43 protein-coding genes and 2 tRNA genes (2 of these 45 only partly in view) are annotated in these 41551 nt (G+C 72.0%); 30 read left to right on the top strand and 15 right to left on the bottom strand.

The window, feature by feature from the left end:
- The 6 genes from ACFVSN_RS16680 to ACFVSN_RS16655 form a co-directional block, all read left to right on the top strand.
- Positions 1-34: transfer RNA gene (locus ACFVSN_RS16680), tRNA-Ser, on the top strand (it extends 151 nt beyond the left edge of the window).
- Positions 35-198: 164 nt separating this feature from the next.
- Positions 199-1440, top strand: coding sequence for a DUF4365 domain-containing protein (locus tag ACFVSN_RS16675; RefSeq protein WP_387955575.1), 1242 nt, complete (start codon positions 199-201; stop codon positions 1438-1440).
- 132 nt (positions 1441-1572) lie between these two features.
- Positions 1573-1737: a hypothetical protein gene (locus tag ACFVSN_RS16670; protein WP_387955574.1), complete on the top strand. Its 165-nt coding sequence runs from the start codon at positions 1573-1575 to the stop codon at positions 1735-1737.
- Positions 1738-1752: 15 nt separating this feature from the next.
- Positions 1753-2679: a hypothetical protein gene (locus tag ACFVSN_RS16665; protein WP_387955572.1), complete on the top strand. Its 927-nt coding sequence runs from the start codon at positions 1753-1755 to the stop codon at positions 2677-2679.
- Positions 2680-3937: 1258 nt separating this feature from the next.
- Entirely contained in the window at positions 3938-4774 is an 837-nt protein-coding gene (locus ACFVSN_RS16660) for a hypothetical protein (RefSeq protein WP_387955571.1), read from the top strand.
- Between the two features lie 385 nt (positions 4775-5159).
- Positions 5160-5516 carry a DUF6009 family protein gene (locus tag ACFVSN_RS16655; protein WP_387955607.1) on the top strand — a complete coding sequence of 119 codons (357 nt, stop codon included), beginning with the start codon at positions 5160-5162 and terminating at the stop codon, positions 5514-5516.
- A gap of 583 nt (positions 5517-6099) precedes the next feature.
- On the opposite strand, the gene ACFVSN_RS16650 is transcribed toward ACFVSN_RS16655, so the two are convergent.
- A complete protein-coding gene (locus tag ACFVSN_RS16650; protein WP_387955569.1) occupies positions 6100-7299 on the bottom strand; it encodes an FAD-dependent monooxygenase in 1200 nt (399 codons plus the stop codon).
- A gap of 248 nt (positions 7300-7547) precedes the next feature.
- Here ACFVSN_RS16650 and ACFVSN_RS16645 point away from each other — a divergent pair, with 248 nt between their 5' ends.
- The gene (locus tag ACFVSN_RS16645) at positions 7548-8939 is read left to right on the top strand and encodes a serine hydrolase domain-containing protein (RefSeq protein WP_387955568.1); all 1392 of its coding nucleotides are present in this window, start codon (positions 7548-7550) and stop codon (positions 8937-8939) included.
- A gap of 157 nt (positions 8940-9096) precedes the next feature.
- On the opposite strand, the gene ACFVSN_RS16640 is transcribed toward ACFVSN_RS16645, so the two are convergent.
- Entirely contained in the window at positions 9097-9519 is a 423-nt protein-coding gene (locus ACFVSN_RS16640) for a CBS domain-containing protein (protein ID WP_387955606.1), read from the bottom strand.
- A 270-nt stretch (positions 9520-9789) separates the two neighbouring features.
- On the opposite strand from ACFVSN_RS16640, the gene ACFVSN_RS16635 reads away from it, so the two are divergent.
- The 4 genes from ACFVSN_RS16635 (at position 9790) to ACFVSN_RS16620 (ending at position 13953) form a co-directional block, all read left to right on the top strand.
- Entirely contained in the window at positions 9790-10239 is a 450-nt protein-coding gene (locus ACFVSN_RS16635) for a DUF5994 family protein (RefSeq protein WP_380444527.1), read from the top strand.
- 89 nt (positions 10240-10328) lie between these two features.
- Positions 10329-11597, top strand: a complete 1269-nt coding sequence (locus ACFVSN_RS16630) for an ATP-binding protein (RefSeq protein WP_380444529.1) — start codon at positions 10329-10331, stop codon at positions 11595-11597.
- Between the two features lie 205 nt (positions 11598-11802).
- Entirely contained in the window at positions 11803-12387 is a 585-nt protein-coding gene (locus tag ACFVSN_RS16625; RefSeq protein WP_380444531.1) for a DUF5994 family protein, read from the top strand.
- A gap of 441 nt (positions 12388-12828) precedes the next feature.
- Positions 12829-13953 carry a metallophosphoesterase gene (locus tag ACFVSN_RS16620; protein ID WP_387955566.1) on the top strand — a complete coding sequence of 375 codons (1125 nt, stop codon included), beginning with the start codon at positions 12829-12831 and terminating at the stop codon, positions 13951-13953.
- Between the two features lie 133 nt (positions 13954-14086).
- Here the strand turns inward: ACFVSN_RS16620 and ACFVSN_RS16615 are convergent, their stop codons facing one another.
- Positions 14087-14818, bottom strand: a complete 732-nt coding sequence (locus ACFVSN_RS16615; RefSeq protein ID WP_380444534.1) for a TetR/AcrR family transcriptional regulator — start codon at positions 14816-14818, stop codon at positions 14087-14089.
- 148 nt (positions 14819-14966) lie between these two features.
- Between ACFVSN_RS16615 and ACFVSN_RS16610 the strand changes: the two genes are divergently transcribed.
- Positions 14967-16049, top strand: coding sequence for an alpha/beta fold hydrolase (locus ACFVSN_RS16610; RefSeq protein WP_387955564.1), 1083 nt, complete (start codon positions 14967-14969; stop codon positions 16047-16049).
- Between the two features lie 131 nt (positions 16050-16180).
- Positions 16181-16654 (top strand): VOC family protein, encoded by a 474-nt coding sequence (locus ACFVSN_RS16605; protein ID WP_387955562.1) that lies wholly within the window; start codon positions 16181-16183, stop codon positions 16652-16654.
- On the opposite strand, the gene ACFVSN_RS16600 is transcribed toward ACFVSN_RS16605, so the two are convergent.
- Complete coding sequence (locus ACFVSN_RS16600; protein WP_387955560.1) at positions 16651-17274, bottom strand: helix-turn-helix domain-containing protein; 624 nt, start codon at positions 17272-17274, stop codon at positions 16651-16653. The two genes, ACFVSN_RS16605 and ACFVSN_RS16600, sit on opposite strands and share 4 nt — an antisense overlap.
- A 54-nt stretch (positions 17275-17328) precedes the next feature.
- A complete protein-coding gene (locus ACFVSN_RS16595; protein WP_387955558.1) occupies positions 17329-18828 on the bottom strand; it encodes an alpha/beta hydrolase in 1500 nt (499 codons plus the stop codon).
- A gap of 189 nt (positions 18829-19017) precedes the next feature.
- Here ACFVSN_RS16595 and ACFVSN_RS16590 point away from each other — a divergent pair, with 189 nt between their 5' ends.
- On the top strand, positions 19018-19971 hold the full coding sequence (locus ACFVSN_RS16590) for a MerR family transcriptional regulator (protein ID WP_387955557.1): 954 nt from the start codon (positions 19018-19020) through the stop codon (positions 19969-19971).
- Between the two features lie 56 nt (positions 19972-20027).
- On the top strand, positions 20028-20750 hold the full coding sequence (locus ACFVSN_RS16585; RefSeq protein ID WP_387955555.1) for an ArsR/SmtB family transcription factor: 723 nt from the start codon (positions 20028-20030) through the stop codon (positions 20748-20750).
- Here ACFVSN_RS16585 and ACFVSN_RS16580 read toward each other — a convergent pair.
- From ACFVSN_RS16580 to ACFVSN_RS16565, 4 genes are all read right to left on the bottom strand, one after another.
- Positions 20747-21241 (bottom strand): DinB family protein, encoded by a 495-nt coding sequence (locus ACFVSN_RS16580; RefSeq protein ID WP_380444547.1) that lies wholly within the window; start codon positions 21239-21241, stop codon positions 20747-20749. The two genes, ACFVSN_RS16585 and ACFVSN_RS16580, sit on opposite strands and share 4 nt — an antisense overlap.
- The gene (locus ACFVSN_RS16575) at positions 21241-22047 is read right to left on the bottom strand and encodes a VOC family protein (RefSeq protein WP_380444549.1); all 807 of its coding nucleotides are present in this window, start codon (positions 22045-22047) and stop codon (positions 21241-21243) included. Before ACFVSN_RS16575 ends, ACFVSN_RS16580 begins: the two co-directional genes overlap by 1 nt.
- A gap of 170 nt (positions 22048-22217) precedes the next feature.
- On the bottom strand, positions 22218-24581 hold the full coding sequence (locus ACFVSN_RS16570; RefSeq protein WP_387955552.1) for a germacradienol/geosmin synthase: 2364 nt from the start codon (positions 24579-24581) through the stop codon (positions 22218-22220).
- Between the two features lie 375 nt (positions 24582-24956).
- Complete coding sequence (locus ACFVSN_RS16565; RefSeq protein ID WP_380444551.1) at positions 24957-25304, bottom strand: DoxX family protein; 348 nt, start codon at positions 25302-25304, stop codon at positions 24957-24959.
- Positions 25305-25578: 274 nt separating this feature from the next.
- Between ACFVSN_RS16565 and ACFVSN_RS16560 the strand changes: the two genes are divergently transcribed.
- Positions 25579-26178, top strand: a complete 600-nt coding sequence (locus ACFVSN_RS16560) for an HhH-GPD-type base excision DNA repair protein (protein WP_380444552.1) — start codon at positions 25579-25581, stop codon at positions 26176-26178.
- Between the two features lie 26 nt (positions 26179-26204).
- Here ACFVSN_RS16560 and ACFVSN_RS16555 read toward each other — a convergent pair whose 3' ends face one another.
- Positions 26205-26606, bottom strand: a complete 402-nt coding sequence (locus ACFVSN_RS16555; protein ID WP_387955550.1) for a DUF4345 domain-containing protein — start codon at positions 26604-26606, stop codon at positions 26205-26207.
- Positions 26607-26709: 103 nt separating this feature from the next.
- Between ACFVSN_RS16555 and ACFVSN_RS16550 the strand changes: the two genes are divergently transcribed.
- A complete protein-coding gene (locus ACFVSN_RS16550) occupies positions 26710-27336 on the top strand; it encodes a TetR/AcrR family transcriptional regulator (RefSeq protein ID WP_380444556.1) in 627 nt (208 codons plus the stop codon).
- On the opposite strand, the gene ACFVSN_RS16545 is transcribed toward ACFVSN_RS16550, so the two are convergent.
- Together ACFVSN_RS16545 and ACFVSN_RS16540 are read right to left on the bottom strand one after the other, a co-directional pair.
- Positions 27329-27541 (bottom strand): KTSC domain-containing protein, encoded by a 213-nt coding sequence (locus tag ACFVSN_RS16545; protein WP_380444558.1) that lies wholly within the window; start codon positions 27539-27541, stop codon positions 27329-27331. The genes ACFVSN_RS16550 and ACFVSN_RS16545 overlap by 8 nt on opposite strands.
- A gap of 70 nt (positions 27542-27611) precedes the next feature.
- Positions 27612-29093 (bottom strand): MFS transporter, encoded by a 1482-nt coding sequence (locus ACFVSN_RS16540; protein WP_380444559.1) that lies wholly within the window; start codon positions 29091-29093, stop codon positions 27612-27614.
- 96 nt (positions 29094-29189) lie between these two features.
- Between ACFVSN_RS16540 and ACFVSN_RS16535 the strand changes: the two genes are divergently transcribed.
- The gene (locus tag ACFVSN_RS16535) at positions 29190-30164 is read left to right on the top strand and encodes a helix-turn-helix transcriptional regulator (protein WP_380444584.1); all 975 of its coding nucleotides are present in this window, start codon (positions 29190-29192) and stop codon (positions 30162-30164) included.
- Between the two features lie 4 nt (positions 30165-30168).
- On the opposite strand, the gene ACFVSN_RS16530 is transcribed toward ACFVSN_RS16535, so the two are convergent.
- Positions 30169-30687 carry a YbhB/YbcL family Raf kinase inhibitor-like protein gene (locus tag ACFVSN_RS16530; protein ID WP_380444561.1) on the bottom strand — a complete coding sequence of 173 codons (519 nt, stop codon included), beginning with the start codon at positions 30685-30687 and terminating at the stop codon, positions 30169-30171.
- Between the two features lie 83 nt (positions 30688-30770).
- Here ACFVSN_RS16530 and ACFVSN_RS16525 point away from each other — a divergent pair, with 83 nt between their 5' ends.
- Both ACFVSN_RS16525 and ACFVSN_RS16520 read left to right on the top strand, forming a co-directional pair.
- Entirely contained in the window at positions 30771-31442 is a 672-nt protein-coding gene (locus tag ACFVSN_RS16525) for a rhomboid family intramembrane serine protease (protein WP_387955548.1), read from the top strand.
- Between the two features lie 98 nt (positions 31443-31540).
- Positions 31541-32707, top strand: a complete 1167-nt coding sequence (locus ACFVSN_RS16520; protein ID WP_387955546.1) for a hypothetical protein — start codon at positions 31541-31543, stop codon at positions 32705-32707.
- A 28-nt stretch (positions 32708-32735) separates the two neighbouring features.
- On the opposite strand, the gene ACFVSN_RS16515 is transcribed toward ACFVSN_RS16520, so the two are convergent.
- Entirely contained in the window at positions 32736-34301 is a 1566-nt protein-coding gene (locus ACFVSN_RS16515; protein WP_387955544.1) for a helicase HerA-like domain-containing protein, read from the bottom strand.
- Between the two features lie 188 nt (positions 34302-34489).
- Here ACFVSN_RS16515 and ACFVSN_RS16510 point away from each other — a divergent pair, with 188 nt between their 5' ends.
- Together ACFVSN_RS16510 and ACFVSN_RS16505 are read left to right on the top strand one after the other, a co-directional pair.
- Positions 34490-34786 (top strand): type II toxin-antitoxin system VapB family antitoxin, encoded by a 297-nt coding sequence (locus tag ACFVSN_RS16510; protein WP_329927244.1) that lies wholly within the window; start codon positions 34490-34492, stop codon positions 34784-34786.
- Positions 34787-35064: 278 nt separating this feature from the next.
- Positions 35065-35748 (top strand): LytR C-terminal domain-containing protein, encoded by a 684-nt coding sequence (locus tag ACFVSN_RS16505; protein WP_380444585.1) that lies wholly within the window; start codon positions 35065-35067, stop codon positions 35746-35748.
- An 85-nt stretch (positions 35749-35833) separates the two neighbouring features.
- Here the strand turns inward: ACFVSN_RS16505 and upp are convergent, their stop codons facing one another.
- Positions 35834-36469 carry a uracil phosphoribosyltransferase gene (gene upp / locus ACFVSN_RS16500; RefSeq protein WP_380444567.1) on the bottom strand — a complete coding sequence of 212 codons (636 nt, stop codon included), beginning with the start codon at positions 36467-36469 and terminating at the stop codon, positions 35834-35836.
- Positions 36470-36631: 162 nt separating this feature from the next.
- Here upp and ACFVSN_RS16495 point away from each other — a divergent pair, with 162 nt between their 5' ends.
- The 8 genes from ACFVSN_RS16495 to ACFVSN_RS16460 all read left to right on the top strand — a co-directional run.
- Positions 36632-36868 (top strand): hypothetical protein, encoded by a 237-nt coding sequence (locus ACFVSN_RS16495; protein ID WP_380444569.1) that lies wholly within the window; start codon positions 36632-36634, stop codon positions 36866-36868.
- 236 nt (positions 36869-37104) lie between these two features.
- Positions 37105-37677, top strand: coding sequence for a tRNA adenosine deaminase-associated protein (locus tag ACFVSN_RS16490; RefSeq protein WP_380444570.1), 573 nt, complete (start codon positions 37105-37107; stop codon positions 37675-37677).
- Between the two features lie 51 nt (positions 37678-37728).
- Positions 37729-38262 carry a tRNA adenosine(34) deaminase TadA gene (tadA, locus tag ACFVSN_RS16485; RefSeq protein ID WP_380444572.1) on the top strand — a complete coding sequence of 178 codons (534 nt, stop codon included), beginning with the start codon at positions 37729-37731 and terminating at the stop codon, positions 38260-38262.
- A 57-nt stretch (positions 38263-38319) separates the two neighbouring features.
- Positions 38320-38409, top strand: a tRNA-Ser gene (locus ACFVSN_RS16480).
- Between the two features lie 378 nt (positions 38410-38787).
- The gene (locus ACFVSN_RS16475) at positions 38788-39027 is read left to right on the top strand and encodes a hypothetical protein (protein WP_380444587.1); all 240 of its coding nucleotides are present in this window, start codon (positions 38788-38790) and stop codon (positions 39025-39027) included.
- A 131-nt stretch (positions 39028-39158) separates the two neighbouring features.
- A complete protein-coding gene (locus ACFVSN_RS16470; RefSeq protein WP_380444574.1) occupies positions 39159-39452 on the top strand; it encodes a Dabb family protein in 294 nt (97 codons plus the stop codon).
- Between the two features lie 286 nt (positions 39453-39738).
- Complete coding sequence (locus tag ACFVSN_RS16465) at positions 39739-40578, top strand: RNA polymerase sigma factor SigF (protein ID WP_380444586.1); 840 nt, start codon at positions 39739-39741, stop codon at positions 40576-40578.
- A 144-nt stretch (positions 40579-40722) separates the two neighbouring features.
- On the top strand, positions 40723-41551 hold the 5' portion of the coding sequence (locus tag ACFVSN_RS16460) for an RNA polymerase sigma factor SigF (protein WP_380494637.1). Its footprint extends 77 nt past the window's final position; the window shows 829 of its 906 coding nt (coding positions 1-829); its start codon is at positions 40723-40725; its stop codon lies off the right edge, out of view.

Here is a 41551-nt window from a genome sequence, read left to right as displayed (position 1 = left end):
CAACCCCTCACGAGTTCGAATCTCGTATCCTCCGCCTCTGCCAGCCATGGCAGCACGAAGGCCCGGACCGCATCACGCGGCCCGGGCCTTCGTCGTCTCCGGATCTGGGCCCCGTGTCAGAGGCACGGGGCAGAATCACGAGGGCAACAGCCGTCCCGAGCCCAGACGAGGCGGACGGGGAACATCCGGGGAGACAGCATGCCGAAGATCCCAAAGGGTCGGCGCGTGGGCCAGGCCGCCGTGAACGCGGTGCGCGCACTCCTTGAGGAGCACGACCACGTCGTCCAGGAGATCTCCGGGCAGAACGACTTCGGCGAGGACCTCTACGTCACCTTCGTCGAGGACGAGCACGTGACGAGCGACGTGATCAGGGTGCAGGTCAAGGGTGGGGAGAAGTGGCGCCGGGCCAACGGCTACGCGGTACCCGTCGGCCACCACGGCAGCACCTGGGCGGACGGGAACATCCCCGTCTACTGCGTGGTGTACGACCCGGACAGCAAGCGGCTCTTCTGGGCGAACGCAACACAGCAGCTCCGACGAGCCGGCCCGTTCAACCGCCCGAAGGTCATCGGGGTCAGCCCCAACGCGGTGCTGACCGACTCGACGATGGAGTCGTTCGTCGCTCAAGCCCGTCGCTACGTCGGGCGCTACCGGGGCCGACAGGCCGTTCTCACCCACCTGGGAGAGATGTCCGGGGTCGAATTCGACTCGGCAGACCACGTCCTGCACTTCGTCAATGGTGACGACGAGGACCTCATCTTCTGGAGGCACCCCGGCGCCGATGCCGCCACCCTTCTGCACAGCGCGCTCGACTGGGAGCCGTATCTCGTCAGTCTGGCATCTCTGATGCGCTCCGAGATTTCGCCTCCGAACCTCGGAACGGACGATGAGACCATGGATCGTCTCTGGCACGACCCCGACCTGTCGACTGCCGAGGATCTGGAGCTGAGTCAGCCGGAGATCATGTGGGTGGCCTCCTGTTTCATGTCCACCCGGCAGGCGGACGAGGAGTCAAAGGACCTCTACGGCCTGGACGAATGCGACGGGTGCCCGGAGTGCACGGGCGAGGAGCCCGCCGAGCACGGCAAGATCGCGGCGGACGTACTCCACGAGTACGTCATCGACTGTGTCCTCGCCCGGATCGATGCCGAGCCGGACCTCCTTCGCCGCTCTATATCGGCCATGCGCGAGGACGGCCGGATTGCTCCGGAGATCGTGGCGGAACTCGGTCCCCTCGAAGCCGATCCACATATCGTCCGGCAGGTGATGAAGCTGAGCCGCGCCACCGTGGCGGACCTCGAACCGGAGGCGTTCCGACTGGCGGTGCTCTACCTGATCCACCGTGTCTACGTCGGCGGCCCCTCGCTGCCCCTCGACCAGCAGGTCCGAATCGACTGGCGCGTTCCCGAGCCCGGGCCGGAAGCATTCTCCGCGGGTTGACGGCCGACTCCACGAACAACACACCTGTCCTCGAGCAGGGGCCCGTCACCTGAGCGAGGAGACGCCCGTTGTAGGGGCGTGAACCCCTACGCCGTGACGCACCCCTTCCCGGCTCATCAGGAGCCGACGAGCATGCCACTCCTGTGTTCCGGGTTCCGAATCCAGACGACGCTCCTGCACCGACTGGGCACCGACCAGTGGGACGCCCGCGTACCAGCCGGCCAACTCATCGGTCTCGCCGAGGCGCTCGACCCGGCAGAGCGGATGGGCACCAGGCGCGAGTTCCTCGTGGGTTAGGCCCAGAACCGGCAAATGGAGAAGGTGCTGCGCGAACGGCCGGATGCCTTCGGTGTCACAGGCCGGGTGGTCCTCGGCGCCGACAACGTCTTCTGGGTTCCGGATGGAACCCGGAGCAGCGGCACCCTCGACCTTCTCGGGCCGGAGTGCATCGACGGGTACCAGCGGATGGCCCTGGTCTCCCGTCTCGCCGCGGAGCTGTCCGTCGAGCACCTGGACCGGGCGGTGCTCGACGTCCGTATCGTCACTGGGTCGACCCGTGAACTCGCCCGGAGCGAGTACGACTGTGCTCACCTCTACTGCAATCCGACCGAGCCGCAGGACCTCCTCGTCCGTCACCCCGTCATGCTCAGGCTCGTCAGGCAGTTCAGTGACGACCAGTGCAACTTCAGGATTCGCCGCGGCGAGCAGCGCGGGCCGCGCCGGGAGGGATACTCCATCGGCGAGGCGACGACGGCACACGCACTGTTCTCACACAAGGCCGACCCCGACCTCGCCCACCGCACGCTTGAGGACGAGGGACGGCAAGATCTGGCGGAACCCGTCCAGCCACGCGTTCCGCACTCTGTTCAACGACCACACCCAAGCGACCGGCGTCCGTATCGCCATCATGTTCCGAGGTTGATCCTCGGTGTCCTGGAACAGATGCTCCGGGCCCGATCGGCCCATCACTGGCACCTGCCGGAGGACGCCCCTGACCTGATGATCTGGGCGGTCGCCCGCCAGTTGTCGTTCGACCGGCTGCACTGCGACCAGCGCAATCCTGCGGCACCGGCATGGGAGGAGATCCTCGACACCGAGTTGCCCGCGCTGACGCGGCGAGCCGCCGGGCGGCTCGCCCGCGCGTACGAGAAGCTGCGGCCGAACGGCATCCACAAGGGGGCCGAGGTGTGCGAACTCCCCTACTGGCACAAGCTGCTCAAAGCCGCGGGTATGAGCTGACGGCGCGAAATCTCCCAGCCGACTCCGGGGAACCCCTGATCTCCGGATCGGGCAGGCGCCCCCACGTCTCCTTGGACAAGCACGGCATGACGTCCGCTCTCATCCGGGTCCACCTGGACTGGGTCTCGGCAAAGGCCGCTGCGCAACGTAGCTCTACGGAAGCGCGGGGCTTGTTCCGGAGGATGCGGCCTGGATGCGAAGGGAACGACCAAGGACGTGGACCTCGATCTCGGCTGCATGATCAGGCCCGGGGACTGCGGCAAGACCGTGCTCCAGACGCGGGGAAGCTCGCTCGGCACGGTGGATCATTTCCCCTACATCGCACCGGCCGTGGACGGCCGAACCCGTGCGCGGGCCGCGGGCGAGAACCTCGTGATCAACCTGGACACCTGGCCGAGTTCTCGAAACTGCTATTTCACACCTACACGTACAAGGGCTCCGGGAACTCCTGCGGCCTCGATGCGGCGGTGACCCTCAGCTCCGACCATGGCGACCGGCTTGAGACGCGTCTCAACAAGTACCCGCCGCAGGCACACGTGTGTGTGATCGCTCTGATCACGCGACAGAAGGGCGAACTCGGATGCGAGGTGAGGCCGTTCGCCCCACAGGACGACCCAGGCATCCAGGATGTGACGTCCCGGGCATACCGGCTCGGCATGAATGGACGCAGGGACGCAAGTAGCCGAGCCCGCTGCAGATCCGAACCCTCATAACGCAGAGTAGCTGCGGAGCGCCGGCAGCGAGCCGATCACCCGCTTGATCCGCATCAGCCATCACAAACACTCGTTGACCTGGGGCAAGCTCGCGCCCGCCACAATCTACCGAGGGGAGGCGACGCACCGTCAGGCCGATTGCAAACTTGACGCGTTCAAGGATCCTCACTGGCCGCAAGGGATGGAGCGCCCCCAAGCAACCATGCATGGTTCACTCGATCGGGTTATATCTGAGCAATGAGAATCAAACGAGCGAATGCCACCCTCATGATCTCCCTGAGACCTGGTCCAACTCGGGAGGGAGCGCCATGCCCGATGCCTTCACTGTTATTACTGATCAAATTCTTCTCAGGTGCGGCGGGAAACCCATATGTGCACACGTAGGCGATGTTCGATTTTGCACAATGAAGAAACATTCAACCTACCAGGAACTGCGCAGCCAGGTTCGCCTGGGGCGCTCAAAATCAACGGCAAGTCTACGCCTCTGGGAATCAGTAGTAACCCTGGCCAGGGAAGGGGAGCGACAGCATCGGGAGAAATGGTTGATGATCGCATTGGATCTACTGACCCCATACTTCAAGGGATGGTCAAAAGAGCTGGCCAGAAATTGGAATTATGACGTTTCCGACATCAGGTCTGCAGTGATAGAAGGACTCCTGGTGGCATGGTCATCCGCAGATGATGGAACACCGCCCAAGAAACTGCAAGAAATCATGATGAGCAACGCCTTTGCGAGCGCACGAAGCCTAGTGAACTCGGGCTCATCGGAAACATGCACGGACAGCATGGATGTTTTCATTCCAGAGGGCAACCATGAGAGCACGTCCACACTGCGACCGTCCTCAATTATCGACGTCGGCACAGTAAGGGATCCGGACGCCAACGAGAGAATTCGCGGCGAGCGAATCGGGTCCCTTTTGCAGCGGATGGGGGCCATTGACCACGCAACCGGCCTCCACAGTAGGCTCCGGGATGGGCACCGTGACGAGACGCCAATCCCACCGATTGCCCCGGCACAGGTCGGGCGGTCGTGGGTCGACGGGAGGAATCTTTACTATCGGATCTCCGATCTTCTGCCGCAGCACATAGGCTTCAGCAAGGCAGCCAACGCGCTTGGCCTCTCGGAAGCGCAGGCGTCAAGGAAGGCCAGGGATGGGTCCCTTTCCTTTCGGATCCTCTGGGTCGGTAACACCAGGGTGGTTTCGGTAAAATCACTCATGCACACACTGGGAATTCAGGACTCTATTGTCCACCCGGACGACGTAGAGAATGGAGCTTCTCACATTCGCAGCGGACAGAGATTCAACGACTTCGTTCGGGGCGATCGGGATCGCGGGACCTCATCGATACAGGTGCCCAGCAGTACACCCACCACCGCCTGATTGCGATGCCCTGTTGAGATCGCACTCCAGCACCCGTATAGATGATCCATTCTAGCAAAAACCCGAACTGGCTGGCGAATTTCGGCCTGTCTGCCGAGCGCGCGTTTGAGGCGTCTTCTTCCGCGTCTTCGGCATACAGCGGACGCTAGCTGACCGCTCTGACAGCGTGGGGCGCATGGCCGAAGAGTCGCCTGGCCCTGCCTCGTTGGCTCTCTCGCCGAACCCGTTCCGAGCACAGTCGACTTGGAAAGGAGACAGGCAGTCCGGACGATTCACGCCCGCAGACTGAGGGCAGGCTCTGCCACGGTCCACTCGGGAGGGAGAGTGCGTGAACAGGGACCCAGATCTCATCCGTCACGAGGACGGAATTGTCTAGACCAAGAGTATCGGCAAGTTCGACTACGTGCGCGATTATCTGGAGGTGGCGGCTGGCGCCCGGTCCGGCCCCGTCCGTTGGAACGGGCATGGCCGGCGGGTGGAGTATTCGGTGCTCAAGCCGGATGCCCCGGCAGGCAAAGCGCCTTTTCGGTTCGCCCGTCGCGTCTTCTGGATCAAGGAGCATGACCGCTCAGAACGGCCAGATGGCGTGTACAAGGACTGCGCCCCATCCGAAGGCGTAGATCCCGCACCGTCACCGCCGGAGTGTGGAGTGAACTCACCGAGCGCGCTTGGGAAGGACCGCTGCCAACCGCCAGCACGCGATCGGCCGCCACCTCCAAGTCCGGACCTCAACAGAACTTGATCAAGGTCGGCGAGTCACTGACGAGCGGCACTGCGTTCATCGGGGTGGCGCCCACCAAGCGAGGTCTCGTCGACCTATACATCGGCTGCGCAAGCGGGCGCCAGCTTGGCGACGGCAGCCATGTGATCTCGGGGCTACTCCCGCCCGACCAGGCGCGCGAGCTCCTCACCACGATCATCAAAACGGCCCCCTGGCTCCAGGAAGCCCATGCACTCTCAGTGGTGGACGGGTGGCTCGCGGGCGACTTTCCGAAGCAGGCCCCTCGGCCGCCATCGGCTTCCCCAGCCGGTCGCCTGGTCTCAGTTTTGGTCTCGTTCACCACCGTCCATCCAGGTTCAACGCTCGCGCACTGACTTACTCCGCCACAGATCAGGACAGGTGTGAACCCCGGCGGACGGGGTTCGGGAGAATTGGAAAGCGTGTTGGGGGCAACCCCTCACGAGTTCGAATCTCGTATCCTCCGCCTCTGCCAGCCATGGCAGCACGAAGGCCCGGACCGCATCACGCGGCCCGGGCCTTCGTCGTTCCCGGGTTCCGGTTCCGGTCTCAGTTGTCCCGACCGCCGCCGCGGCGGCGGGGCCGCTCAGTACTCGCCGAGGGTGATGGCGGTGGCCGCCTTGTGGATGGGCTCGATGAGCTTGGCCATGATGCGCTCCTTGCCGGGCAGTCGCGCCATCAGCGAGAGCATCGCCATCGAGAACCGGACCTGGCCGCTGGTGCGCATGACCATCCGCTTGACGTTCGCCGGCCCTAGCTTCTGGTTCTGCTCGGCGAAGGGCCGCACCTGCCGTTCGTAGCCCGCGAAACCGGCCTCGTACTCGCCGCCGGCCGCGGCCAGTTCTCCCGCCAGGACGTAGGCGGCCACCAGGGCGAGACCGGTCCCCTGCCCCGACGCGGGGGAGGCGCAGCAGGCCGCGTCTCCGAGCAGGGCCACGCGCCCCTGGGACCAGCGGTCCATGTGGACCTGGCTGAGCGAGTCGAAGTAGAAGTCGGGGGCGCTCGCCATGCCTTCGAGCAGGCCGGGGACCTCCCAGCCCTCTCCGGCGTAGGCGTCCGTGAGCAGGCGCTGCTGCTCGGCGCGGTCGCGGTGGTCGTAGGTCAGCGGCTCGGAGGCGAAGAGGAACATCGCCTTGGCTCCGGTGTCCCGGGCGGTGCTGTAGGTCAGTACCGTGCGGCCGGCGCCGACGTAGGTGAGCTCCTCGCGGTCCAGGTCCAGCCGGTTGGGGACGCTGAAGATCGAGATGTAGTGGCCGAGGTCGCGGACGTACCGGCTCTCCGGGCCGAAGGCCAGGTCACGGGTCCGGGAGTGCAGCCCGTCGGCGCCGAGGACGAGGTCGAAGACCTGGGTGCGGCCGCTGTCGAAGGTGACCTTCACCCCGTCGGGGCCGTCGGTGAGCGAGGCGATGGAGTCGTCGAAGAGGTATTCGACGTCGTTCTCGGTCAGCTCGTACAGGATGCGGTTCAGGTCGCCGCGCAGGATCTCGGCATCTCCGTGGACACGCCCTCCGAAGGTGTCGCCGTCCATGCTCGCCACCCGCTTGCCGGTGGCGTCGACCACGGACCCTTCTCGCACGTCGGTGCGCAACCGGCGGATCTCGTCCAGCACGCCCATCCGCCGGACCACCTCCAGCGCCGCACCACGGATGTCGACCTTGTAGCCGCCCTCCCGGATCCCGGAAGCCCGCTCCACCACCGTGGGCGTGAAGCCGTGGCGCCGCAGCCAGTAAGCAAGGGCCGTGCCCGCGATGCCGGCACCGGAGATCAGGACGTTCGTGTTCTTCATGGGAAGCCCCCCGAGTCAGGTCTGAACCGGCACTGACAGTACGGCAGTATTAGACGTTTGTGCAAGACACTTGTTCAAAACAGGTTCGGGCGGTAGCTTCGGCGAGCCGCCCACGGCCCACCTGACGGGCCAGCGGCTTTCCTGACCGTGGACGTCGTGCTGTGGCGCGCACTTGATCACGGTTCAGTTTCACAGTGGGGCGCCGCGGCCATCGGGGTGGCGTGCGCGAGGGAGAAGGGGGAAGTGCCATGGCGCAGTCGCAGGAGTCGCTGGCCGCGTTCGTCGAGGCGACGGCCGAGGAGTACGGGCTGCCCGGCGTCGCCGTCGGGGTATGGGCCGGCGGGAAGGAGATCTACGCCTGCCACGGCGTGACGAGCGTCGACAACCCGCTGCCCGTCGACGAGCGGACGCTGTTCGTGCTGGGCTCGGTCTCCAAGACGTTCACGGCGACCGTGCTGATGCGCCTGGTCGCCGAAGGGCGCGTCGAACTGGACGCGCCGGTGCGCCGCTACGTCCCCGAGCTGGTGCTCCCGGACGAGCGGGCCGCGGCCGGGATCACCGTCCTCAACCTGCTCAACCACACCGCCGGACTGGACTGGCGGATGAACGTCGACACCGGCGAGGGAGACGACGCCCTGGCCGCGTACGTGGCGAGGATGTCCGAGTCGCAGCCGATCGCGGCGCCCGGCACCCGGGCCTCCTACAGCCAGATGGCGTTCAACCTGGCCGGGCGGATCATCGAGAAGGTCACCGGTCTGACCTACGAACAGGCCGTCTCCTCACTCCTGTTCGAGCCGCTCGGACTGTCGCACACCTCCTTCGCGGTCAACGAGGTCATGACCCGGCGCTTCGCCGTCGGACACACCGTCGGCGAGGACGGCACACCCACCGTCGCGCGGAAGTGGAAGGACACCCGCGCCAACAACCCCGGCGGGGGCGGCGCGTCCTCGGTGGCGGACCTGCTCCGCTGGGCCCGCTTCCACCTCGGTGACGGCCGCGCCCAGGACGGCACCCCGGTCCTGCCCGCCGAAGCCCTGCGGCGCATGCGGCAGCAGACCGTCGAACTGCACGGCAGCACGCTCGGCGACGCCTTCGGCATCTGCTGGTTCCTGCGCGACGTGGACGGCGTGCGCACCGTCGGCCACGGCGGCTCCACCAACGGCCAGTTCGCCGAACTCCTCATCGTCCCCGAGCGCGACTTCGCCGTCGCCGCGCTGTCCAACGCGGGGCCCGACGGCGGCCTCGCCTTCAACCGGGCCGCCCTCCGGTGGGCGCTCGAACACCACCTGGGGCTGGTCGAGCGGGATCCGGAGCCCCTCCCCTTCGACGAGGCCCGGGCCCAGGAGGCCGCCGGGACCTACGAGAACGACGTGATGGCGCTCACCATCGCCGTCGACGACGCCGGGCTGACGATCGCCTGCGCCATCAAGCCGGAGATCCGCGCGGCCGCCGACACCGAACTGCCCGCGGACCTACCCCCGGCCGCCCTCGGCCTGCTGCCCGGCGACGGAGACGAGTACATCGTCACCAGCGGCGGCCTCACCGGACAGCGCGGCTTCTTCACCCGCGACGACGCCGGCACGATCACCGGAGCCGACCTCGCCGGCCGCCTCTTCACCAGGACCCCGGCGGACCGGTAGCCCGATCGCAACGACGTCGTCCCGGCCACACCGACCCTGCTCGCCGCGACGGCGTGGCCCCGGGTATTCGAAGCCCGGGGCCACGCCGTGAGCGTGGTGTCTCTGCTGTTGCGGTGCGGACTGCCTGACGACATGTCAGGCACTTGCGCCGACGGGTTCAGGCGGCCGGGGCGACGGCCAGGAGGCCGGTGGCGCGGTCCGCGGTGAGCACGCCGAGGATGAAGCCGTCCTCGTCGACGACGGGCCAGACCTCCAGGTGCTTGATCCGCATCGCGATCGCGGCCAGGGCCAGCCCCATGGTCGGCCAGGCGAACGGGCCGCGCTGGTGCGCGGTGGCGCTGATCGCGGTTCGCTCGGTGTACCAGGAACCGGCCAGGAACGCGTGGAGTCCGGTCCGGGTGACCAGGCCCTCGCACCGGCCGTCGTGGTCGCGGACCAGCAGGTACTCGACACCGGCGCCGCGGAGGACGTCGTTGGCCTGGTCGACGGTGTCGTCGTCGGCTATCCGGTAGTCGCAGGGGTCCATGGCGTCGGCGACCGTGAGGCCGCGGTTGCGCCGTGCCGGCTGCGGGGAGTGCATGGTCACGGTGCTCACCGTTCCCGTCTCCGGCTGCCCGCCGGGGGGCTGCCGGGCTGTCCTTCAACCAGAACGAAGCCGGAACGGGTACCGGAATGCGGGATGCCCTGGATGTCTACGACCCTACTCCGGTGGCGAGCGGCCCGGAGCGGCTCGGAGCGCACCGCCGCGGAGTAGCGTGGGAGACAACCGAGGACATTCCGCACACCGGCATCAGCGCCGACGTCGCCCTGGGTCTGACGGGTCCCTCGCGGACCGGACGGGCGGCTTCGCATGATGCCGATTCCATTCCCCAGCTCTTCCTCCTCCGGGCCGTGGACGGTGCCCGGCTCCCCGCTGCTGCCGCGGCTGGAACTCGAACCGACGATGTCGCGGGAGGGTGTCTTCGACGGCGCCTGGTGGCCCCGCTCCAACCACGTCCTCGCCGAACTGCCGGACCTGATCACGGCGCTCGGCGCCCACTTCGGGCGCATCGTCCGGGTCGGCCTCGACACCTCGGCCTGGGACGGAGTGCCCCGGTCCGTCCCGGCGAACGGCCTCACCATCCGGATCAACTGGTTCACCGGCAGCGACGCGACGATCAGCGTCACCCGGGGCTTCCAGGACCACTTCCTGCTGCTGGTGGTACCGCCGGGCACCGCCTCGGCCACGGCCGCCTCGGCCATGGCCGGCGCCTCGGCGACCGGGAACCACACCCCGGCGGCGGAGCTCCTGCTCCGCTGAGCGGTCCGGGCAGGCGGCCGCAGCGGGGTCGGCCGATGATGGAAGCCAAGGAGAGCGCGACGTCCGGGAGCGACGTCCGAGAGCGGCGTATGGCTGTATGGCATGTCCGGGACTTCACGCCGGACGACCTCGAAGCGGTGGTCCGCCTCGACGCGGAGAGCACCACGACGGACCGCGCCGCCGTCTTCCGGCTCTCCGACGTGGTCGCCGCCTTGCAGGCGCGGAACCCGAGCGTCGTCGTGGTGGCCGACGGACACCTCGTGGGCGCGGCGGTGGGCCGGGTGGACGGGGACCGCGCCTGGGTGCTGCGCATCGCCCTGCACCCCGCCTGGCGGAACCTGGGCATGGGTTCCGCCCTGCTGTCGGCGTTGGAGCACCGTCTGCGGGACGCCGGCGCCAGGATCGTCGCGGCGCTGCTGCCCGACGAGGAGACCGGGGCCACCGCACTGGTCAACTCCGGATTCCACCCCCACCGGGGCCTCACGTACTTCGAGAAGTCGGAGGCCGTGGGCGCTCAGGGCGCGACGGTCCTGGCGGCGCTCGGCGCGGTCATGCCCGAGGCCGGCCTGTGGAAGCAGCTCACGGGCATGGCCGACGAGAAGCGGCTCATCGAACGGCGTCTGGTCCTGCCGCTGGCGAATCCCGGGCTGGCGGACGCCCACGGGGTGGAACCGCCCCGCGCGGTGGTGCTGTTCGGTCCGCCGGGCACGGGCAAGAGCACGTTCGCCAAGGCCGTGGCCGGCCGGCTCGGCTGGCCGTTCGTCGAGCTCTTCCCCTCCCGGCTCGCGTCCGAGGAGGGGCTGGCCACCGGACTCGGCCGCCGCTTCGAGGAGGTGGCGCAGCTCGACCACGTGCTGCTCTTCATCGACGAGGTCGAGGAGGTCGCCGGCACGCGCAGCCTCGCCGCCCCCGCGTCGGTCGGGGTGGTCAACGAACTCCTCAAGTCGATCGTGCGGTTCCGCGACCGCGACGGCCGGCTGCTCGTCTGCGCCACCAACTCGGTGACCGCCCTGGACCCGGCGTTCCTGCGGCACGGCCGGTTCGACTACGTCCTGCCGGTCGGGCCGCCCGACTCCGTGGCCCGCGACGTGCTGTGGGCCGGCTACACGGCGAAAACGGGTACCGCCGCCGACACCGCGGTCCTCGCCGGGGCCAGCGAGGGCTTCACCCCCGCCGACATCAGGCAGGTCGCCATGGCGGTCGCCCAGAGCGCCTTCGAGCGCACGCTCGACACCGGGGAACGGACGCAGCCCAGCACCCAGGACTACCTGGACGCCATCCACCGCACCCGCCCCACCGTTTCCGAGGAGATGGCCCGGGAGTTCGCCGACCAGGCGATCCGCTACGGGCGGGTCTGAGGACGCCCGCGGTTCCGGGGCCCGTCCGACGGCGCCGGGCTGAAACCCCGCCACCGCGACCATGCCCGGTCCGGGCCGGACCGGGAGTAACCTGGATGTCACCGAAGGCACTTCGCATGCCGGCACCGGATACTGGCGTCGTCTCCGGCGAACGGCAATGCCGGGCCCGACCCCGTGGGCCGGACCCGGAGACAGGTCCTCGGTCATGACCACGACACTCGATCGTGCGACGACGCCCGCCGCCCCGGATTCCACCGCACGGCTCTCCCTCGCGCTCGCGCCCCGTGGCGTGCGGCCGGGCCGGCTGGACGGGGCCTGGTGGCCCCGCTCGCGTGATCTCCTTCTCGAACTCCCCGCCCTGGCCGCCGAAATCGACGAGCGGTGGGGCCGGATCACCCGGATAACCGTGAACCCCGCGAAGTGGCCCGTCATCCCCCCGCGCATCCCGGTCGCCGGGCACACCGTCCACGCGGGCTGGTTCACCACCGAGCAGGACGAGCACACGATCGCGGTGTTCTCGTACGCCCCCCGCAGGCTGAACCTGCTGGTCGTCCCGCCGGAGACGGATGCCGTCGATGCCGCCCGGCTGATGGCCGAAGCCGCCCGTCCCGCGAACACCATGGACGCGAGCGCCCTGCTCGCCATGGTGACGGGCAGCGGAGTGCAGGCGCCGGGGCCGCGCTCCGACTTCCTGCCGTCGGCCGTCGCTCCCTCCGACGACGCCGCCGAGGCGGACAGGCGGGCGGACGTCGCCCGCGGCCGGGCCGCCGCCTGGCCGGTACCCGCGTAGCCGGCGGGACGGCCGTGGCGCCCGCCACGGCGGCGGGGCCACCGCTCCGGACGGACCACCGCCGAGGGTCTGTGGTCCGTCCGGAGCGGACCGCGCGTCAGTACTCGGCGCCGCTTCGCGGGTAGCTGCCCACGGCCTGGAGCTACGCCCGGGGCCGGCCCGCCCCGCCCCGATATCCCCACGGCACTCAACCCGCGTCACTCAGCCCGATCCGGCGCTTCCGCTGGAGCGCTTCAGCGGAAGCGCCGGGTCTCGGCCGCCGTTCGTGCGCCCCGAGGCCCTCCCGGCCGGTGGTGCGTGGCGGATGATGGGGGCAGAGACGTGAGGGGCGGCGCAGTGGTCGAGAGTGGATCCATCGGGTCGGAGGCGGAGCCTCGGCTGGGCAGTGAGGAGTCCGGGGGCACCCGGGACGGGAGGCGGCGGCGGGGTGTCGGGCGGCGGGTGGCCGTACTCGTCGGCGTTCTCGTCGTCCTGTGCCTTCCGCCCTGGTGGACGTTGTTCGGTTCCGGGGCCGACTGGCCGTTCCAGGTCTTCCTGGCCGGCACCGCCGTCTTCGCGGCCTGGCTGCTCTCCTTCCCCTTCCTGATGGTCGCGGGCCACGGGTCGCGGCGGGCCGACCGGGCCGCCCGGGTCGCGGACACCAGCCTCGGCGTCGTCTGGGTGCTGTGGACCTGGTCGGTGCTGGGCGGTCTGGTGAACCTCGTGCTGGGCGGGCTCGACGTCGGCGGGGCCGGGCGGGCCAGGACCGTGGCCCTGGCCGTCGCCGTGGTCTCTGCCGGGCTGCTGGGCTGGGGGCACTACGAGGCGATGCGCGTGCCCCGGGTGAAGCGGCTGGACGTCCACGTCCCGCGGCTCGGCGGGGGTCTGGACGGGACCCGGGTCGTGGTGCTGGCGGACACCCACTACGGGCCGATCGACCGGGCGGGCTGGTCGGCGCGGGTGGCCGGGGTGGTCAACGCGCTCGACGCGGACGTCGTGGTCCACGCCGGCGACATCGCCGACGGCACACCGGCCCAGCGCCGGGAGCAGTCCGCGCCGCTCGGGACGATCCGGTCGAGACTGGCCAGGGTCTACGTCACGGGCAACCACGAGTACGGCGGGGAGGCCCAGGGCTGGCTGGACCGCATGGCGGACCTGGACTGGGAGCCGCTGCACAACCGGCACGTCGTGGTGGAGCGCGGCGGGGACGCCCTCGTGCTCGTCGGCGTGGACGACGTGACCGCGGAGTCCTCCGGCCTGGCCGGGCACCGCGCAAACCTGACCGGCGCGCTGGAGGGGGCGGACCCCGCCCTGCCGGTGCTGCTCGTCGCCCACCAGCCCAAGTACGTCCCGCAGGCCGCGGCCGCCGGCATCGACCTGCAGGTCTCCGGGCACACCCACGGGGGCCAGATCTGGCCGTTCAACTTCCTCGTCCGGATCGACCAGCCGGTGGTCCACGGCCTGAGCCGGCACGGGGAGCGCACCCAGCTCTACACCAGCCGGGGCACCGGCTTCTGGGGACCGCCCTTCCGGGTCTTCGCCCCCAGCGAGATCACCGTGCTCACGCTGCGCTCGGGCGCCGCGTAAGCGAACTCCGAGGCGGGCGAAGGGCTCGGACCGCACGTCGCGGTCCGAGCCCTTCGTCGTCGGTCAGGCGCCATCGGTCAGGCGCCATCGGTCAGGCGCCATCGGTCAGGCGCGGTCGATCAGGTGCGGTCGATCAGGTGCGGTCGATCAGGACCTGGACGCCGTCGAGGATCCGGTCCAGGCCGAACCGGAGGGTGTCCGTCGGCGCGGCGGCGTCGCCGGGGGCGAAGGCACCGGCGGCGAGGGCGGCGGTCAGGGCGGGGAAGCGGTCGGGCTGCCGGGTGAGCAGTTCGCCGGTGAGGTGGGCCCATTCGCGGCTGTGGGCCTCGTCGAAGTCGAGCTGCTGTTGCGCGTGGGTGCGCACGTATCCGGCGACGAGGACGAAGACGCGGTGCTGCTGCGCGGCGGTCAGGCCGGTGGGGGCCAGGGCGGTGAGGGCGGCGTCGAGCCAGCCGAGCTGGTTGGGGCCCATGAGCTGGTGGCGCATCGCGGTGGCGGCCAGTAGCCAGGGGTGGCTGCGGTGGACCTGCTCGGACGCGCGTGCCCAGGCGACGATCCGCGGGCGCCAGTCAGGGCCGGCCGTGGTGAGGTCGGGGGCGTCGGCGAGGACGGACTCGACCATCAGCTCGACGAGTTCGGCCTTGCCGGGCACGTAGCGGTAGAGCGCCATCGCGGACATCCCGAACCCGGCGGCGACCTTGTTCATGGAGACGGCCTCCAGGCCCTCGGCGTCCGCCAGCCCGACCGCGGCCTCGGCGATCCGGCCCGGGGTGAGGCTCGGTTTGGGACCCCGGGTGGGTCGGTCCTGCTCGCCCCACAGCAGCGCGACGCCCGCGCGCAGGTCGCGCACCTTCTCCTTGGCCATGCGGCCCTCCTCCTCGTGTCGGTTCCCGTGCCTCGTGTCGGGTCCGGTTCCCGTGCCCGGTCCGGCCGGGCCGTTGACACCCGACAGGAACTGTATATACCTTAAACACATCGAACTGCTGATGCCATAAACAGTTGGGGGAACCACCATGCTCGCCACCGTCATCGCCGCCTCCGCCGCCACCGCGCTCGCCGCCCCCGTCGCCGGGCTCCTCGGCTACCGGGGGCTCAAGCGCCACGCCGCCGCCGAGCGGATGCGCATCACGTCGCCGAAGGGCATCGACGAGTCCGGGTTCGTCCGCATCGGGGGCATCGACCAGTGGGTCTCCGTCCGCGGCGAGAGCCTCGACAACCCGGTGGTGCTGGAGATCCACGGCGGCCCCGGCGCCTCCAACCTGCCGTTCGTCCCCCGCACCCGGGCCTGGGAGCGGCACTTCACGATCATCCGCTGGGACATGCGGGGCGGCGGCAAGACCTTCGGCCACGGGGGCCCGGAGGGGCAGGGCGAGATGAGCCTCGACCGGCTGTACCGGGACGCGCTGGAGGTCACCGAGTACGTCCGCGCCCGGCTCGGCGTGCCGAAGGTGCTGCTGGTCGCCAACTCGATCGGCACCGTGCTCGGCCTGCGCCTGGCCCGCAACCACCCCGAGCTGTACTCGGCCTACGTCGGCACCGACCAGAACGTCCTCGCCGGCGGCCGCCCGCACCCCGCGTACGACGCCCTGGTCGAGCGGCTCCGGGCGGGCGGCAAGCGCAAGGAGCTGGCCGCCGTCACCGCGATGGGCCCGGACGCCACGGCGTGGAGCACCCACCAGTGGTCGGAGTTCAACAAGCTGGTCGTCACCACCGACCCGCTGACCTTCGACACCATGAAGACCGTCGTGGTCCGCTCGCTCTGGTTCTCGCCGCTGCACACGCTGCGCGAGCTGCGGACGTACCTGAAGGGCATGACCTTCGCCGAGCAGCTGGGCCCGCAGGCGATGGCGGTCGACGAGTACGCCGAGGGCACCGACTTCGCGCTCCCGTTCTTCGTCTTCCAGGGCGACAGCGACGTCCTCACCCCGCCCGCGCCGGCCCGCCGCCTCTTCGACGCCGTCAGCGCGCCGGTCAAGGACTTCGCCCTGATCCGGAACGCCAGCCACTTCGCGTCCTTCCGCGAGCCGGAGCAGTTCCTGGAGCTCATGCTCACCAAGGTCCGGCCGGTCGTCACGGGCGAACTCGCCGCCCGCTGAGGCCGCCGGCGCCGACGCCAACGCCAACGCCGACGCCGACGCCAACGCCAACGCCAACGCCAACGCCAACGCCGGGAGAGTGTCCGTTTCCTTCAAGACGGGCGCCCGCACCGCCGCCTAGCGTGACGGGCATGAACAGCGAGAACAGCACGATCAGCACGAGCAGTACGAGCGGCACCGGCAGCACGAAAAGCACCACGCCGGCACCGAGGTTCGCGTTCGTCGGCATCGCCGTCTCCGACATGGCCGCCTCGGTCGCCTTCTACCGGCGGCTCGGGCTCCTGTTCCCCGACGGGGCCGAGCACGAGCCGCACGTCGAGGCGGAGCTGCCGGGCGGACTGCTCCTGGTGCTCGACGCCGAGTCGACCATCCGCTCCTTCCACCCGGACTGGCGGCCCCCGACCGGCGGCAGCCGGACTGGGCTCGCGTTCCGCTGCGAGAGCCCCGCGCACGTGGACGCGGTGTACGAGGACCTCGTCGGAGCCGGGTACCACGGGGAGTTGAAGCCGTTCGACGCGTTCTGGGGCCAGCGGTACGCCTCGGTGCACGACCCCGACGGCAACAGCGTCGACCTGCTGGCCGTCCTCACCGAGGACACCCCCTAGCCTCGGACCAGGTCGGTCAGCGGCATCCCAGTCAACTCCCTTACGTCGCGCGCCAGATGGGCCTGGTCGGCGAAGCCCGTCCGGGCCGCGGTGTCCGCGAAGGGGACGCCGGAGCGGGCCAGGGCGAGGGCGCGCTGCAGGCGGAGGATGCGGGCGAGGGTCTTCGGGCCGTAGCCGAAGGCGCTCAACGAGCGGCGGTGCAGCTGGCGTTCGCCGAGGGCGACGCGCTCGGCGGTCGCCGTGACGGACCGGCCCGCCGCGAGGGACGCGACGACGGCGCGCAGCAGCGGGTCGGCGGGCCCGGCGTCGGACGCGAGGCGCAGGGCGAGGTCCTCCAGGTCGACGCGTCGGTCGCGCAGCTCGTGGGCGGGGACGCCGAGCAGCGCGGGGGCCGTACCGGGGTAGAAGCGGACGCCCGCCCAGGGGCCGGCGAGCCCGGGCCCGGGGCGGAAGGCGTGGGTGTCCGGGCCCGCGACGAGCAGCCGGCCCGCCGTCCACAGCAGGTCCATGCAGCCGTCGGGCAGGACCGGCGCGGCGGAGGGAGCGGGCAGCACCGCAGCGCGCGTCCACACCACCGCACCGGGGAGGCGGGACGCGCGCTCGGCGTACTCGGGGGCCACGCCTCGAAGGCTACGCCCGGAAGCACGGACGGCCACGCGCGGAAGGCCCGAGGGCTACGCCCGCAGGTGCCGCAGGACGGAGGCGGCGGCGCGGGCGACGGCGTCCCGCACCTCGTCGGTGTGGTCGGCGAGCTCGAAGCCGTGGTGCCCGTTCGGGACGTCGATCACCTCCAGCGCCGCCTCGTGCTCCCCCGCCGCCGCGACGAACCCGGCGACCGTCGCCGCGATCGCGTCCGCCTCCAGCCCGGCCCGGGTGAGCACGATCGGCAGCCGGCCCGCCCCCGCCACCGCCTCCGCCGGGCGGAAGCGCCGGTCGACGGCCTCCCAGCCGGGCAGCGGCGCGAGGACGGGGTAGTTCGCGGCGAGGCAGCGCAGCCAGGACGGCGGCTCGGCGAGCCAGTCGGTGGTCAGCAGGCCGCCGCCGGAGAAGAACCAGAGCGCGATCCGGTCGCCGTCCACGCGCGGGTGGGCGCGCAGCGCCTCGACGGCCGCGGCGATCTCGTCGGCGGCCCGCGGGTACCCGTAGAGCTCGTCCAGGCCGTGCTCGACCGTCGCGCCGACGACGCCGAGGCTCGCCGCGTACCGGCCGTAGCCGACGTACACCGGCCAGTCGCGCGGGGTGGGCCGGGTGCCGGCGGGGACGGGGCCGCCGTGGACGAACAGCACGGCGGGCAACGGGCCTTCGGCTTCCGGCAGGTAGACGTCGAGGTTCCCGGCCCGCTCGTGCGCGCAGTCCGGCAGCGGGTGCTCCGGGGTGTCCAGGACGTGCGGGCGCGAGAACACCGGCGCCTCGGCGGCGGGCGGCGGGGCGATCCGGTGGCCCTCGCCGGCGGCGGCCCTGAGCAGGAGGTCGGCGAGCTCCTCCGGGCGGGAGAGCATCGGCCAGTGGCCGGTGTCGAGGTCGAAGAAGCCCACCCGGGGGTCGGCCAGGAACCGGAACTGCGGCATGCCCGTGCGCACCATGGCCTCGACGCTCGCGATGGTGACGCCGCCCGAGGTGCAGAGGATCCCGGTGGTCGGCACCGAGGCGACGGCGCCGGACAGCCGCAGCGGCTCGGTGAGGCTGGCGACGGGCTGCGCGGTGGCCAGCCCGGTGAGCCGGTCCAGCGCTTCGGCGGTGAGGCCGTCGGTGCTCCCCCAGCGGTGCCACTCGCCCCGGCCGGGCGCCGGGAGGAGGCCGTCCGCGGGCCGGCGGGCCGGGTCGGTCAGCACCTCGCGGGCGAGCTGGTCGGGGACGAGCTGGACGGCCCGGTCGCCGTCCACCGGCAGGCCGGCGTCCAGGTAGACGATGCGGGTGAGGCGGTCCGCCCGCCGGTCGGCGGCGCCGAGCACCGGGTGGATGCCGTACTCGTGGCCGACCAGGACGAGTTCGGGGTCGGCGGCGGCGTCGATCAGGCGCAGGACGTCCTCGACGTGGGCCTCCAGGCCGGCACCGCCCCCGCCGGCGAGCGTCGCCTCGTGCACCTCGGCGCCGGCCGCGCGGAGCCGGGCGCTCACCTCCCGCCAGATCCAGCCCCCGGTGAAGTGGCCCGGTACCAGCACGAATGCGGTCATGTCGCATCTCCTCCTCGTCGTTCGTCGTCACCCGGCGTCACCCGGCGTCGCAGGCAGTCGCAGGCAGTCGCAGGCAGTCGCAGGCAGTCGCAGGCGGTCGCCCGACAACGCCGGTGATCACCCGGCCGACCCCCGTCCGGCCGGGCGATGCGGGTACCGTAGGAACTCCCCCTGAGGGAGGTTCAAGCCTTGCCACCGGCCGTCCTGTGGAGCATTGGTGAGCTCGCGGAGCACGCGGGCGTCACCGTCAAGACCGTCCGCTTCTACTCCGACCGCGGCCTGCTGCCCGAAGCCGGGCGCAGTTCCGGCGGCCACCGGCGGTACGGGCCGGACGCGCTGGAGCGGCTGCGGCTGATCCGCTCGCTGCGCACGCTCGACCTGCCCGTCCCGGAGGTCGGCCGGCTGCTGGAGCAGGACGGGGGGCTGGGCGACGCCCTGGAGGACGCGGTGGCCCGGCAGTTGCGCGAGCTCGGCTCCCAACTCACCGCCCTGCGCTGGCGGGAGGCCGCCCTGCGGCTGCTGCACGAGTGCCCGCCCGAGGAGCGCGCCGACCGCCTGACGCTCATCGGCGGGCTGACCACCCCGCCGGACACCACCCCGCTGGCCCGCTTCTGGCGGCGCGCGCTGCCGCTCCGGATGCCCGCCCGGCTGACCGCCGCGATCGTCGACGCGGCCGTCCCGCAGCCCCCGGCGGACCCGGCGCCCGACCAGGTGCTGGCGTTCGCCCGGCTGAACGCGCTCGTCTCCCAGGGCTGTTCGGGCCCGAGCCACTCCGCCACCGGCAAGGGCGGCTGCCCGAACGAACTCGCCCGCACGGACCACGAGTACCGGCCCGCCGTGCTCTACGAGGGGCTCGGCGAGGCCTACGACCTGGCCTCGGCGGAGCTGCGCGCCGGCCGGGACCCGTACGACGGCGGGGCGCTCGACAACTTCGTCGCCGCCCACGCCGCCTCCCGCTCCGTCCGGGACACGCCGGACTTCCGGCGCCGGCTGCGGGTCATGCTCGACGTCACCGACGACCCGGTGATCGCGCGCTACTGGGAGCTCGCCGGCGTACTGACCACACCCGACGAGCCCACCCTCGGCCGGGCGCACGCCTGGCTGCGGGCGGCGCTGGCGGGGCAGCTGGCGGCAGCCGCCTGAAGAGGCCTGCCACCGTTTCGGCCCCGGCCGAAACGACTCCGCGCGACCATGGAGGCATGTCGCTCGCCCAGCTGGCCGCCCTGCTCGCCGACCCCACCCGCGCCGCGTTCTGCGGCGCGCTGCTCGACGGCCGCGCCTGGACGGCCGGCGAGCTGGCCCGGCACGCTGGCGTCGCGCCGTCCACGGCGAGCGAGCACCTGTCGCGCCTGATCGCGGGCGGCCTGCTCGCCGAGGAGCGGCAGGGGCGGCACCGGTACGTCCGGCTGGCCGGGCCCGCCGTCGCCACGCTGATCGAGGACCTCACGGTCTTCGCCGAGACGGCGGCGGGGGACGCCGCCGGCGGAAGCGGGCCGGCCCCGGGCACCCTCCGCGAGGCCACCCGCCGCAGCGCCGAGGCCCGCGCCCGCACCTGCTACGACCACCTGGCCGGGCGCCTCGGCGTGGCCGTCGCCGACGCCATGCTCGACCGCGGCCTGGTCAGCGACGACGCCGGGCTCGCCCTCACCGGGGACGGCCTCGGCTGGCTCGCCGAGCAGGCCATCGACCTGCCGCCCCGGGCGGGCGGCAGGGGCGCCCGCCCGGTGGTCCGCACCTGCCTGGACTGGACGGAACGCCGCACCCACCTCGGCGGAGCGCTGGGCGCGGCGCTCTGCCGGACGGCGCTGGAGCGCGCGTGGGTACAGCGGATCGGCTCCGGCCGGGCCCTGCGCGTCACGCCGGACGGGGACCGCGCGCTGCGCGAACTCCTCGGTCTGCGGCTGGAGCCGGAAGCCGGCTAACCCATCGTCTTCGCGCCGTCCAAGGACTCCCGCAGGATGTCCGCGTGCCCCGCGTGCTGCGCCGTCTCGGCGAGGACGTGCAGCAGGACGCGCCGCACCGACCACGTCGCCCCCGGCTCGAACCACGGCGCCTTCGGCAGCTCGTGCGCGAGGTCGAGGTCCGGCAGCGTCCGGACCAGCTCGTCCGTCTCCCGGGCCACCTCCTCGTAGCGGGCGAGCAGCCCGGCGAGCGTCTCGCCGTCGAGCATCCGGAACATCGCGGCCCAGTCGTCCTGCGAGCCGCCGCCGCGCCGCATCTCCTCGGCGCCGCCGACCGCGAACCGCATCCAGCGCGCCTCCACCGCGGCGACGTGCTTGATCAGGCCGCCCAGGCACAGTTCACTGGCCGTGGTGCGCCGGGCGGCCTGTTCGTCGGTGAGGTCGCGGACGGTGTACCGCAGGAAGCCGCGGTGCTTGCCGAGCGTCGCGACGAGGTCCTCGCGCTCGCCCATCAGGCGTCCGCCAGGGTGGGCAGGTCGCCGGCGGTCGTCCCCGTGTCGATGATCCCGAAGGCGGCGCCCTGCGGGTCGCCGACCACCGCGAACCGGCCGAACGGGCTGTCCATCGGCTCCATGTGCACGGCGCCGCCGCCCGCGCGCAGCCGGACGAGCGCCGCGTCGACGTCGGCCACCGCGAAGTACACGCTCACGTACGAGGGCACCTCGGGCGGCAGGTCGGCCGGACCCATCGCCATCCGGCCCAGCACCGGCTGCTCGCCGAGCCGGAAGATCTTGTAGTCGACCTGCTCGGTGTCCATCTTCTGCACGCCGTAGGGGAAGACCGCGGGGAAGAACCCGTCCGCCCCGGCCGGGTCGCGGGTCACCACCTCGGCCCAGCAGTACGCGCCGGGCTCGCCCTGCTTCTCGAAGCCCTCGTGGGTACCGGCCTGCCAGACGCCGAACACGACGCCGCCCGGGTCCTTCGCGATCACCATCGTGCCGAACTCGCCGACCTGCATCGGGCCCATCAGCACCTCGCCGCCGTTGCCGCGGATCTTCTCGGCGGTGGCGGCGGCGTCCGGCGAGGCGAGGTACAGGCACCAGGCGGACGGGGCCTGGGTACCGTCCGGGCCTGACATCGGCGGCACGACGGCGGCGACGGCCTTGCCGTCCGAGTAGGCCTGCGTGTAGTTGCCGAACTCCGACGAACTCTCGCCGAAGGTCCAGCCCAGGACGTCGCCGTAGAAGGTCTTGGCGCCCTCCAGGTCGGTGAACATCGCGTCGGCCCAGCAGGGTGTGCCTTCAGGTAGCGCGGCCATCTGTCTGCCCTCTCGTACGGCTCTCGCGTGGCATTTACGCCCGGTTCGCCCCCATTCCGTCACCCTAGCCAGTCCCCTCGCCGCCCGCGCGCCCGCACACGGCGCGGCCGGTCGGAGCCCGTCCCGACCGGCCGCACCACGCCCCGGACCGGGGCCCTCGCCCGCGCCGGCTACCCGACCAGCGCCGACGCCACACGGGCCGCCGACGTGCCCAGCCCCGTCGGCCCGCCGGGCACCACGCCCAGCCGCGGCACCTCCGCCCGCGCCGCGTCGTGCCCCTCACGCCCGAAGTGCCGCTTCAGGTCGTCCTCGGTGTACCGGCGGCACCCCCGGTGCCAGTTCAGGATCCCCGCGATCCAGTTCTCCAGTTCCCCGACGTACCCGCCGAGCAGCTCGCGCGCCGCGTCGTCGAGCCCGAGGTCGTCGTACAGGACCGGGAGCTCCTCGGCCGCGACGTGCTGGAACTGGGCGAGCCGCGAGTGCATCAGGTCGTCGACGATCCGGACGGCCGACGGGTAGTCGCAGCCGAAGAAGTTCTGGACCACCAGGACGACGTTGTGCACCTCGCCCTCGTACTCGATCTCCTTCTGGTACGAGAACAGGTCGTTGATCATGCAGGCGTAGTCGGCCGCCGAGTTCTCCAGCGAGCGCATCACGCCGTGCTCGTACACCTCGGGCGGCACGGTCTGCCCGTGGCCGATCCGGCTGAGGCTCATTGTGAGGTCGGAGCCGAAGGTGGCCCGGCGCATCTCCAGGTAGTCGACCGGGTCCGGGATGCGGTGCTGCACCTGGTTGGAGATCTCCCAGATCCAGCTGTGGAGCATGTCCTCGATGCTGCTGCGGAGCGTCCGCCGGGCATCGGCGGTCATCGGCCCCGCCGTCCGCTCCCAGATGTCGGCCAGGCCCCGCTCCAGGGCGGTGGCCGGCTCCGCCGCCGGGCCGCCGTCGTCGACCGGCATGAACAGCGGCAGCCGCTCGACAGCGAGCTTGGCACCGGCCAGGTCGCGGGTGCGCCCGTAGACCCGGGGGAAGTAGTCGTCCGCCCAGGTGCCCCAGAGCAACCAGGCCGAGCCGATGTCGAGTTGAGCGGCCGTGGCGTCCGGGTGCATGCCCGCCATGCAGAGCGGGAGGTCGTAGTCGCGGGTGGACTCGGCCGTCCAGAGCGCGGACCCGGGGACGCCCGGCAGGTCGTCCAACAGGCCCATCCGCCGGGCCCATTCGACGGCCCGGTCGCGCGCGCCCGCCAGATCAGGGTTCAGGGTCAGGGGGAACGGCACCTTGAACTCCGGCAGCCGGGACGGCCCGACGTGCTGGAACGGCACGTGGCCGTGCGAACGCGCCCGCCGCACCGCGGGATCCACCGCGCCCGGCCCGACGGGCGCCGCCGGCACCTCCGGCCGGGGCCCGCCGCCGCGCACCAGGTCCAGCGCCGACGTGCCGATCCCGCCGATCGCGAACGGGTCCCACCCGGCCCGGGCGTCAAGGGACTCGACCGACTCCGACTCCGACTCCGGTTCCGCCGCCGCGCCCCCGCCGTTCATGCCCCCGCCGTTCATGTAGCGGCTCGACCGCATGTGCCACTCGTGCCCGCCCGACTGCCAGTCCTGCAGCCCCTTGACGTACGTCAACACCTTGGCGCGGCCGATCGGTTCGAGCCCGGTCTCGGCGAACAGCACGGGCAGTTCGGTGAACACGGTGTTCTCGAACTGCTGGAGCCGTGAGGTGAGCAGGTCGTTGACCGCCTCGGCGGCCTCCTGGGTGGAGCACTCCAGGAACCGCTCCAGCACCAGGATGCCGTTGCTCAGCTCGCCCTCGTCCTCCACCTCCCGCTGGTAGGAGAAGATGTCGTTGCGCAGGTGCACGGCGTCGGCGAACGCGTCCATCAGCACCCGCAGCGCGCGCGAGCCCGAGACCTCCTTCGGCACCTCGGCCCCGGCGGCCACCTCGACCAGCTGCGCGGACCACGGCGCGCCGCCGACCTTGCGGCGCATCTCGATGTACTCGACCGGGTTGGCGATCCGGCCGGCGTTGATGTTGGAGAGCTCCCACAGCGACTCGTCGAGCAGGTTCCGGGTGCTCTCGGCGAAGCGGACCCGCCAGTCCTCGCCCATCGCCGGCACGGTCCGCCGCCAGAGGTCGGCCAGGCCCGCCTCGACCGGGTTCTCCGGCTCGGGGACCGGGGCGGCCGGGTCGGCCGGCATGAACAGCGGCAGCCGGTCGAGGTGCGCCTTGCCGCCCTCGCGGTCGTTGGTCCGCTTGTACATGTCGAGGAAGTGGTCGTCGAAGAAGAAGACCCACACGTACCAGTCGGTGACCAGCGACAGCGCCTCGGCGGAGGCGTCGGGGTGGGTGTAGGCGCAGAGCAGACCGTAGTCGTGGGCGTCGAGGTCCTCCTGGTCCCAGATCCCGGACCCCTCCAGCATGCCCATCTCCCGCGCCCAGTCGGAGGAGTGGGCCCGGGCCCCGTCGAGATGGGGGTTGAGACGTGCCGGGTGCGGCACGTAGAAGGACGGCAGTTCGAACGGCTGGGTCACGGCGGGCGAGCCTTTCTGGACGCGTCGACTTGGACCAAGGATGACGCGCGCTCCCGGCCCGGCACCGGCACAACAAGAACAGTCATATGAGATGACCCACGTGCTCGAACCCCCGGTCGAACTTCCGCCCGAGCGACCGGCCAACGGTGGCTCACCCGTGCGGGATCGGGAGCCCCACCCGCACCATCCGCCACAACCACCCGCCCAGCGGAGCGCACACCCACCGGGCACACGCCACCGGCGCCACGTCCTCACCACGCACGCACCACCCACGAGCCCCCACCACCCCGAACGGCCGGAAGGACGGGCCGAGTTCGGCCCGTCCTTCCCGGGAGGCGCACCGCGGCACCGGCCGCGCACCGCGGCACCGGCCGCTCAGGCCGCCAGACCGAGGACCAGCGAAGCCGCCACCGGCGCGAGGTAGACCAGCGGGAACGGGACGTGCGCGTAGTGGCGGGCGCGGACGACGGTGAGCGCGGCACCGACGAAGTAGAGGATCAGGCCGACGGCGGCGAGGCGGCCGACCCCCGGGACGAGGAGGCCCACCAGGAGGCCGGCCGCGCCCGCGGCCTTGGCGATCCCGAGCCAGACCCACCAGCTGCGCGGGACGCCGTACTGGGCGAGCGGCTCGACGACGTACTTCGCTCCGGCGAAGACCGAGCCGGCCGAGAATCCGGCCATGACGGCGCCGAGGACGGTGACGATGACGTAGGCCACGGACATTGAAGTGCTCCCCACTCGGTGGCTGGTTGGTCCGACACTCCTTCGACCCGCCGGAAGCGGAGAGTGTGACCGCCACGGGGAAAAAATGTTCCGTCCAGGGGTGGGGTGTTGGCTCCGGACGCCCCCAACAACCGCTACGCCAACGAACAAACCAGGTCCGCCATGGCCTCGATCCCCAAGACTTCCCCTCCTACGGGCGTGTTGACCACCACCCCTCCCACCCCGTCGACCAGACTGGGCGCCTACCCGACCGATTCACTCCGAGGAGGGCCCCATGGACGTCACCGTTCGGCTCGCACAGCAGCCCGAGGCCGATGAACTGCTCGGACGCAGCGCGCTCGCCGCGCTCGTCGGCATGCTGCTGGACCAACAGGTGCCCATGGAGTGGGCGTTCACCGGCCCGCTGACCATCGCCCAGCGGCTCGGACGGAACGACCTGGACGCCCACGAGATCGCCACGTACAACCCCGAGGAGTTCGTGGCCCTGCTCTCCGCGAAGCCGGCCGTGCACCGCTACCCGGCCGCGATGGCCAAGCGGGTGCAGCAGCTCTGCCAGTTCCTCGTGGCGCAGTACGACGGCGACGCCGCCGCGCTGTGGAAGGACGCCAGGACGGGCAAGGAGCTGCTGAGCCGGCTCAACGCACTCCCCGGCTTCGGCAAGCAGAAGTCCCAGATCTTCCTGGCACTGCTCGGCAAGCAGTACGGCGTGCGGCCGGACGGCTGGCGCGAGGCGGCCGGCGCGTACGGCGACGAGGGCGCGCACCGCTCGGTCGCCGACATCACCGGGCCCGAATCGCTCGTCCTGGTACGGGAGTTCAAGCAGGAGGCGAAGCGCGCCGCGAAGGAGGCCAAGGCCACCGCCAAGGCGCGCTGAGCCGCCCGACCGCCCACCGGACCGGCTCAGGCCACCGCCGGACCGGCCGCGGTCCGGCGCTCGTCGGCGTCCGCCAGCCAGAAGTACACCGGCGGCAGCCCGAGTTCGAGCGCGGCCAGCGCGGCCTGGAACGCGCCCGGCCAGCCCGTCGCCGCGAGCGACAGCAGCCGCCCGGCGCCTCCGAGCAGGAACACGCCGGCGAGCCACCGGACGGTGCGCGCCGGGATCGTCGCCTGCCGGGCGAGCCGGATCCAGGCGGCGCCGTACCCGGCGAAGATCGCGCCCATGAAGCGGCCCCAGCTGTCGATCGTCGCCCCGGCGTGCTCCTCGCCGGGGAGCACGGCGTTGCCCACCAGCACGTGTCCGAGGCCGATCGCCACGCACGCGATCCCCATCGTCCACACGAGCGCCCGCAGTGCCTTGGCCATGACGCACCCACCCCATGCCTCGGTTGACGCGTGCCGCTTGGTTGACACGTGTCTACTTCCATGAGGCACCCGTTAGTAGACACGTGTCAAGTAGTCTTCACCCGTGCCACCACGCCAGCGCCTCTCCCCCGCCGACCGCCGCGCCCAGCTCCTCTCCGTCGGAGCCCGGCTCTTCGCCGCCCGGCCCTACGAGGAGGTGCTGATGGAGGAGGTCGCCGCGCAGGCGGGCGTCTCCCGCGCCCTGCTCTACCGGCACTTCCCGGGCAAGCGGGACCTCTTCGCCGCCGTCTACCAGCAGGCCGCCGACCAGCTGCTGGGCAAGTCCCGCTTCGACCCGGCCGACACGCTCGTCGAGCAACTGGTCGAGGGCATGGACGCGCACCTCGACTACTTCGTCGCCAACCGGCACGCCGTCCTCGCCGCGAACCGCGTGCTGGCCGGCGACCCGGTGATCCAGACGATCATGACCGACGAGCTCGACGCCCTGCGCGCCCGCCTCCTCGGCGTGCTCCCCCTCGCCGACGACGGCACCCGCGCGGCGGTGTCCCAAGTCCTGCGCAGCTGGCTGGTGTTCGTCCAGGTCCTGGTCGTCGACTGGCTCACCGAGGAGACCTGCACCCGCACCGAGCTCCGCGACGCGTGCATCGGCGGCTGCATCGGCGCCCTCCGCCCGCTGCTGCCGGTCGACCCGGCCCCCGACTGGCCGCGCACCGCCGGGGACGTCAGCTGAGCCGCCGATAGGCGTAGCGCCCCCGGATCCGCCGGACGAAGAACCGGCCGTGGCTGTCCGCCGCCATCAACTCGCGGTGCACCCGGGCCGGCACGGCCGCGTACTCGTACACGCGCCCCCCGAGGAACTCCAGCTCCAGCCGCCGCGCCGGGCGGTCGTACCCGACCGAGCGCAGCACCGAGGACTCCACCGCCGTACGGTCCATGACCCGTCCAGTGTGCGCACGAGGGCCCCGGCCGCGCATCGCGACCGGGGCCCTCGTCCGCACGGAACCGTCAGACCAGCTCGGGCTCCCGGGCCCCGACGGCCGCGTCCGACTCCGCACCCGCGGCGACGGCCTTCCGGCGCGGCAGCGCGAACATCAGCAGGAACACCACCACCAGCACCCCCGCGACCCACCACATCGCGTGGACGAAGGCCCCGCTGAACGCGTCCCCCACCGCCGTCGGCGCGACGACGTCGTCCATGGCCCCGAAGAAGGCCACCGACACCAGGCCGAGCCCGAGCGCGTTGCCCACCTGCTGCACGGTGTTGATCAGGCCCGACGCCGACCCGGCGTGCTCGCGCGGCACCTCCGCCAGGATCGCGTCGGTGATCGGCGCGACGATCAGCCCCATCCCGAGGCCCATCACGACCAGCGGCAGCGCCATCTGCCAGGGCGCGATCGCCGTCCCGTAGCGGTGCGCCTCCCAGATGTAGGTGAGCACGCCCGCCGCCATCACCAGCGCGCCGGTCTGCAGCACCCGGCGCCCGAACCGCGGCACCAGCTTCTGCACGGACAGCCCGGCGGCCGTCGAGACCGCGAGCGAGAACGGGATGCCGGTCGAGCCGGCCTTCAGCGGGCTCCAGCCGAGGCCCATCTGCATGTAGAGGGTCCACACCAGGAAGAAGATCCCGCAGACCACGCCGAAGGTGAGCTGCACGCCGATCCCGGCCGCGAAGGACTTCACCCGGAACAGCGAGAGCTCCACCAGGGGCGAGCCGTCCCGCCGGGCCTTGGCCTTCTCGTACACCACGAACAGAGCGAACACCACGAGGCTGCCGGCCATCGACAGGTAGCCCCAGAGCGGCCAGCCGGCCTCCCGCCCGTGCGTCAGCGGGTAGATCAGCATCAGCAGGCCGACGCTCGCGAGGGCCACGCCCACCAGGTCGAGCTTGAGCGCCTTCTCGGCCTTCGACTCGCTGATGAAGCGGCGCCCGGCCAGCAGGCCGGCCAGGCCCACCGGCAGGTTGATCAGGAAGATCGGCCGCCAGGCCAGGCCGAGGAGGTCCCACTCGGTGAGCAGCGCGCCGATCAGCGGCCCGGAGACGGCGCCCAGGCCGACCACCGCGCCGAACATGCCGAACACCTTGCCGCGCTCCTCCGCCGGGAAGGTCGCGTGGATGATCGAGAGCACCTGCGGCACCATGAGGGCCGCCGTGCCGCCCTGGAGCACCCGCATCGCGACCAGCATGTCCGGCCCGGTGGCCAGGCCGCACAGCGCGGACGCGAGCGTGAAGCCGCCGATGCCGATCAGGAACAGCCGCTTGCGGCCGTAGATGTCGCCGAGGCGCCCGCCGGTGATCAGGCCGATCGCGAAGGCCAGCGCGTAGCCGCCGGTCACCCACTGGATGGCGCTGAAGGAGGCGCCGGTGTCCTCCTGGATGCTGGGGACGGCGATGTTGACGATCGTCACGTCCACCAGGTCCATGAAGGAGGCGACCATCACGATCGCCAGCGCGATCCACCTCCGCCGGTCGGTGTCCACTGTGCTCATCACACGCTCCTCGTTCGTCTCGCTCGTCGGCACGTGGACGACGGTAGGGGGCATGTAGGCCAGATCCTGTCCCAGTTCTCCGGCATCCTGGACGGCATGACCGACACCCCGGCCCGTCTGCTGAACCTGCTCTCCCTGCTGCAGACCCCGCGCGAGTGGCCCGGCAGCGAGCTCGCCGAGCGGCTCGGCGTCAGCGCCCGGACGATCCGGCGCGACATCGACCGGCTGCGCGACCTCGGCTACCCGGTGCAGGCGACGATGGGCGCGATCGGCGGCTACCGGCTGGTCGCGGGGACGGCGATGCCGCCGCTGCTGCTGGACGACGAGGAGGCGGTCGCCATCGCGGTCGGGCTGCGGGCCGCGGCCGGGCACGCGGTGGTGGGCATCGAGGAGGCGTCCGTCCGGGCCCTGGGCAAGCTGCTCCAGGTACTGCCCGGACGGCTCCGGCACCGGGTGGGCGCGCTCAACACGGCCACCGTGCCGCTGATGACCGGCGACGGCCCGACCGTCGACCCGGACGACCTCACCCTGCTCGCCGGCGCCGTCGCCAACCACGAGCGCCTGCGCTTCGCCTACCGGGCCCGCGACGGCGCCGAGACCCGCCGCAACGTCGAGCCCGAGCGCCTGGTCTCCACCGGCCGCCGCTGGTACCTGGTCGGCTTCGACCTGGACCGGGACGACTGGCGGCTCTTCCGGGTCGACCGGCTCCGCGAGCCCTTCGCCACCGGCGCGCGCTTCACCCCGCGCCCGCTGCCCGCCGAGGACGCCGCCGCGTTCGTGGCCGACAAGCTGCGCCGCCGGAACACGGCGTACCGCATGGTCGCCACCGTGCACCGCCCCGCCGACGAGGTCGACCGCTGGATGCCGTGGACCGGGGAGTACCGGATCGAGCCGATCGACGACCGCACCTGCCGGCTGCACTCCCGGGGCGACTCGCTCAAGTGGCTCGCGTCCGGACTGCTGCTGCTCGACTGCGAGTTCGAGGTGCACGAGCCCCCGGAGCTGATCGCCCACCTGCGCACCCTGGCCGGCCGCGCCACCCGCGCGGCCGACCTGGCCGGTCCTCCCTGAGCCGTCAGACCCCGAACTCGGCGGTGAGCAGCGCCCGGCCGAGGGTGTGGAAGGTGAGGTGGAAGCCGACCTGGGCCGGCGGGGTGTCGGCCGAGACGTCCAGCTTCTCGACGTCGAGCGCGTGCACCGCGAAGACGTAGCGGTGCGGGGCGCCGGGCGGCGGGGCGGCGCCGTCGTACCGGTTGCCCGGGAAGTCGTTGCGCCCGTGGAAGGAGGCCGCGCCCGGCAGGGCGTCGTCCGAGGAGCCCGCGCCGCGCGGCAGTTCGGTGGTGCCGGCGGGCAGGTTCAGCGCGAGCCAGTGCCACCAGCCGGAGCCGGTCGGCGCGTCCGGGTCGTAGCAGGTGACGGCGATGCCGCGGGTGCCCTCCGGTAGGCCCGACCAGGACAGCTGCGGCGAGAGGTTGCCGCCGGCGTGGATGAACTCCCGTGCCAGCGTGCCGCCTTCGGTGAGGTCCGCGCTGGTCAGCGGGAAGGACGGCACCTGCGGCAGGAACTCGTACGGAAGCGGCGGACGGACACTCATGGCGTGCACCTCTCACGATCGGGATGACACCGGTCACTGTAACGGGGTGCACGTCCGATCCGGTCGCCCCTAAAGTCGACGTCATGGCCTCGAAATTCGCCCGGTTGCTCTCGGACTCCCGCCGCGCGCTGTTCACCATGCTCGGGATCCAGGCCGTCATCTGGTCCGTGCAGGTGCTGAACTGGCTGGACGACTACGACCTGTCCCGGGAGTTCGGTCTGCGCCCGGAACGGGTCGGCGACCTGCCCGAGATGTTCACCATGCCGTTCCTGCACTTCAGTTGGGACCACATCGTCTCCAACTCCTGGCCGCTGTTCGTGCTCGGCTTCCTGGCCGCCTACCGGGGCATGCGCAAGTTCCTGCTGGCCAGCCTGGTGATCGTGGTCTCCGGCGGGCTCACGGTCTGGCTGCTGGAGAGCCCGAACACCGTGACGGCCGGGGCGAGCGGCATGGTCTACGGCTACCTCGGCTACGTGGTGCTGCGCGGGGTCCTCGACCGCAACGTGCTGGACGCGGTGGTCGGCCTCGGCGTCGCCGCGGTCTACTGGACCATCCTGATCGGCGTGCTGCCGGTCGCCCACGGCGTCAGCTGGCTGGGCCACCTCGGCGGGCTGGCCGGCGGACTGGCCGCCGCCGTCCTGCTCCGCGACCAGGCGGCACCGAAGCCGGCGCCCGCACCCGCACCCGCACCCGCACCCGCACCCGCCGACTCCCGCTCCGCCCTGCTCAAGGAGCTGGACGACCTGGGCCTCTAGCCCGTCCGGCGCAGTGCCCGACCGGCCAGGTATAGACCAATCCGAACCCCTGCGGCTAGCGTGGACGGCGCCCCCGCCCCCTGCTCCGGAGCCGCACCGTGCAGTCGTCCGTCCTCGCCTTCGCCACCGACCTGCTGGACGAGGGCCCCGACACCTTCTTCGGCAACCTCGCCGACCGTGCCGGGGTCGGCGGCGTCACCCTCGCCTCGGTCTACCACGAGGCCCGGGACGTCTTCCCGCACAACCCCCGCCGGGTGGTCCGCTACCTGGAACCGGGCGCCGCCTACTTCCGCCCCGACCCGGCCCGCTGGCGGGGCCGCCGCCTCGCGCCCGTCCCGTCCACCGCCATCGGCGAGCGCGACCCGTTCGCCGAGGCCGCCGCCGAGGCCCGCCGCCGCGGCCTCGGGCTGCACGCCTGGACGGTGTTCTGCCACAACGACCGGCTCGGCTTCGCCCACCCCGACTGCGCCCCGGCCAACGCCTTCGGCGACCGCCACCTCACCGAGCTGTGCCCGGCGAACCCTGAGGTCCGCGAGTACGCGCACACCCTCGTCGCCGACCTGGCGCGCTACGGCGTGGACGCGGTCCGGGCCGAGTCGCTGCACTTCCACGGCCTGCGCCACGGCTACCACCACGAACGCTATTTCGAGGAGCTCGGTCCCGTCGCCGAGGCGCTGCTCGGCGTCTGCTTCTGCCCGCACTGCCGCACGGCCGCCGCCGGCGCGGGCGTCCCGGCCGACGAGGTCGCCGAGGCCGTGCGCACCGAGCTGCGCCGCCGCCTCGCCGACGAGGGGGCCGCCGCCGAGCCCGGTGCGCTGGACGAGCTCGCGGACGGCGCGTTCGCCGCCTACGTGGACGCCTCCGCCGCGACGGTCACCTCGCTGGCCGCCGAGCTGTCCGCGCAGGCCCGTCGCCACGGCATGCGGCTGAGCTTCATGGACGGCGGCGGCCCCGGCAAGGGCTGGCTGTCCGGCATCGACCTGCCCGCGCTCGCCGGGGCCGCGGACCAGATCGAGACGCTCGGCTACGCGAGGACCCCCGAGGCCGTCCGGGAGAAGATCGCCGCCTTCGCCCTGCACGGCGTCCGCCCGCAGGACATGGCGGTGATCCTGCGCCCGATGTCCTCGGACTGCGACGGCCCGGAGAACCTCGCCGCCAAGCTCGCCGTCCTGCGCGAACTCGGCGTCCCCGAGGTCGAGTTCTACAACTACGGCCTGATGCGCCTGTCCTCGCTCGACCGGATCGGCGCCGCGCTCCGCGCGTAGGCCGCACCGGCGGCCCCCACCGGCGGCCCTACCGCCGCCGCTTGGACGTCCCGAACAGGCTGCGCGAGATCTCCTGCCCGAGCTGCTTCCCGGCCGAGCGCGCGAGCGACTTCACCGTCGGGTTGTTCAGCAGCGAGCCGAGCAGCCCGCCCGCCCCGGCCTGCGCGCCGGCCCGCCCCGCCTCCCGCGCCGCGTCGCGCGACGGCTCGGGGACGGGCGCCGGCGCGGGCTCGGCGCGCGCCGCCCGGGCCGCGAGCTTCTCGTACGCCGACTCGCGGTCGATCGCGTCCCGGTAGCGCGCCGTCAGCGGCGAGGCGTCCACGAGCGCCCGGAGCGCGCCCTCGTCGACCGGCCCCATCAGCGACTGCGGCGCCCGCAGCCGGGTCGCGGCGACGGGCGTCGGCGCGCCCTTCTCCGACAGGACGGTCACCACGGCCTCCCCGGTGCCGAGCGAGGTCAGCACCTCGCTCAGGTCGTACGACGAACGGGGGAAGGTGGAGACCGTCGCCTTGAGCGCCTTGGCGTCGTCCGGGGTGAACGCGCGCAGCGCGTGCTGCACCCGGTTGCCGAGCTGGGCGAGGACGTCGGCGGGCACGTCCTTCGGGGTCTGGGTGACGAAGAAGATCCCGACGCCCTTGGAGCGGATCAGCCGCACGGTCTGGGTGATCGCCTCCAGGAAGGCCTTGGACGCGCCCTTGAACAGCAGGTGCGCCTCGTCGAAGAAGAACACCAGCTTGGGCTTGTCGAGGTCGCCGACCTCGGGCAGCTCCTGGTAGAGGTCGGCGAGCAGCCACATCAGGAAGGTGGAGAACAGCCGCGGCCGGTCCTGCACCGCGGGCAGCTCCAGCACCGAGACGACGCCCCGGCCGTCCGCCGCGGTGCGCAGCAGCTCGGCGGTGTCGAACTCGGGCTCGCCGAAGAACGCCCCGGCGCCCTCGTTCTCCAGCACCGTCAGGGCGCGCAGGATCACCCCGGCGGTGGCCGACGAGAGCCCGCCCACGGTCCGCAGCTCCTCCTTGCCCTCGGGGGAGGTGAGGAAGCCGATGACGGCGGTGAGGTCCTTGAGGTCGTACAGCTCCAGGCCGGCCCGGTCGGCGTAGTGGAACACCAGGCTGAGCGAGGACTCCTGGGTCTCGTTCAGGTCGAGCACCTTGGACAGCAGCAGCGGCCCGAAGCTGGTGACGGTGGCCCGGACCGGGATACCGGTGCCCTCGCCGCCGAGCGAGAAGAACTCGGCGGGGCAGCCCGTGGCCGTCCACTCCTGGCCGACCTCGGCCGCCCGCGCGGCGGCGCGCTCGCTCGGCGCGCCCGGCGCGGACACCCCGGAGACGTCCCCCTTGACGTCGGCGAGGAACACCGGCACGCCCTGGGCCGAGAGCTGTTCGGCGATCAGCTGGAGGGTCTTGGTCTTGCCGGTGCCGGTCGCGCCCGCGACCAGCCCGTGCCGGTTGAGCACGGCGAGCGGGATGCGCACCTGGGCGTCGGGGTAGGCCGTGCCGTCCAGGAGCACCGCACCGAGGTCGAGGGCGGGCCCGGTGAAGGCGTACCCGTCGGCGATCTCCCGGACGGCCGGCGGGGTGAGGGCGGAGGACATCGGGGCACACTCCTGGGCAGAGCGGGACCGGGCCGCGCCAATGGGGCGGAACCCGGTCGGAAATCGTGGGCGAAGTTCGCGACATTTCCCATCAAACAGCCGCAAACATCCACCCGCAGTTCACACCCGAGCGCGTGGCGGCGTCGCGGCTGCTGCGCCATCCGCCGTCCGAACGGTAGGCTTTCCGTGTGATCTTCAAGCGCATCGGCAATGGGCGGCCGTACCCGGATCACGGCCGGACCAGCACCCGCCAGTGGGCCGACGTCGCCCCGCGCCCGGTGCGACTCGACCAGTTGGTGACCACCAAGGGCCAGCTCGACCTCGAAACCCTGCTGGCCGAGGATTCGACCTTCTACGGGGACCTCTTCGCCCACGTGGTGAAGTGGCGCGGCGACCTCTACCTGGAGGACGGGCTGCACCGGGCCGTACGGGCCGCGCTGCAGCAGCGCCAGGTGCTGCACGCCCGTGTCCTCGACATGGAGTGACGGGCCCGCCCGCACGCTTCCGGACCGCCCCCTCGCCGCCGAGGCGGAGGGCGGTCCCGTCGTACCCGGGCGCCTCCGCACGCCCCTCTCGTACACCCTTTCGGGTAGCCGGGTACTCCAGATGATGATCGTTTAGTACCTTCGCAGGCAACGGGCACTAATCTGCTGACTACGGCCGCGACCTGGGGAACCGACCCCTCCGGCCGACTCGTCGTCATCCCGAGATCCCGTGTCATCCCGACCCCGCCCCGGCACCGAGGGGGAGACAAACCGTGAGCATGTTGACTCCCCAAGGCCTCAAGGGGAAGCAGTACCGCGTCACCGGCAACGCCTATCCGCGTCTCGGCCGGCCGCCCAAGAAGAGCCGCAAGGTGATCGCCGGGCTCGCGGCGCTGCTCGCGCTGGCCCTCATCGGACTCGGCGGCGTGCAGCTCTACGACATCTTCACCGGCAAGAACAAGCACACCAGCGCGCAGGCCTGCGCCACGCCCTCCGGCAAGGCGCTGGCCGCCCCCACCCCGGGGGCCACGCCGGGCGCACCCGCCGCCTCCGGCGCGCCGGCCGGCGCGCCGGGCGACCCGCACGCGATCCCGCAGCCGGCCACGATCACCGTGAACGTCTACAACGCGACCACGAAGGCCGGCCTCGCCGGACGGACCGCCGACGAGCTGAAGAAGCGCGGCTTCACCATCGGCAAGGTCGGCAACGCCCCGGCCGAGCTGGACAAGAAGGTGCCCGGCACCGCCCAGGTGATCGCCGGCCCGGCCGGCGCCGGCGCGTCCACCCTGCTCAGCTCGCAGATCGCGGGGGCCACCGCCACCGCCGACGCGCGGACCGACGCCAGCGTGGACTTCGTCATCGGCGACAGCTACAACGCCCTCCTGGACGAGACCCAGGCCGCCGCCGCGCTCGCCCTGGCCACCAAGCCCTCCCCCACCCCGACCGCCACCGGCAGCTGCTGAGCGCGCGGCGCGCACGGCGCACTCGGACGCGGAGAGCCCCCCGGCAGTGCGCCGGGGGGCTCTCGGTCGTTCGGGGGATCGTGCGTCAGCCGGCGGTGCCGTAGAGGCGGTCGCCCGCGTCGCCGAGGCCGGGGACGATGTAGCCGTTCTCGTTCAGGCGCTCGTCCAGGGCGGCGGTGACCACGGTGACCGGCAGGTCCGCCAGCTCCCGCTTCATCACCTCGACGCCCTCCGGCGCGGCCAGCAGGACCACGGCGGTGACGTCGGTGGCGCCGCGCTCGATCAGCATCCTGATCGCCGCGACCAGGGTGCCGCCGGTGGCCAGCATCGGGTCGAGCACGTAGACCTGGCGGCCGGAGAGGTCGTCCGGCATCCGGGTGGCGTAGGTGGAGGCCTCCAGGGTCTCCTCGTTGCGGACCATGCCGAGGAAGCCGACCTCGGCGGTCGGCAGCAGGCGGGTCATCCCGTCCAGCATGCCGAGGCCGGCGCGCAGGATCGGGACCACCAGCGGACGGGGGTAGCTGAGGCGGGTGCCGGTGGTGACCGCCACCGGCGTGGTGACCTCCACCTCGTCGGTGCGGACGTCCCGGGTGGCCTCGTACGCGAGGAGGGTCACCAGCTCGTCGGTCAGGCGACGGAAGGTCGGCGAGTCGGTGCGCTCGTCGCGCAGGGTGGAGAGCTTGTGGGCGACCAGGGGGTGGTCGACGACGTGGAGACGCATGTACCGAGGTTAGCCCGGCCCTGGACGCCTGTACGACACGCCGCGGGCCCGCGGCGCGCGGCGGGGCTCACTCTGCCATGACACGCCGTGACGCACGGCGAATGTCAGGACGGAACCGGTCGCCGTGGTATCAACCGGGCCGTTCTGGGAATGTCACGTCTTATGACGAGCAACCCGAAGGCCGGGGACGGCTCGGCGGAGGAGCCCAGGGGCCCCTCGGGCGGCCGCGCGGGCCCGCCCGCGAGCCCCCAGGAGACCGAGGCGGAGCGCCGCAAGCGGCGGGCCGTCTTCCTCCGCGAGCTCACCGAGGCGCGCGAGCTGCGGGAGCGGGTCCAGCCCAGGCGGACCAAGGAGCGTCGGATGCGCGAAGCGATGCGGATGCGAACCTTCCGGATCTGAGGCGGTTCCGGAGGGCCCGGGTCCGCCGTTCGGCCGTCCCCGGACGGTCGGGGCGGCGCGCGGCCGGCCGCCGGCCGACGCTTCCGACACGACCTGCAAAGACGCGCTGCCGAACACCCCCCGCGAGGGCGGGCTTTCTGTCACGATTCCGATGGGACGGTCCGAACAGCGGACCGCCTCTGGCGCGGGGGCGGCCAGATGTTCGCGTCGCCCGTGCGCGCCGACAGCCGAGACCGATGATCTTGGGAGTGTCCCTGGTGGCGTATTTCGCTGCAGTGCTTGCTCGCTCCGAGGACGGGTGGGACGTGAGCGAGACGGAGCTCGACGACGTCGAAACCCTGGCCGATCTGGCCGACCTGGCCCGCGACGCCGCGCAGGACGACGACAGCGTCCTGATCTTCATCGAACAGGAGGACGCCTGGTTCGCCATCGTCCGGGTGGACGGTGAGGAGGACCCGCGGATCTTCGTGTCGGACGGCGCCGCCGCCGCCCGCAGCTCGTACGGCTCGGTCCTCACCGACGAGCTGGTCGACCAGGCCGGCGAGAGCGAGTTCGGCGACCTCGACCACCTGGTCGTGGAGCTGGAGGACAGCGAGGAGGCGGAGGAGGCCGACGAGGCCGCCGACGACGCGGCCCCGCACGGCGGCGTCCCGGTCGGCCCGCTCGGCGACTCCCACCTGCTGACCGAGTTCGGCCTGCCCTCCGAGGAGCTGCTCGCCCTCAGCGGCGAGGGCGCCGTGCCGGGCGACGCCCTGGAGGAGATCGCCGAGGCCCTCGGCTGCGGCGAGGTCCTGGAAGCGGTCCGGTAGCGGGCAGCGGGCCGACCGGTGTCCGCCGCCGGATGCCCGACACTGGATGCCATGCAGTCCGCCACCCCCGCAGCCCTCCCGATCACCCCGCTGCCCGCTCCCGTCCGCCCCGACCCGGTCCGTGACCGCTGGGCGGCGCCGATGCGCCTCGCGATGGCCGAGGCCGCCCTGGCGCCGGCCACCGGCGACGTCCCGGTCGGGGCGCTCGTCCTGGGCCCGGACGGCGAGGTGATCGGGCGCGGCCACAACGAGCGCGAGGCGGTCGGCGACCCGACCGCGCACGCCGAGGTGGTCGCGATCCGCCAGGCGGCGGACAAGGTCGGGCAATGGCGGCTCGGTGGCTGCACGCTGGTCGTCACGCTGGAGCCCTGCACGATGTGCGCCGGCGCGATCGTGCTGTCCCGGATCGACCGGGTGGTCTACGGCGCCCTGGACGAGAAGGCCGGCGCGGCCGGCTCGCTCTTCGACGTGATGCGCGACCGGCGGCTCAACCACCGCCCCGAGGTGATCTGGGGCGTCCTCGCCGACGAGTGCGGCGAGCAGCTGCGCGCGTTCTTCGGCGACCACCGCGAAACCCCCCGCTGAAGGTCCGCCGGGATACGGATTTCGTGACCGCCGCACCCGTCCGGTAGAGTTCCTCTCGGTAGCGTGTCCGAGCGGCCAAAGGAGCACGCCTCGAAAGCGTGTGTGGGGGCAACTCCACCGTGGGTTCGAATCCCACCGCTACCGCCAGAAAGCCCGAGGGCCCGTCCGATCCGGACGGGCCCTCGGCGTTTCCGCGCACCCTCGTGACGCGGAAAGGGCTCCGCACCCGGGGCCGATGACCACCAACGCCCTTGTCGAGTACGGAGCCTGGAGGGGGGAGCGGTTCGGGGGGACCAACCGCTCCCCCGACGGAGTCCCACAACCGGTGCCGCGGTCGGGGGAGGAGCCGCGGTACCGGTCCCACAGCGGGGAGCTCCGGATCCACGCACCGGGAATTCCTGCCAGATCCCCGGTACGCCATCCATCCTGCCGCCCGGTACGCCCGTGGGCACCCGGAGAAAGACCCCACTCGCGGGGACCTTCGTCCCGCCGGGCGAACGCGTCGCACACTTGATAGCCCGTCCGGTGGATAAGCTGCCCCTGCAGGGCCGCTCGGGGACCCGGATGACGGCGGCCCACGGCTGGGAGGAAGGTCACCCGATGGCGCAGGCGAAGAAGATCGGCATGGTCCTCCTGCTCGTCTTCGTCCTCTACTCGATCATCACCTCGCCGGCCCGCTCGGCCGAGCTCGTCCAGTCGGGCTTCGAGGGCATCTCGAACGCCGCCAAGGCCGTCGGCACCTTCATGACCGGGCTGATCAAGTGACCGCCCCGGGCGGGTGACCGCCCCGGGCGCCGGACGGGCCCGACCAGGGGGCGGACGGCCGCGGAGGCGCCGCTGCACACCGGCTACGGTGGGCGGGACCCTCTGTACCCCCGTCCGCGAGGAGCGGCATCGTGATCCGGCACCTGGTCCTGTTCAAGCTCAACGAAGGCGTCAGCAAGGACGACGAGCGCGCGCTCGCGGGCGCCGAGGCGTTCGCCGGGCTCGGCTCGGTGATCCCCGAGCTGCGCGAGTGGGAGTGCGCCTGGAACACCACCGAGCGCGACATCGCGTACGACTACGCGATCAACAGCCTGGTCGAGGACCGCGACGCGCTCCAGGCCTACCTGACCCACCCGGCCCACCAGGCCGCGGCCGGACAGTGGCGCGAGTTCGCCACCTGGGTGATCGCGGACATCGAGGTCTGATACCACCATCCGCCCGGGGCGCTTCCCCCGGACGGATCGCGGCGCCCCGCCCGGGCCTCGGGCGGGGCGCCGCGGTCCGTCCGGGAACGATCCTTGCGGCGCCTCCCCGATCGGCCCCGTGCAGGCCCGGCACCGCATCAACACACCTCCACCGGGTGCTTGCCCGACCTGCGCCCGCCTTGTGATGCTATGACCGGTTTTGCCGGACATGGCGAGGTGAAGAACCAGCCACGACACCCGCTCCGCAGGGCCCGCCGTAGTCGACTTTGGGAGGGGTGACGTGTCCGTGGACGAGGCGCTCGCGGGGATCATCAGTCCGGCCGGCGAGCTCCGGCCGGACGGCCTGCGCGGCCCCGGCGGACGCCCGGTGGTCGACGTCCGGACGCTGACCCGGGTGCTGTTCGAGCGCCTGGCCGAGCTCCCCCCCGACGCGCCCGAGCGCGAGCGGGTGCGCGCCGCGCTCATCGAGGTGAACATCCCGCTGGTGCGCTACGCGGCCACCCGCTTCCGCAGCCGCAGCGAGCCCATGGAGGACGTCGTCCAGGTCGGCACCATCGGCCTGATCAACGCGATCGACCGGTTCGACCCCACCCGGGGCGTCCAGTTCCCCACCTACGCGCTGCCCACCATCCTCGGCGAGATCAAGCGCTACTTCCGGGACAACGTCCGCACGATGCACGTCCCGCGCCGGCTCCAGGAGCTGTGGGTGCAGGTCAGCGGCGCCATGGAGGAGCTGACGGTGCTGCACGGACGGGCCCCCAAGGTGCCCGAGATCGCCGCGAGCCTGCGCATCCCCGAGGAGGACGTCCGGGCCTGCCTGGACGCCGGGCGGGCCTACAACGCGGCATCCCTGGAGGCGGCCCAGGAGCACGAGGGCGGGCTCGCCCTGCTGGACCGCCTCGGCTACGAGGACTCCGCGCTCGCCGAGGTCGAGCACCGGGACGTGGTCCGCCACCTGCTGGTCCAGCTGCCCGAGCGGGAGCGGCGGATCGTCATGCTGCGATTCTTCGCCAACCTGACCCAGTCCCAGATCAGCACCGAGCTCGGGATGTCGCAGATGCACGTCTCCCGGCTGCTCTCGCGGATCCTGACGAGGCTTCGCACCGGCAACTCCTGGGAAGAGTGACATCGCTCCGCGTTACCGCCGCGTGACATCTTGCGACGATCGGGTTTGCCGGGGATCGTGTGCCGGTATGGAGGGGGAGGGCCGTCGCCGGGAACATCCGCGCGTCGGCGCCCGTTCAACCGTCAGTCACAAGGGGGTGGGCGCATGTCCGGAGAGCTGGGCACTGCGGAGATCCACGCTGGTCAGGCCAACGGCACCGCGGTCGCCGAGGAGCGCATCCCGCTGCAGCGGGGGCCGTCCACCGCACCGCCCGTCCCCGACACGCCCCCCGCGGCGTCAGCCGGCGCCGGGCTGGACACCCGCACGCTCTCCCGCTCGCTCTTCCTGCGGCTGGCCGCCGTGGAGCCCGGCAGCGCGGAGCACGCCTACGTCCGCGACACCCTGATCGAGCTCAACCTGCCGCTGGTCCGCTACGCCTCGGCGCGCTTCCGCAGCCGCAACGAGCCGATGGAGGACATCGTCCAGGTCGGCACGATCGGGCTGATCAAGGCGATCGACCGGTTCGACCCGGAGCGCGGGGTGGAGTTCCCCACCTTCGCGATGCCCACGGTGGTCGGCGAGATCAAGCGCTTCTTCCGGGACACCAGCTGGTCCGTCCGGGTGCCGCGGCGCCTCCAGGAGCTGCGGCTCGCCCTCACCAAGGCCGGCGACGAACTGGCCCAGCGGCTGGACCGCTCCCCCACCGTGCCCGAGCTGGCCGCCTGCCTGGGCGTCAGCGAGGAGGACGTGGTCGAGGGACTCGCGGTCGGCAACGCGTACACCGCGAGCTCGCTCGACTCCAGCCCGAGCGAGGAGGACGGCGACGGGCCGCTGGCCGAGCGGCTCGGCTACGAGGACCTCGCGCTGGAGGGCGTCGAGTACCGGGAGTCGCTCAAGCCGCTGCTGGCCAAGCTGCCGCCGCGCGAGCGCCGGATCATCATGCTGCGCTTCTTCGGGAACCTGACCCAGTCGCAGATCGGCGAGGAGATCGGGA

This window comes from Kitasatospora sp. NPDC057904 (assembly GCF_042887925.1).
GTDB lineage: Bacteria > Actinomycetota > Actinomycetes > Streptomycetales > Streptomycetaceae > Kitasatospora.
This window is presented reverse-complemented; position numbering and strand designations above follow the sequence as displayed.

Bases quoted from the DNA above. Each gene is read 5' to 3' on its own strand.
- ACFVSN_RS16505 (WP_380444585.1), top strand. From the start codon at position 35,065: ATGTTGACTCCCCAAGGCCTCAAGGGGAAGCAGTACCGCGTCACCGGC.
- ACFVSN_RS16645 (WP_387955568.1), top strand. From the start codon at position 7,548: ATGGCGCAGTCGCAGGAGTCGCTGGCCGCGTTCGTCGAGGCGACGGCC.
- ACFVSN_RS16545 (WP_380444558.1), bottom strand. From the start codon at position 27,541: ATGGACCGTACGGCGGTGGAGTCCTCGGTGCTGCGCTCGGTCGGGTAC.
- ACFVSN_RS16490 (WP_380444570.1), top strand. From the start codon at position 37,105: ATGATCTTGGGAGTGTCCCTGGTGGCGTATTTCGCTGCAGTGCTTGCT.
- ACFVSN_RS16495 (WP_380444569.1), top strand. From the start codon at position 36,632: ATGACGAGCAACCCGAAGGCCGGGGACGGCTCGGCGGAGGAGCCCAGG.
- ACFVSN_RS16595 (WP_387955558.1), bottom strand. From the start codon at position 18,828: ATGACCGCATTCGTGCTGGTACCGGGCCACTTCACCGGGGGCTGGATC.
- ACFVSN_RS16580 (WP_380444547.1), bottom strand. From the start codon at position 21,241: ATGGGCGAGCGCGAGGACCTCGTCGCGACGCTCGGCAAGCACCGCGGC.
- ACFVSN_RS16670 (WP_387955574.1), top strand. From the start codon at position 1,573: ATGCCACTCCTGTGTTCCGGGTTCCGAATCCAGACGACGCTCCTGCAC.
- ACFVSN_RS16585 (WP_387955555.1), top strand. From the start codon at position 20,028: ATGTCGCTCGCCCAGCTGGCCGCCCTGCTCGCCGACCCCACCCGCGCC.
- ACFVSN_RS16540 (WP_380444559.1), bottom strand. From the start codon at position 29,093: ATGAGCACAGTGGACACCGACCGGCGGAGGTGGATCGCGCTGGCGATC.
- ACFVSN_RS16625 (WP_380444531.1), top strand. From the start codon at position 11,803: ATGACCACGACACTCGATCGTGCGACGACGCCCGCCGCCCCGGATTCC.
- ACFVSN_RS16610 (WP_387955564.1), top strand. From the start codon at position 14,967: ATGCTCGCCACCGTCATCGCCGCCTCCGCCGCCACCGCGCTCGCCGCC.
- upp (WP_380444567.1), bottom strand. From the start codon at position 36,469: ATGCGTCTCCACGTCGTCGACCACCCCCTGGTCGCCCACAAGCTCTCC.
- ACFVSN_RS16650 (WP_387955569.1), bottom strand. From the start codon at position 7,299: ATGAAGAACACGAACGTCCTGATCTCCGGTGCCGGCATCGCGGGCACG.
- ACFVSN_RS16605 (WP_387955562.1), top strand. From the start codon at position 16,181: ATGAACAGCGAGAACAGCACGATCAGCACGAGCAGTACGAGCGGCACC.
- tadA (WP_380444572.1), top strand. From the start codon at position 37,729: ATGCAGTCCGCCACCCCCGCAGCCCTCCCGATCACCCCGCTGCCCGCT.
- ACFVSN_RS16530 (WP_380444561.1), bottom strand. From the start codon at position 30,687: ATGAGTGTCCGTCCGCCGCTTCCGTACGAGTTCCTGCCGCAGGTGCCG.
- ACFVSN_RS16535 (WP_380444584.1), top strand. From the start codon at position 29,190: ATGACCGACACCCCGGCCCGTCTGCTGAACCTGCTCTCCCTGCTGCAG.
- ACFVSN_RS16615 (WP_380444534.1), bottom strand. From the start codon at position 14,818: ATGGCCAAGGAGAAGGTGCGCGACCTGCGCGCGGGCGTCGCGCTGCTG.
- ACFVSN_RS16660 (WP_387955571.1), top strand. From the start codon at position 3,938: ATGATCGCATTGGATCTACTGACCCCATACTTCAAGGGATGGTCAAAA.
- ACFVSN_RS16560 (WP_380444552.1), top strand. From the start codon at position 25,579: ATGGACGTCACCGTTCGGCTCGCACAGCAGCCCGAGGCCGATGAACTG.
- ACFVSN_RS16630 (WP_380444529.1), top strand. From the start codon at position 10,329: ATGGCTGTATGGCATGTCCGGGACTTCACGCCGGACGACCTCGAAGCG.
- ACFVSN_RS16555 (WP_387955550.1), bottom strand. From the start codon at position 26,606: ATGGCCAAGGCACTGCGGGCGCTCGTGTGGACGATGGGGATCGCGTGC.
- ACFVSN_RS16665 (WP_387955572.1), top strand. From the start codon at position 1,753: ATGGAGAAGGTGCTGCGCGAACGGCCGGATGCCTTCGGTGTCACAGGC.
- ACFVSN_RS16525 (WP_387955548.1), top strand. From the start codon at position 30,771: ATGGCCTCGAAATTCGCCCGGTTGCTCTCGGACTCCCGCCGCGCGCTG.
- ACFVSN_RS16575 (WP_380444549.1), bottom strand. From the start codon at position 22,047: ATGGCCGCGCTACCTGAAGGCACACCCTGCTGGGCCGACGCGATGTTC.
- ACFVSN_RS16565 (WP_380444551.1), bottom strand. From the start codon at position 25,304: ATGTCCGTGGCCTACGTCATCGTCACCGTCCTCGGCGCCGTCATGGCC.
- ACFVSN_RS16640 (WP_387955606.1), bottom strand. From the start codon at position 9,519: ATGCACTCCCCGCAGCCGGCACGGCGCAACCGCGGCCTCACGGTCGCC.
- ACFVSN_RS16675 (WP_387955575.1), top strand. From the start codon at position 199: ATGCCGAAGATCCCAAAGGGTCGGCGCGTGGGCCAGGCCGCCGTGAAC.
- ACFVSN_RS16515 (WP_387955544.1), bottom strand. From the start codon at position 34,301: ATGTCCTCCGCCCTCACCCCGCCGGCCGTCCGGGAGATCGCCGACGGG.
- ACFVSN_RS16635 (WP_380444527.1), top strand. From the start codon at position 9,790: ATGATGCCGATTCCATTCCCCAGCTCTTCCTCCTCCGGGCCGTGGACG.